Origin of the sequence: Falsiroseomonas sp. E2-1-a4, from assembly GCF_051433165.1 — a bacterium.
Taxonomy (GTDB): domain Bacteria; phylum Pseudomonadota; class Alphaproteobacteria; order Acetobacterales; family Acetobacteraceae; genus Falsiroseomonas.
Genome location: NZ_JBHMFS010000001.1, coordinates 108,535 through 164,183, shown reverse-complemented (window position 1 = coordinate 164,183; position 55,649 = coordinate 108,535). Strand labels below are relative to the sequence as shown.

At 71.3% G+C, this 55,649-nt stretch carries 51 protein-coding genes (2 of these 51 only partly in view); 23 read left to right on the top strand and 28 right to left on the bottom strand.

Features of this window, described 5'->3' with window-relative positions; genetic code table 11:
* Positions 1 to 192: the 5' end (the start) of a mismatch-specific DNA-glycosylase gene (locus ACFHNC_RS00815; RefSeq protein WP_437167299.1), read on the bottom strand. It extends 336 nt beyond the left edge of the window; 192 of the gene's 528 nt are visible here — the first part of the coding sequence; it begins with the start codon at positions 190 to 192; its stop codon lies beyond the left edge, outside the window.
* Positions 189 to 4,916 (bottom strand): NAD-glutamate dehydrogenase, encoded by a 4,728-nt coding sequence (locus tag ACFHNC_RS00810; protein ID WP_437167298.1) that lies wholly within the window; start codon positions 4,914 to 4,916, stop codon positions 189 to 191. Before ACFHNC_RS00810 ends, ACFHNC_RS00815 begins: the two co-directional genes overlap by 4 nt.
* A 127-nt stretch (positions 4,917 to 5,043) precedes the next feature.
* On the opposite strand from ACFHNC_RS00810, the gene ACFHNC_RS00805 reads away from it, so the two are divergent.
* The 4 genes from ACFHNC_RS00805 to ACFHNC_RS00790 all read left to right on the top strand — a co-directional run bounded on the left by ACFHNC_RS00805 (position 5,044) and on the right by ACFHNC_RS00790 (position 8,502).
* Positions 5,044 to 6,264 carry a cupin domain-containing protein gene (locus tag ACFHNC_RS00805; protein ID WP_437167297.1) on the top strand — a complete coding sequence of 407 codons (1,221 nt, stop codon included), beginning with the start codon at positions 5,044 to 5,046 and terminating at the stop codon, positions 6,262 to 6,264.
* Positions 6,261 to 6,683, top strand: coding sequence for an OmpA family protein (locus tag ACFHNC_RS00800; RefSeq protein WP_437167296.1), 423 nt, complete (start codon positions 6,261 to 6,263; stop codon positions 6,681 to 6,683). The genes ACFHNC_RS00805 and ACFHNC_RS00800 overlap by 4 nt, the downstream gene beginning before the upstream one ends.
* 158 nt (positions 6,684 to 6,841) lie before the next feature.
* A complete protein-coding gene (locus ACFHNC_RS00795) occupies positions 6,842 to 7,321 on the top strand; it encodes a hypothetical protein (RefSeq protein ID WP_437167295.1) in 480 nt (159 codons plus the stop codon).
* An 8-nt stretch (positions 7,322 to 7,329) separates the two neighbouring features.
* Positions 7,330 to 8,502 (top strand): cupin domain-containing protein, encoded by a 1,173-nt coding sequence (locus ACFHNC_RS00790; protein ID WP_437167294.1) that lies wholly within the window; start codon positions 7,330 to 7,332, stop codon positions 8,500 to 8,502.
* A gap of 166 nt (positions 8,503 to 8,668) precedes the next feature.
* Here ACFHNC_RS00790 and ACFHNC_RS00785 read toward each other — a convergent pair whose 3' ends face one another.
* Positions 8,669 to 9,904, bottom strand: a complete 1,236-nt coding sequence (locus ACFHNC_RS00785; protein WP_437167293.1) for an MFS transporter — start codon at positions 9,902 to 9,904, stop codon at positions 8,669 to 8,671.
* Positions 9,905 to 9,949: 45 nt separating this feature from the next.
* On the opposite strand from ACFHNC_RS00785, the gene ACFHNC_RS00780 reads away from it, so the two are divergent.
* Entirely contained in the window at positions 9,950 to 10,777 is an 828-nt protein-coding gene (locus ACFHNC_RS00780; protein WP_437167292.1) for a helix-turn-helix domain-containing protein, read from the top strand.
* On the opposite strand, the gene ACFHNC_RS00775 is transcribed toward ACFHNC_RS00780, so the two are convergent.
* Genes ACFHNC_RS00775 through ACFHNC_RS00760 form a run of 4 tightly spaced genes read right to left on the bottom strand, consistent with a single transcriptional unit; the run spans position 10,737 to position 13,694 of the window.
* Entirely contained in the window at positions 10,737 to 11,645 is a 909-nt protein-coding gene (locus ACFHNC_RS00775; protein WP_437167291.1) for a hypothetical protein, read from the bottom strand. The genes ACFHNC_RS00780 and ACFHNC_RS00775 overlap by 41 nt on opposite strands.
* On the bottom strand, positions 11,642 to 12,055 hold the full coding sequence (locus ACFHNC_RS00770) for a DUF6524 family protein (protein WP_437167290.1): 414 nt from the start codon (positions 12,053 to 12,055) through the stop codon (positions 11,642 to 11,644). The genes ACFHNC_RS00775 and ACFHNC_RS00770 overlap by 4 nt, the downstream gene beginning before the upstream one ends.
* Positions 12,052 to 12,627: a hypothetical protein gene (locus ACFHNC_RS00765; protein ID WP_437167289.1), complete on the bottom strand. Its 576-nt coding sequence runs from the start codon at positions 12,625 to 12,627 to the stop codon at positions 12,052 to 12,054. The genes ACFHNC_RS00770 and ACFHNC_RS00765 overlap by 4 nt, the downstream gene beginning before the upstream one ends.
* Positions 12,627 to 13,694 (bottom strand): hypothetical protein, encoded by a 1,068-nt coding sequence (locus ACFHNC_RS00760; protein ID WP_437167288.1) that lies wholly within the window; start codon positions 13,692 to 13,694, stop codon positions 12,627 to 12,629. Before ACFHNC_RS00760 ends, ACFHNC_RS00765 begins: the two co-directional genes overlap by 1 nt.
* On the opposite strand from ACFHNC_RS00760, the gene ACFHNC_RS00755 reads away from it, so the two are divergent.
* Positions 13,686 to 14,288, top strand: coding sequence for a hypothetical protein (locus ACFHNC_RS00755; RefSeq protein WP_437167287.1), 603 nt, complete (start codon positions 13,686 to 13,688; stop codon positions 14,286 to 14,288). The genes ACFHNC_RS00760 and ACFHNC_RS00755 overlap by 9 nt on opposite strands.
* A 7-nt stretch (positions 14,289 to 14,295) precedes the next feature.
* Here ACFHNC_RS00755 and ACFHNC_RS00750 read toward each other — a convergent pair whose 3' ends face one another.
* From ACFHNC_RS00750 to ACFHNC_RS00710, 9 genes are all read right to left on the bottom strand, one after another.
* Positions 14,296 to 15,096, bottom strand: a complete 801-nt coding sequence (locus ACFHNC_RS00750; RefSeq protein ID WP_437167286.1) for a DUF4239 domain-containing protein — start codon at positions 15,094 to 15,096, stop codon at positions 14,296 to 14,298.
* A gap of 39 nt (positions 15,097 to 15,135) precedes the next feature.
* Positions 15,136 to 15,453 carry a hypothetical protein gene (locus tag ACFHNC_RS00745; protein ID WP_437167285.1) on the bottom strand — a complete coding sequence of 106 codons (318 nt, stop codon included), beginning with the start codon at positions 15,451 to 15,453 and terminating at the stop codon, positions 15,136 to 15,138.
* Between the two features lie 28 nt (positions 15,454 to 15,481).
* Positions 15,482 to 15,916, bottom strand: a complete 435-nt coding sequence (locus ACFHNC_RS00740) for a hypothetical protein (protein WP_437167284.1) — start codon at positions 15,914 to 15,916, stop codon at positions 15,482 to 15,484.
* A 22-nt stretch (positions 15,917 to 15,938) separates the two neighbouring features.
* Positions 15,939 to 16,694 carry a hypothetical protein gene (locus ACFHNC_RS00735; RefSeq protein WP_437167283.1) on the bottom strand — a complete coding sequence of 252 codons (756 nt, stop codon included), beginning with the start codon at positions 16,692 to 16,694 and terminating at the stop codon, positions 15,939 to 15,941.
* Between the two features lie 23 nt (positions 16,695 to 16,717).
* On the bottom strand, positions 16,718 to 17,773 hold the full coding sequence (locus ACFHNC_RS00730; RefSeq protein ID WP_437167282.1) for a PstS family phosphate ABC transporter substrate-binding protein: 1,056 nt from the start codon (positions 17,771 to 17,773) through the stop codon (positions 16,718 to 16,720).
* Positions 17,774 to 17,815: 42 nt separating this feature from the next.
* The gene (locus ACFHNC_RS00725) at positions 17,816 to 18,682 is read right to left on the bottom strand and encodes a hypothetical protein (RefSeq protein WP_437167281.1); all 867 of its coding nucleotides are present in this window, start codon (positions 18,680 to 18,682) and stop codon (positions 17,816 to 17,818) included.
* A 123-nt stretch (positions 18,683 to 18,805) separates the two neighbouring features.
* Complete coding sequence (gene hydA / locus ACFHNC_RS00720) at positions 18,806 to 20,290, bottom strand: dihydropyrimidinase (RefSeq protein WP_437167280.1); 1,485 nt, start codon at positions 20,288 to 20,290, stop codon at positions 18,806 to 18,808.
* Between the two features lie 352 nt (positions 20,291 to 20,642).
* On the bottom strand, positions 20,643 to 21,548 hold the full coding sequence (locus ACFHNC_RS00715) for a LysR substrate-binding domain-containing protein (RefSeq protein ID WP_437167279.1): 906 nt from the start codon (positions 21,546 to 21,548) through the stop codon (positions 20,643 to 20,645).
* A gap of 152 nt (positions 21,549 to 21,700) precedes the next feature.
* Positions 21,701 to 22,240 carry a GNAT family N-acetyltransferase gene (locus ACFHNC_RS00710; RefSeq protein WP_437167278.1) on the bottom strand — a complete coding sequence of 180 codons (540 nt, stop codon included), beginning with the start codon at positions 22,238 to 22,240 and terminating at the stop codon, positions 21,701 to 21,703.
* 250 nt (positions 22,241 to 22,490) lie between these two features.
* On the opposite strand from ACFHNC_RS00710, the gene accD reads away from it, so the two are divergent.
* The 3 genes from accD to ACFHNC_RS00695 all read left to right on the top strand — a co-directional run bounded on the left by accD (position 22,491) and on the right by ACFHNC_RS00695 (position 26,489).
* Positions 22,491 to 23,423, top strand: coding sequence for an acetyl-CoA carboxylase, carboxyltransferase subunit beta (accD, locus tag ACFHNC_RS00705; RefSeq protein ID WP_437167277.1), 933 nt, complete (start codon positions 22,491 to 22,493; stop codon positions 23,421 to 23,423).
* 5 nt (positions 23,424 to 23,428) lie between these two features.
* Positions 23,429 to 24,709: a bifunctional folylpolyglutamate synthase/dihydrofolate synthase gene (locus tag ACFHNC_RS00700; RefSeq protein WP_437167681.1), complete on the top strand. Its 1,281-nt coding sequence runs from the start codon at positions 23,429 to 23,431 to the stop codon at positions 24,707 to 24,709.
* 85 nt (positions 24,710 to 24,794) lie between these two features.
* A complete protein-coding gene (locus tag ACFHNC_RS00695) occupies positions 24,795 to 26,489 on the top strand; it encodes a solute carrier family 23 protein (protein WP_437167276.1) in 1,695 nt (564 codons plus the stop codon).
* A 237-nt stretch (positions 26,490 to 26,726) separates the two neighbouring features.
* On the opposite strand, the gene ACFHNC_RS00690 is transcribed toward ACFHNC_RS00695, so the two are convergent.
* From ACFHNC_RS00690 to tsaE, 7 genes are all read right to left on the bottom strand, one after another.
* A complete protein-coding gene (locus ACFHNC_RS00690) occupies positions 26,727 to 27,857 on the bottom strand; it encodes a PQQ-dependent sugar dehydrogenase (RefSeq protein WP_437167275.1) in 1,131 nt (376 codons plus the stop codon).
* A gap of 72 nt (positions 27,858 to 27,929) precedes the next feature.
* Positions 27,930 to 28,259, bottom strand: coding sequence for a thioredoxin TrxA (gene trxA, locus ACFHNC_RS00685; protein WP_437167274.1), 330 nt, complete (start codon positions 28,257 to 28,259; stop codon positions 27,930 to 27,932).
* 105 nt (positions 28,260 to 28,364) lie between these two features.
* Positions 28,365 to 31,823, bottom strand: a complete 3,459-nt coding sequence (gene addA, locus ACFHNC_RS00680; protein WP_437167273.1) for a double-strand break repair helicase AddA — start codon at positions 31,821 to 31,823, stop codon at positions 28,365 to 28,367.
* Positions 31,823 to 34,867 carry a double-strand break repair protein AddB gene (gene addB, locus ACFHNC_RS00675; RefSeq protein ID WP_437167272.1) on the bottom strand — a complete coding sequence of 1,015 codons (3,045 nt, stop codon included), beginning with the start codon at positions 34,865 to 34,867 and terminating at the stop codon, positions 31,823 to 31,825. Before addB ends, addA begins: the two co-directional genes overlap by 1 nt.
* Positions 34,868 to 34,898: 31 nt before the next feature.
* Entirely contained in the window at positions 34,899 to 35,627 is a 729-nt protein-coding gene (locus ACFHNC_RS00670) for a nucleotidyltransferase family protein (protein ID WP_437167271.1), read from the bottom strand.
* A complete protein-coding gene (locus tag ACFHNC_RS00665; protein ID WP_437167270.1) occupies positions 35,624 to 36,619 on the bottom strand; it encodes an aminoglycoside phosphotransferase family protein in 996 nt (331 codons plus the stop codon). The genes ACFHNC_RS00670 and ACFHNC_RS00665 overlap by 4 nt, the downstream gene beginning before the upstream one ends.
* The gene (gene tsaE, locus ACFHNC_RS00660) at positions 36,616 to 37,080 is read right to left on the bottom strand and encodes a tRNA (adenosine(37)-N6)-threonylcarbamoyltransferase complex ATPase subunit type 1 TsaE (RefSeq protein ID WP_437167269.1); all 465 of its coding nucleotides are present in this window, start codon (positions 37,078 to 37,080) and stop codon (positions 36,616 to 36,618) included. Before tsaE ends, ACFHNC_RS00665 begins: the two co-directional genes overlap by 4 nt.
* 106 nt (positions 37,081 to 37,186) lie before the next feature.
* Here tsaE and ACFHNC_RS00655 point away from each other — a divergent pair, with 106 nt between their 5' ends.
* From ACFHNC_RS00655 to ACFHNC_RS00640, 4 genes are all read left to right on the top strand, one after another.
* Positions 37,187 to 38,206, top strand: coding sequence for an NAD(P)/FAD-dependent oxidoreductase (locus tag ACFHNC_RS00655; protein ID WP_437167268.1), 1,020 nt, complete (start codon positions 37,187 to 37,189; stop codon positions 38,204 to 38,206).
* 152 nt (positions 38,207 to 38,358) lie between these two features.
* The gene (locus ACFHNC_RS00650) at positions 38,359 to 39,384 is read left to right on the top strand and encodes a mechanosensitive ion channel family protein (protein ID WP_437167267.1); all 1,026 of its coding nucleotides are present in this window, start codon (positions 38,359 to 38,361) and stop codon (positions 39,382 to 39,384) included.
* A 325-nt stretch (positions 39,385 to 39,709) separates the two neighbouring features.
* A complete protein-coding gene (locus ACFHNC_RS00645) occupies positions 39,710 to 40,357 on the top strand; it encodes an AzlC family ABC transporter permease (protein WP_437167266.1) in 648 nt (215 codons plus the stop codon).
* Positions 40,358 to 40,547: 190 nt separating this feature from the next.
* A complete protein-coding gene (locus ACFHNC_RS00640) occupies positions 40,548 to 40,871 on the top strand; it encodes a hypothetical protein (RefSeq protein ID WP_437167265.1) in 324 nt (107 codons plus the stop codon).
* 30 nt (positions 40,872 to 40,901) lie between these two features.
* On the opposite strand, the gene ACFHNC_RS00635 is transcribed toward ACFHNC_RS00640, so the two are convergent.
* Positions 40,902 to 41,756 (bottom strand): amidohydrolase family protein, encoded by an 855-nt coding sequence (locus ACFHNC_RS00635; protein ID WP_437167264.1) that lies wholly within the window; start codon positions 41,754 to 41,756, stop codon positions 40,902 to 40,904.
* Positions 41,757 to 41,822: 66 nt separating this feature from the next.
* Here ACFHNC_RS00635 and ACFHNC_RS00630 point away from each other — a divergent pair, with 66 nt between their 5' ends.
* Entirely contained in the window at positions 41,823 to 42,833 is a 1,011-nt protein-coding gene (locus ACFHNC_RS00630; protein ID WP_437167263.1) for an NAD(P)-dependent oxidoreductase, read from the top strand.
* 10 nt (positions 42,834 to 42,843) lie between these two features.
* The gene (locus ACFHNC_RS00625; protein ID WP_437167262.1) at positions 42,844 to 43,605 is read left to right on the top strand and encodes a hypothetical protein; all 762 of its coding nucleotides are present in this window, start codon (positions 42,844 to 42,846) and stop codon (positions 43,603 to 43,605) included.
* Here the strand turns inward: ACFHNC_RS00625 and ACFHNC_RS00620 are convergent.
* From ACFHNC_RS00620 to ACFHNC_RS00610, 3 genes are all read right to left on the bottom strand, one after another.
* Positions 43,589 to 44,725, bottom strand: a complete 1,137-nt coding sequence (locus ACFHNC_RS00620) for an MFS transporter (RefSeq protein ID WP_437167261.1) — start codon at positions 44,723 to 44,725, stop codon at positions 43,589 to 43,591. The genes ACFHNC_RS00625 and ACFHNC_RS00620 overlap by 17 nt on opposite strands.
* Positions 44,726 to 44,804: 79 nt before the next feature.
* A complete protein-coding gene (rlmN, locus tag ACFHNC_RS00615; protein WP_437167260.1) occupies positions 44,805 to 46,004 on the bottom strand; it encodes a 23S rRNA (adenine(2503)-C(2))-methyltransferase RlmN in 1,200 nt (399 codons plus the stop codon).
* Between the two features lie 4 nt (positions 46,005 to 46,008).
* Positions 46,009 to 46,518: an invasion associated locus B family protein gene (locus ACFHNC_RS00610; RefSeq protein WP_437167259.1), complete on the bottom strand. Its 510-nt coding sequence runs from the start codon at positions 46,516 to 46,518 to the stop codon at positions 46,009 to 46,011.
* Between the two features lie 107 nt (positions 46,519 to 46,625).
* Between ACFHNC_RS00610 and ACFHNC_RS00605 the strand changes: the two genes are divergently transcribed.
* The 3 genes from ACFHNC_RS00605 to ACFHNC_RS00595 all read left to right on the top strand — a co-directional run bounded on the left by ACFHNC_RS00605 (position 46,626) and on the right by ACFHNC_RS00595 (position 49,788).
* A complete protein-coding gene (locus ACFHNC_RS00605; RefSeq protein WP_437167258.1) occupies positions 46,626 to 47,876 on the top strand; it encodes a class I SAM-dependent methyltransferase in 1,251 nt (416 codons plus the stop codon).
* An 11-nt stretch (positions 47,877 to 47,887) separates the two neighbouring features.
* Positions 47,888 to 48,400, top strand: a complete 513-nt coding sequence (locus tag ACFHNC_RS00600; RefSeq protein WP_437167257.1) for a YdcF family protein — start codon at positions 47,888 to 47,890, stop codon at positions 48,398 to 48,400.
* A gap of 92 nt (positions 48,401 to 48,492) precedes the next feature.
* Complete coding sequence (locus ACFHNC_RS00595; protein WP_437167256.1) at positions 48,493 to 49,788, top strand: GAF domain-containing sensor histidine kinase; 1,296 nt, start codon at positions 48,493 to 48,495, stop codon at positions 49,786 to 49,788.
* Between the two features lie 72 nt (positions 49,789 to 49,860).
* Here ACFHNC_RS00595 and ACFHNC_RS00590 read toward each other — a convergent pair whose 3' ends face one another.
* On the bottom strand, positions 49,861 to 50,283 hold the full coding sequence (locus ACFHNC_RS00590; protein ID WP_437167255.1) for a TIGR02300 family protein: 423 nt from the start codon (positions 50,281 to 50,283) through the stop codon (positions 49,861 to 49,863).
* A 15-nt stretch (positions 50,284 to 50,298) separates the two neighbouring features.
* On the opposite strand from ACFHNC_RS00590, the gene ACFHNC_RS00585 reads away from it, so the two are divergent.
* From ACFHNC_RS00585 to sppA, 5 genes are all read left to right on the top strand, one after another.
* Positions 50,299 to 51,594, top strand: coding sequence for a 3-phosphoshikimate 1-carboxyvinyltransferase (locus tag ACFHNC_RS00585; protein ID WP_437167254.1), 1,296 nt, complete (start codon positions 50,299 to 50,301; stop codon positions 51,592 to 51,594).
* Entirely contained in the window at positions 51,591 to 52,229 is a 639-nt protein-coding gene (cmk, locus tag ACFHNC_RS00580; RefSeq protein WP_437167253.1) for a (d)CMP kinase, read from the top strand. The genes ACFHNC_RS00585 and cmk overlap by 4 nt, the downstream gene beginning before the upstream one ends.
* A 339-nt stretch (positions 52,230 to 52,568) precedes the next feature.
* Entirely contained in the window at positions 52,569 to 54,278 is a 1,710-nt protein-coding gene (rpsA, locus tag ACFHNC_RS00575) for a 30S ribosomal protein S1 (protein WP_437167252.1), read from the top strand.
* Between the two features lie 7 nt (positions 54,279 to 54,285).
* On the top strand, positions 54,286 to 54,867 hold the full coding sequence (locus ACFHNC_RS00570; RefSeq protein WP_437167251.1) for a YdcF family protein: 582 nt from the start codon (positions 54,286 to 54,288) through the stop codon (positions 54,865 to 54,867).
* Positions 54,868 to 54,874: 7 nt separating this feature from the next.
* Positions 54,875 to 55,649, top strand: partial view of a signal peptide peptidase SppA gene (sppA, locus tag ACFHNC_RS00565; RefSeq protein ID WP_437167250.1) — the 5' portion only. The gene runs 152 nt beyond the window's last position; 775 of the gene's 927 nt are visible here — the first part of the coding sequence; it begins with the start codon at positions 54,875 to 54,877; its stop codon lies beyond the right edge, outside the window.

Here is a 55,649-nt window from a genome sequence, read left to right as displayed (position 1 = left end):
GGTCAACTGGAAAAAATCCTCCGGCCGCAGGCGGCGCGGGGTGAAGCCGGCCTCATGCAGCATGCGCCAGAAGCGGTTGCCCGGCGCGGCGTAATAGGCGCCACGCCGCGCGGATTCCGGCCCCGCCGCCATGCCGCAGAACACCAGCCGCAGCCCCTGCGGCAGCAGGTCCGGCAGCACGTCGCGGCTCATGCGAGGGCGGAAATCGCCCGCGTCGCCACGCCGATCGCCACCAGGTCGCCGGCCCGCGCCGCCTCCCGCGCCAGTTGCGTGGCTTCCGCCGCCCGTGCCGGGTCGCCATCGCCGGCCAGCCGCGCGCGGGCCAGCCGCGCCTGCACCGCGGCGAGGTCGGCCAGCGCCTCCGCCTGCGCCCGCGCCGCGAAGGCGCTGGTGACACGCGCGGCCTCCGCGGCCTCCCGCAGCGCGTCCAGGCAGAAGGCCTCGCCCACCGCGCGCCAGGCCTGTGCGGCCTTGGCGGGGTCCGCGCCGCTGTCCTGCGCCAGCCGCACGACGGAGGGCGCGGCGGCGAGCCTTGCGCCGCCACCGGCCAGCGCGGCGAGATCCGCCGGCAGCCCGGCCTCCACCAGCCGCGTGGCTTCCTCCCCCGGTGCCGCTTCTTCCGCCGCGACCAGGGCGGCGACGCCCGGCGCCAGCGCGTCCAGCGTCGCATCCAGCGGCGCCGCGCCGTGCTCCAGCATCACCTTGCGCGTCGCCACTTCCAGCAGCCGGCGCAGCGCCGCCTGCACCTCCAGCCGCAGGGCCGGTGGCACCTTCGCGGCATCGGCCGCCGCCGCCGCCGCCTCCAGCCCGAACAGCGCGCTGGCGAGCCAGGCGGCACGCGCCACCTCCGCCCCCGGCGTATTCGCGCCCGCCAGCCGGCCAAGGGCCGCGGTGCCCAGGTGGTTGGCCACGAGGTTGGCCAGCGCGGTGGCCACCAGTTCGCGCTTCAGCCGGTGGCGCGGGATCAGGTCCCCGAACCGGTCCTGCAGCGGCTGAGGGAAATAGCCACGCAGCAGGGGCGCGAGGGCGGGCTCGTCCGGCAGGTCGCTGCTATCGATCGCCTCCGTCAGCCACAATTTCGCAGGCGGCATCAGGGAGGCGAGTTCGGGCCGGGTCAGCCCCTGCCCCTCCGCCGTCCGGGCGCGCAGCACACTGGCGTCCGGCAGCCCGGCCACCGAGCGGTCCAGCACGCCCTCCGCCTCCAGCCGTGTCATCAGCGCGGCATGGGCGGCCAGATCCTCCGCCGCGCTGCGCGTCTCCAGGCTGATGGCGATGGATTGCGCGTGGTTGTCGGCCAGCACCAGGCGGCCGACCTCCTCCGTCATCTCGCCCAGCAGCACGTCGCGCTGGCGCCGCGTCAGCGCACCCTCGCGTTCCGCCGCTGTCAGCAGGATCTTGATGTTCACCTCATGGTCGGAGGTGCTGACACCCGCGGAATTGTCCAGCGCATCGGTGTTCAGCCGCACGCCATGTTGGGCCGCCTCGATGCGTCCCGCCTGGGTGATGCCGAGATTGGCGCCCTCGCCGAGCACCTTGCAGCGCAGCGCGGCGCCATCGACGCGGATCGCATCATTGGCACGGTCGCCCGCTTCCGCCTGGCTCTCGGTGCTGGATTTCACATAGGTGCCGATGCCGCCGAAATACAGCAGGTCCACATCCAGCTTCAGAATGGCGCGCATGATCTCCGCTGGCTCCGCACGATCCTCCGCGATGCCGAGCAGCGCCTGTGCCTCGGGCGAAAGCGGCAGCGTCTTGGCATTGCGCGGCAGGATGGCGCCACCGGCGGAAAGCAGACGCGCATCGTAATCCGCCCAGGAGGAACGCGGCAGCGCGAACAGCCGCGCGCGCTCGTCATAGGCGGCTTCCGCATCCGGTTGCGGGTCGAGGAAGATGTGCCGATGGTCGAAGGCCGCGACCAGCTTCGTCTTTCGCGAAATCAGCAGACCATTGCCGAACACGTCGCCCGACATGTCGCCGACGCCAGCGCAGGTGAAGGGCGCTTCCTGCACACCCTGGCCGCGCAGCTCGGCGAAATGCCGGTCGATCATCACCCAGGCGCCGCGCGCCGTGATGCCCATGCCCTTGTGGTCGTAGCCGGCAGAGCCGCCACTGGCGAAGGCATCGCCCAGCCAGAAGCCGTATTCGGCGGACAGCCCATTGGCGATGTCGCTGAAGGTCGCGGTGCCCTTGTCGGCCGCCGCGACGATATAGGCATCGTCGCCATCCCGCCGCACGATTCCTTCCGCCGTGACCACGCCGCCCGATTCGTCGAAATTGTCGGTCAGGTCGAGCATGGCGCGCACCAGCGTCTTGTAGGCGGCGACACCCTCGGCCTGGAAAGCCTCACGGTCCGAGGCGGGCGGCGGATGCTTCAGCACGAAGCCGCCCTTGGCGCCGGTCGGCACGATGACGACGTTCTTGAGGCGCTGCGCCTTCATCAGCCCCAACACTTCGGTCCGGAAATCCTCGCGCCGATCGGACCAGCGAATGCCGCCGCGCGCCACCGGGCCGGCGCGCAGGTGGCAGCCTTCCATCCGTGGCGAATGCACGAAGATCTCGCGCCACGGGCGCGGCAGCGGCATGTCGCCCGCCATCGCCGAATCCACCTTGATGGCGAGGTAGGGTTTCGATTGATAGAAGTTGGTGCGCAGGATCGCATCCAGCAGCAGCCGCAGGCGGGCCAGAATGCGGTCCTCATCCGGGCTGGCGATGCCATCCAGCAGCGTGGTCCAGCGCGCCAGCAGCGGCGCCTCGTCCCGATCGCCGCGCGCCGGGTCGAAGCGGGTCTCGAACAGGTCGATCAGCAGGCGCGCGGCCTTTGGGTTCGCCGTCAGCGCATCCTCCACGCTGGCCTGCGCGAAGGGGAAGCCCACCTGCTTCAGCCAGCGATACATCACCCGCAGCAGCCAGGATTGCTTCCAGGACAGGCCCGCCCGCAGGACCAGCCGGTTGAAGCCATCGGCTTCCGTCGCGCCATCCAGCAGGGCGGAGAGCGCGCCGAGGATCTCGGGAAAATTCTCCTCCGCCACATCGGCGCCGGCTTCGAGCTGGAACACATGCAGCACCACCTCCGGCGCCTCATGCGGCGTCAGGCGATAGGGCTGTTCCTCGATGGCGCGCAGGTCGAGGCTTTCGAACAGCGGCAGCGCATCGGCCAAGGCGAGCGGACGGCCCGGGCTGGCCAGGCGCAGCGTCAGCCGGCGCGGGCCGCAGCCGGGCATGCGCGTCAGCGTCGCGCGCGGGCGGCCCTGGTCCAGCGCCAGCTCCGCGAGGTCGAGATCCGCCACGGCCTGGGACGCGGTTTCCTGGTCCTGGTAGGCGCGCGGAAACGCATGCCGCCAGCGGCCGAGGCTTTTCGCCGCCGCCGCGCCGAACTCCTCGGCCAGCGCTTCCTCCAGCCGTTCGGAGAAGCCGCGCGCGACCTGCGCCACCGCGGCTTCCAGCGCCACATCATCCACATCCGGCACGGCGCCGGGGCGGGTGCCGATCACGTAGTGCACGCGCGCCAGCGGCGCATCGCCCATCAGCGTGTACCAGGCGGAAAGCCGGCCGTTGAACGCCTCCGCCAGCAGATTCCCGACGCGCTGGCGGAGCGTGGTGTCGAAGGTGTCGCGCGGCAGCCAGGCGATGGCGGCGACGAAACGCTCGAAGGGATCACGGCGCAGTGCCAGCGCGGCGCGCGGGCGGATGGCGAGGTCCAGCGCGCGCCTTGCGCCGGCCAGGATCGCATCCTCCGGCGCCTGGAACAGCTCATCCCGCGGCCAGGTATCGAGGATGTTGCGCAGCGCGCGGCCATCATGGCTTTCCGGGTCCAGCCCGGCCATGGCGAGAACCCGCAGCACCTTCTCCCGCAGCAGCGGAATGGCGCGCGGGTTGCGGTTGTAGGCATCGGCCGCGAACAGGCCGAGGAACAGGCGCAGCCCGGTGATGCGCCCGGCTTCGTCGCGGATGCGCGTCATCACCACATCGGCGTGCTGCGGGCGGTGGACGGTGGCGCGCATATTGGCCTTGGCGACCACCACGGCTTCCATCCGCCCGAAGGTGGCACGCACTGCTTCCGGCACCGCGGCCAGGTCGCGCAGCGCGTCGAACACCGGCATCGACTCGTCGCGCAGCATGCCGAGGTTTTCCTCGGCCGCCACCGCGAGCCGGCCGGCTTCATCCACCGTCAGCCGGCGATGGCCCAGCAGCACGAAATTATCCTCGCCCATCCAGCGCAGGAAATCGCCGGCGGCGCCGCCCTCGCTCGCTACCTCGCGCTCCGCCGCCGTGAGGCGGGCCAGCATGGCGGAGAAATCACCAACCGCGAGGCGCACATCGCCCATCGCCCGCCGCAGCGCGGCTTCCACCGCCGGCCAATCGGCCGGCCCGGTGCCGGCCAGCGTCAGCGTGGCGCCGGCGGCGAGCGAAATCCGCATCATGCTCTCGCGCATGGACGCGCCATCCACCCCCGCGCGCGAAGGCGCGCCATCGCCTATCGCCAGCAGCCGGCCTTCGGCGTCGCGCTTCACCGGAATCACAGGATGCAGCAACTGGCGCACCACGCGGCCGGAGACGGTCAGCGCGGCCAGCGCGCTGTCCACCAGGAAGGGCATGTCGTCCGTCACGATCTCCGCCACCGCCACGGCGCCGCGGCCGGGGCCGGGCGGCAGCACGCGCAGCCGGGTCTCCCGCGGCCGGCGCTCGGCGGCGAAGGCGAACAGGCTGGCGGCGGCCTCGGCCAGCGCCTCGGGCGGGGTGGCGGCCAACTCGGCGGTGGGCACGGCGGCATGCAGGCGGTGCAGCAGCTCCGCGGCGGCCGGGGGCAAGGCGGGGGCGAGGCGGGCGAGCGCGGCATTGGCGGCCGCCAGCACCTGCGGCCGGACGCCGTCCTCCGCCCCGGCATGTGGCTTCGGGGCGATTGGCAGATCGGTCATGGGCTGGCTCCTCCTGCCCCGAAACTGGCCCTTTGGCTGGCCCGCCGCAACCCGCGCAGGGCGGCAAAGCCCGCCGGCGCGACAAGCCCTGGTGCAACTTCGCCGGCATCCAGGCTATTCTGTCGCAATGATCGACAGCCTCGCCGCCCTGCTCGCCCCCGTCACGCCGGAGCGCTTCTTCGCGGAGCATCTGGACCGCCAGCCGCTGCATATCCGCGGCACGCCGGCGAAATTCGCGGAGGTGCTGTCCTGGCGGCAGATCAACCGGCTGCTGGACATGACGCATATCTGGACCAGCACCAGCCTGAAGCTGGTGATGGACAGCGCCGCGGTGCCGGCGGAACAGTTCTGCACCCGCGCCACCAGCCGCGACGGCACGCCGGTGCTGCAGCCGGATGCGAAGCTTGTGCAGGGCTGGATCGCCAAGGGCGCCAGCGTGGTGATGAACGACGTGGACAGCCTCAGCGCCGGCCTCGCCAGTGTCTCCGACGCGCTGGAAGGCGCCGGGCTCGGCAAGGCGCAGGCCAATGTCTACATCAGCTGGCAGAGCCACAAGGCGTTCCACACCCACTACGACACGCATGATGTCTGGGCAGTGCAGGTGGAAGGCGAGAAGATCTGGAACATCTGGGAAGGCCGGGCCGACTACCCGATTCCCCACCCCGCCTTCCGCGGCCAGGGCCAGGCGCATCACGACCAGGCGCGCGGCAAGCTGCGCGGCACGGTGCATATGCAGCCCGGGGACCTACTGTACCTGCCACGTGGCTGGTACCACGATGCGTTGGCGGAGGCGCCGGCCAGCGTGCATGTCGCCTATGGCGTGCATGCGCCACTCGGCATGGATTTGATGAACATCCTGTCCGAGCGCATTCTCTACGACCCCGAATTCCGCAAGCCGCTGCCACGGCAGGATGGCTCCAACCCCGCCAAATTCGCGCTGACGCAGCGCGCCGGGCTGCTTGGCCAGCGCTTGTCCGAACTGTGCCGTGACCCGAAGGTGATGGAGGTGCTGGCGCAATTCGTCGGCAATTACCGCTACAGCCGCGGTGGCTTTGACATGCTGGCGGCGCGCGGCATGGCGCCCGCTTCGGCGCCGTCCGGCGGGGACGCGCCCGCCTTCCGCATCCTGGCCGCCGGCGCCAAGCCGGTGCGGCGCGGGGCGGAATGGGTGGTGAAGGGGCCGCAGGGCGCTGTGGTGGTCAGCCCGCCGGAAGCCGAGGCCGCCGCCTGGCTGCTGGCAAGGCCGGATGTGACGCTGCCCGAACTCGCCGCCGCCGCGCCCGCCGTGGATGCCGCCGGCCTGCTCGCCCGGCTCGCCGCCGCCGGCCTGCTGGTGCCGGCGGCATGAGGGCCGCGCTGGCTGGCCTGGCCTGCCTGCTGCTCGCCGCCCCGGCGGCGGCGCAGGTGCGGCCCTTCAACTGTATCGGCGCGGAGCAGCTGGAGGATGAGGTCATCGCCGTGCCCTTCGCCCGCAACAGCTCCACCCTCGGCCCCGCCGGACGCAGCGCGGTGGCGACGGCGGCGGCGCTGGTGCGGGAGGAACCCGGGCGGCTGATCTGCGTGCTGGGCCATGCCGATCGCAGCGTTGGCGCCGAAACCAGCACGCAGATCGCGGCGCGCCGGGCACGGGCGGTGGCCCTGCGGTTGGCGGAGCTTGGGGTGGAGCGGGATCGGGTGCGGGCGGAAGCCCGTGTCGGCGCCTTCAGTGGGCGAGTGGATGAGCCAGGCGCGCGCGCGGTGACGATTGTGCTGCTGCCAATGCGCTGAAGCTAAGAATTAATCGCAACAAGCGCAGGATTTCCGACCTTAGGGCGAAATCTTTGGAAATTATTTGCCTATCGATCTGTAACATCCTCCCGATGTGCGGCATCATGGCCGTGTAGCGCCCGCCAAGGCGCAAGACCGAACGGGATGGGAGCACGCCGGTGACCGACGAGTCGGAAGGGAAGCCGCCGCAGCCAAACCGCCGGCTATTCGTTTTGCGCCTGGCCGCCATGGTGGGCGTGCTGCCCGCCGCGGCCTGCGTGCCGCAGCAGGGGCCGGTGTATTACGCACCCCCGCCGGCGCAGGTGCGTCGCGGCACCGGAATCAGCGACAGCGACCCGAATGACCCGGCGGGCCGGGGCCGCGGCGGGCATCGCGGCAGTGGCGTCACGGATAGCGATCCGAACGACTCGCCCGGCTACGGGCGCGGTGGCTATCGCCGCAGTGCCGGCACCTCCGACAGCGACCCGAATGATCCGCCCGGGCGCGGCCGCGGCGTCGTTTATCGCGGCACCGGCATCACCGATAGCGATCCCTCCGATGGTCCCGGCCGGGGCCGCGGCGGTGCGCGTGTCTATCGCCGCGGGCTGACGGATAGCGACCCGTCCGATGGGCCCGGCCGCGGCCGGCGCGGCTACTGAACCGCCGCATGAGCGGCCCGACCTTGGCCGAGGAGGCCTGGCGCCTCGCCTTCGGCAGCCTGCCGCTGGAAGACGGGCTGGCGCTGCGCGAAAGCCCCGATTGGCGGCACTTCCCGGGCCAGGATGCGGACCGCTACCGGCACCTGGTCTCGATCGCGGAGATCGATGCCTTCCTGGCGACGGACGCCGCCGCAAGGCCGCGCATCTCCATGGCCGATGGTAGCCGCAAGGGCAGCGCCGCGGTGCCGGAGGAAGACTATGCCTTCGAGGACGGCGCGCTGGACCTGCCCGCCCTGTTCGCCACCTTCGATGCCGGGGCGACGCTGGTCATTTCCCAGTTCAACCAGATGCACGCGCCCCTGGCGCGCTTCTGCCGCGGGCTGGAGCAGGTGTTCCTGCACGCGGTGCAGGCCAACATCTACCTGACCCCGCCCGGCGCCCAGGGCTTCCGGATGCACTACGACACGCATGACGTGCTGGTGCTGCAGGTGGAGGGTGAGAAGGCCTGGCGCATCTGGCCCGGCCAGCCCTTCCCCAACCCGACCCGCCGCACGCCCTGGCCCGGCGGGATCGAGCCGCTGGCGGAGGCGGAGACCATCACCCTTCGCCCCGGCGATGCGCTGTATGTGCCGCGCGGCGTGCTGCATGACGCGGCGACGCAGGATGGCGAACCATCCCTGCACGTCACCGTGGGCTTCATGGAGCCATCCTTCGCCGAGGTGCTGCGCCTGGCGGTGGATCTGCTGGAAGAATCCGACCCCGCGTTGCGCGCCGCCTTCCCCACCTGGCGCCTGGCCGAGGGCCCCGGCGCGCTGGCCGCGCTGGCGCAGCCCCTGGCCGCGAAGCTGGCGGAGGCCGCGGCGCTCGACCGCACAGCGCTGGCGCTGCTGGACCGGTTGGCGGCGGACCAACCCGCTTTGCTCGCCCGCGGCCTGTTTCCGAAACTGCCGGAGGCCGGGACGCGGCTGCACCTCGCCCCCGGCGCGCTGCATGCGCTGGTGCCGGAGCCTTCCGGGGAGGGGGCCTCCCTCCGCTGGGCCGGGGCGCCGCTGGCGCTGACCAGCCAGGAGACCGGCTGGGTGGAAAAGCTGGCAGAGGGTGCGACGCCGGCCGAACTCGGCGAGGACAGCCTGAGCTTCTGCCGCAAGCTTCGCCGACTGGGGCTGCTGGCGGAGGGTTGAATGACCGTTTGAAAACACCGACGGGTCGGTCCCGCGGCGCTTTTCCGCCCCTGCTGTGTTGCCGGATTTGCCGATGCAACCAGCATCGGCGGCATCCGGCGCCTTGCAGGGACGAAAAATCCCCCGCGGGTCCTCAGCCGCCGGCATTCTCAAACGGTCACTGAAGCTACTCCGCCGCCTGCACCGCGCCTCGTGGCGCCGGCGCCACCCATAGCTCCGGTGCCAGCTCCTCCTTCCGGTTCGGGAAGGCCAGCGCGCACAGGAAGGTCACCGCCGCGAAGCCGGCCAGCACCAGCAATACGCTGCCCAGCCCCCCCGCCGTGGCGTGCAGCCAGGCGATGAAGGGGCTGGCCGCGGCGGCGCCTAGAAACCCCACGAAGAAGCGGATGGAATACAGCTTCGCCCGCAGCGCCGGCGCCACGTAGCGCGCCGTCATCGTCTCATTCACCGTCACCTGGCCGAAGATTGCCGCCGCGATCAGCCCGGCCACCGGCAGCACCATCCAGCCCTGAAGCTGTGCCAGCAGCAGGAAGCCGGGCATCTGGATGCAGGCCAGCGGCAGGAAGACGCGGCGCAGGGTGTTGCGGTCGATCAGGCGGCCGACGGTGAACTGCGTCAGCCCGCCGCAGATCGTCACCAGGAAGGCCAGCAGCCCCACCACCGGCAGCAGGTCCGGGCTGTTCGCCAGACGCTCCGCCATCAGCTTCGGCAGCAGCAGGGTGAAGGCGTTGAAGATGAAGCCGGAGACGGTGGCGAGCGTCAGCAGCACCACCACGGCACGGCGCACCACGGCGCGGGGGATCTCGGGGAAGGGCTTGCCCGCCGCCTTGGTCTTGGCAACATCTTCCGGTCCCTCCCGCAGATACAGCAGGCCGATGGCGATGCTGAGCAGGCCCGGGATCGCAAAGGCCCAGCGCCAGCCAAGCCAGGCGGCGACGAAGGCCGTCGCCACCGGCGCCAGCGCCACGCCCAGATTGCCGAAGACGCCATTGATGCCCATGGCCGCACCGACCCGCGCGCCCGCCGCATCCACCAGCATCGCCGTCCCGATCGGGTGGTAGATGGCGCTGAACGCCCCCATCAGCGCCAGCGCCCCAGCCAGCCAATAGGGGCCGGGCGCGAAGGCGGCCAGGACAAGCGCCGCGCCACTGCCGAGGAAGAAGGCCGCCATCAGCGCCGGCCGCCCGAAACGCTCCGCCAGCCAGCCCATCGGCAGGGCGCCGAGGCCATACAGCACGAACATGCCGGTCCCCAGCGCCAGGATCGGCCCGTAATCCGTGCCGAACATCGCCGGTTCCTGCAGCATGATGGCCAGCACGGCAGTGGCCAGGATCAGCAGCCCGTAATGGGTGAAGATATGCGCCGCGTTGACGAACCAGATTTGCCGCTTTGCCGCGTCCATGACCGTTCCCCTGACCTGCTGTCATGCTAGCCTGGCGGATCACAGATGCCCCGACAGACCATGTCGCCAACCCGCCAGATTCCCGCGCCCAACCCCGCACCGGGCCGAGGTCTGCCCCAGGAAGCGGTGGACCGGCCCCTCGCCGCCTTCGCCCGCGATTATCCGGCCGGGGAGGAAGTGCCGCGCCACAGCCACGACCGCGCCCAGCTTCTATACGCGACGCAGGGCATCATGCGGATCACGACGGATGATGCGGGCTTCGTCGTGCCGCCGATGCATGCGCTGTGGATGCCCGCCGGCGCGCCGCACCAGGTGCTGACGGAGGGCGGCGTCGCCATGCGCGCGCTGTTCCTGCGCGCCGATGCCGCCGCCGCCGGGCCGGGCGCCACCACCGTCCTCGCCGTTTCCACCCTGCTGCGGGAACTGATCCTGGCCGCCTGCGCGGAGCCGTTGGAATGGGACCAGGCCGGCCGCGGCGGGCATCTGGCCGCGCTGATCCTGGACGAAATCGCCCGCGCCCCGTCGCTGCCCTTCCGCGTGCCGGAACCGCGCGACCCGCGGCTGAAGCGCCTGGCCGCCGCGCTGCGCGCCGCGCCTGCCAGCACCCGCACGCTGGAGGAATGGGCGACCATGGCCGGCGCCAGCCCGCGCACGCTGGAACGCCGATTCCAGGCGGAGACCGGCCTGTCCTTCGCCCGCTGGCGGCAGACCCTGCGGCTGGCGGAAGCCGCCTCTCGCCTGGCGCGGGGCGAGACCCCCGCGCGTGCCGCCGCCGCCGTCGGCTATGCCAGCGCACCGGCCTTCGGTGCCGCCTTCCGCGCCGCCTTCGGCATCACGCCGGGCGCGGCGCGGGGGGAGCGGCCATCTGATTGAACCAGCGCGTGGAGCGCAGCAGCCCGTCCGGCCGCGGCACCAGCCCTGCGCCTTCCATCAGCACCGCGGTACGGCGCTCGGCCTCGGCCGGGGCGAGGCCGGGCGAAAGCCGCCGGTACAGTGCGGCACCGCGCACGACTTCGGTGCGGGCGACGCGGTTGCCGGTATCGGCGCGGCTGCGGAGGTAGGTCAGCACCTCCCGCGCCGCCGCCGCGCCGGTGGGCTCGCCCCGCGCGGCGGCGGCGGCGGCCAGGGCGGCACGGGCGGCCTCGGCGGTCAGGCCGTAGCGGGTGACGCCCTCGGTCAGCAGGGCACGCTCTGCCTCTGGCGCCAGCGGACCGTCGCGCAGATGCAGGCGGATGAGGTCGGCGAAGCCCGGCGGGGGCACCGCCTCCGCCCGCAGGGGGCCGGCGGCGCAGGCGGCGCAGGGCAGCAGGGTGGAGCGGCCATCTAGCTCCATCAGCCGCAGTTCCACCTGCATATCCGGGTGGCGGGACAGGACGCCGGCGGCGGCCCGGTCCATCACTGCCTGGTGCTGGCGCAGCTCATCCGCCGGGTCGAGTGACAGGCGGCGGCCGGCGAACAGGTCCATGGCGCCGCAATCCCGGTGGTTCACGAATACCACCTTCCGCACGCCATGCAGTTGGCGGGATGCCGCCAGGTTTTCCCACAGCGCCTGGCCCCAGGCCGGGCGTGCCGGATCCACGGCGGCAAGGGCCGCGCCCGCGATGCGGAATTCGGAATAGCGGTTGGTGCGGCCGACCGATTCCATCAGGTAGGTCACGTCATCGACCAGCCGAGGGTCGATGCAGCTCACCACGAAGGCGTCCGCCTTGCTGGGCGGGGCCGGGGTTTGCGTCATGCTCATTTCGCCACTTCCTCCGTATGGCTGATGCCGCCCAGGCGGTGATCGACATGGGAATAGGACAGGCCCGCGGTGAACAGCGCGGCCAGCGTCAGCAGCGCGCCGATCAGCAGCGAGCCGGGGTTGAGGATCGAGGTGCCGGTGATGCCCGCCAGCGTCATCGCCACCCCGATGCAGAACAGCGTGACCAAGACCATGCCGCGCGGCTTCAGCACGCCGCGCGTGGTGCGCCACAGCATCAGCAGCACAATGGTGAGCAGAGCCCCGGTGGCGAGCTTGGCCCAGAACCACTCGAAGCCCCCCAGCACCCAATGCAGGTAGGAATAGCCGGAGGGGTTGTAGACCGCGAAGACCACGAACAGGCTGAACAGCCCGCGCGCCACCACGCCCTGCCAGTTGAACCGCTGCGTCATGGCCGCACCCGGGTCGAGACGGCGGCGGCGAGCGCGGCGGCCGCATCCTCCATCAGCAGCCGCCGGGCCAGCCCCTGCCGCCAGGGCTGCAACGCCGCGGCCGCCGGGCCGTACAGTGTGGCCAGCGCCTGGTCCGCAGCCCGCAGCGCGCCCTGGTCCAGCAGCGCCTCCGCCGCCGCGGTGGCGGCCAGCGCCGGGCTGTCACCGCCGCCGAAGCGCGCACCGAGGCGCATGGCACCCGCCATCCAGCGCCAGACCCGCCCGGCCTCCGCCGCATGACCCAGCTCCGCCAGCACGGCGGCGTTGGCCGCGGCGGGGAAGCTGGCGGCCAATTGGCGCGGCAGCGGCGCGCCATGGTCCGCCACCGCATCCAGCGGCGCCAGCAGCGCCTGCCAACCAGGCTCATCGCCAGTCAGCGCCTGCGTCACCGCCAAGGCGCGCGGGAAGGGCGCGGGGCGGGCCAGATGCGGCAGCAGCAGTTCCGCCCCCGCCAGCGCCAGCAGGGGCGGCTGGGCAGGCTGCGCCTGCGCCGGCACGGCCAACAGAAGCAGTAGGGCCAACAGGTATCGCATCAGCCGCATCCCGGATTGGCGGCGCGCAATTCGCCGCGTCGCGTCGCCAGCGCCGCCGCCACCGCGATACGCCCCTGCGCCGGAAGGCGTTGTTCCGCGCGGTCGATCGCCTCTAGCGCCTGCGCCTCGAAGGCCCCGCGGTGCAGGGCGGAATCGACGCGGTTCAGCACGTAATCGAGGCCCCAGGACAGGCCGACGCCGCCCACCATCCCCAGCGCCACCCCGGGCGAGCCGCCCAGCGCGTAGCCGAAGGCGCCGCTGGTGGCGACGATGGACCCCGCCTCGCTCACCCGCAGCGCGACGGCGCCCAGCCTGGCCGCCATGGGCCGCATGGAGCGCAGGAACACCGTGCCGGTCTCGGCCCCTTCCTCAACCACCAGCGCCATCGGGTCGGCATCCGCCGCTTGCCAATCCGCCAGCGGCCTTGCGGCGGCCCACAGATCCACTCGCGGCACCGCGACGGCGCCAGGCGCGATCAGTGAAACGCGCGGCAGCGCCTGCGCCTGCTGCGCCACGCCCGCCACCGCCAGCCGCCACTCCGCGCCGATTACGTCCCGCACATGCGCGCGGTCCTGCGCCAGCGCGGCGGGCGGGATGGCGGGTGCCAGCACGCGATTGCGAAACGCCTCCCGCACCGGGGTGGCCATGCCCTGGGCGATGCGGTCGGGCAGGCTGGCGGCATCGGCCTCCACCACGCCCTCGGCCAGGCCGCGCGCCGCCAGGCCGAGCACGCGATAGGCCGTCATGTAGCTTTGCACCCAGCCATAGGCCCAGTCGCCAAAGGCGGGCACGGCCTCCCGCGCCGGGGTCAGGCGCATGGCGGCGGCATCGGCCAGCAGGCGTTGCGCCATCCCCTCCAGCCGCGCCGCTTCCGCCGCCAGATGCTGGTCCCAGGCCAGCAGCGCCGCCTCCGGCACGTCGCGCAATCCGCAGCTTCCATCCGGGTTCCGCACCGCCATCGGCGCCGCCCATGCCGGCAGGGTGAAAAGCAGCAGCCCCAGCACAACCGCCGCGCGAATCCCCTTACGCGCGCTGGCCGGCCGATTTAGCTTCCGCGCATGGAACATGGCGGCATCGGGCTGATCCTTTGGGGCGGGGCGGAGGCCGCGCTCGCCATCCTGCTGGCGCTGGGCCTGCTGCGCGCCGCCGGGCTGGTCTATCACGCGCTGGCGCCGGCCGATGCCGATGCGGTGCCGCTGCTGCATGTGCTGGCGCTGAGTGCAGGCCTGGCCTGCGGCGTGGCGCTGCTGCTGGCCGTGCCACATGGCGATAGCTTTCGCCTCTCCAGCATCTTCGTCGTGCAGGGGCCGTGGAGCCTGGATCTGCCGGGCTTCCTGCTGCGGCACGGCCTGCCCGGCCGGGCCACGCTCGAAAATGCGCGCGACACGCTGGTGCAGGGCGGCCTGGGCGCGCTGCCCGGCGGCGTCGCGCTGCTGCTGCTGGCCACCGGCCCGCTGGCTGCGCTGCGCTGGTGGCGCGGCTGGGCGCGGCTGCGCGCGCTCGGCGCCTTCCTGCTGCTCGCCGCCAGCACGGCGCTGGTGCTGCACTACGCCGTGCATCTGCTGGCCTGGATGCTGGCGCTGCTGAATTTCTGGCTGTTCGCGCTGCTGCTGTTCGCTTTCCAGCGCTGGCGCCACGCGCCGCGCGGAGGGGGACACTGAGGCCACCTCATTTCACCTCCATCAGCGCGAGGTAGGGCCGTGGCGTCAGCAGCGCCTGGTCGCCGACGAAGGGAAAGGCCAGCTTTAGGGCCACCAGCAGCACCGCGCCGACGATCACCGCGATCACCGCGCCCATCGTGTAGTGCAGCGCCACATGGCCGCCGCCGAAGAACCATTGGAAGGTGATGGTGGCGACGGAGACGGTCAGCACCAGCATCCAGATCAGTCCGGACAGGGTGCGGGACATCAGGGAAAGCCGCTCGATCCGCGCCTGCGCGACATTTGCCACCCAGGCGGCCGCATTCTCCTTCACGGAGTGGGAGCCGTCAGTCCGACCCTCGACATCGAGGAAGGCCCGCGCCACGCGCTGGAACGCGGCTTCGGAGCCGGTGCTGGACTGGCTGGCCTGCATCGCCGGCCAGTCATGCGTCACCACCGCGCCGGCATAGAGGCGGATGGAGGTTCGCATCTCCTCCCGCGTCGCGGCGAGGTCCGGGCCGGTGAAGCTGTCCACCGCCAGCGCCAGCATGTAGAGATTCGACGTCTCCTGCTGCACCGTTGCGCGCGAGGATTGGTAGATGTCCCAGGCCCCAACCAAGGCGAGCGCCGCGATCACCGAATAGACCTCCACCACAAGACCATACTTCACCGCACCGATCTGCGCGTTCGCGGCAAATTCCTGCGGGGTGAAGATCTGGTGCATGGCATGGCCGATGCCGAGCGCGAGCAGCATCGGGACGCCCGCCGCCAGCAGCATGGCGAGCCAGGTCGGCAAGGCTGCGATCGCGTGTGGCAGCGAGAATTCCATTGCCCCTCCTGGGCTGCCCATCCTGGGCCGCGTGCCGCGTCAGTCGAATTCGGCTTCCGTCCAGGCCCAATGCCCCACCGCCAGCCCGGCCACGCCGCCGATGGTTGCCGCCAGCGCGCCGCCCTGGATCATCACGGACCCGACCACCGCGCCGGCGAACAGCCCGACGCCGAGCGCCATGGCATGGCCCGCCGTGATGCGCTGCGCCGGCAGCGCCGGGATGGTCACCGAAGGCAGCGTGACGGCGGGGATCGCGGGCGTGGTGATCACCGATTGCGACGTGCCCAACTGTGCCATCGCCCGCTGCGGCACCAGCGCCAGTCCGGCCAGCAGCAGAATCGCCAGGATCGTCTTCATGCGTGGTCCTTTCATAAGGGAATGAAACTCAGCCATCGATGGCCCGCCACCAGCGCCGGGTGCGGATGAGCCGCCCATGCGGCTTCGGCGCCAGCTCCATCTCCTCCATCCGCCGCTTCACGCGGCGCGCGGCTTCCGCTTCCGAAAGCCCGGCGCCCGCGCGGGCGCGATAGAACGCCACCGCCTTGTTGAAATCCTGCCGCGCGACGCGGCCGCGCCGGTCCGCCATGGTCCGCAGCAGCAGGCCGGAGGATCGGCCCACCTCGCCTTCCAGCGCGATCTGGTCCTGTTCCGCCGCCGCGCGCAGCACGCCGCTGGCATCTTCCAGCCGCAGCCCGTAGCGCGTCAGCCCCTCCTCCAGCAGCCGGCGTTCCTCGGCGCTGTCGAGAAAGCGGCGCCCCTGCATCTGCAGCTTCACCAACTCGCCGAAGCGGTTGCGGCCATCCTGGTCGCCAGCGTTCATCGAAAATCCCCCGCCTCGTCGATCAATGTGCCAGCGTCACGGGACGCAATGCGGGGGCCTGTGGCTCCCGCGGCAGGTCCATGCCCTGCGGCCCCGTCGCCATGCCCTGCACGCGCGCATTCAGCCGGTCGATCGCGCGCAGGATGCGGCTGGCCTCGATGCCGAGCGGCGCATCCGTCGGCGTCAGCACGAATTTCACACGCGGCAGCGGGAACAGATCGACATCCACCTTGTCCACGGTGAAGCCGCCGATTTCCGTCGCATCCAGGATGCCGCGCACGATGGTGCGCTGGATCACCGCCACCGGCCCTGGGTTACGCTGCGCGTGCCGGTCCAGCATCCGCTCGACATAGTCGCGATCCGCTTCCGTCAGCTCCCGCGCCTGGCCGAAGGTCAGGCCGAAGCTGGGGATCAGGCCGATGGAGCTTTCGATCTCCTTGAGCTTGTAGCCAGCGATGTCCATCAGCCAGGTGAAGTCGTCATCATGCGTGCGGCTGCCGCGCAAGGCGCCGTGGCGGCGCATGAAGTGGCTGGCGCCGCTGCTGAAGCCGAACAGGTCGAGCACGCTGCCCCACAGCTCGCCCGCCCGATCGGCCAGCCCATCCTCCGCCAGATCCTGCAACGGCACCGTCACCATGGTACGCGGTGAGTTCTGCGGTTGCGGCGAGGCGGGCTGGGCCTGCGCGACATCCCCGGCCAGCAGCGGCAGCGCGAGGCTGCCGGCCAGCAGCCAGGTGAACATGCGGGCGGCGTGGCGAGGGGGCTGCATGCGGGGCATGGCGTGGGTCTCCGGCGCGGGGGTCATCGGGACATCAGGGTCAGGCGTTCGGCGGTGCGGCGCTGCGCCGCGCGATCCGCGGGCGGCAGCGGAACCAGGCCGGTGACGGAGAGATAGCCACCAGGCCCCGCGGCGGCCTCGCTGGTCGCCTCGTCCAGGAATTCGCGGATGCCGCGCACCACGCCGATGCCTTCGCGCAGCCGCGTATGCTGCCGCTTGGCGTAGAGATAGACGGTGCGCGTTGCGACGAATTCCTGTGCGTAGATGGAGGCCTGGGTCGGCAGCACCCCATCCAGCGACAGCGCCACCAGGTTGCCGCCGCTGGCCTGCAACTGGTCGTAGGAGATCACGCCGATGGTGCCGGGCGGGCTGGCCAGCAGCGCCGCCGGCACATCGAGCTCCGCCACCCGCTGCACCCTGCCATCGTCGCGCAGCGTCACGCATTTGCCGCGGCGGTAGCTGGCCTCGAACAGCAGCCGGACCTGCTTCACGTCACGGCAGCCACCCTCCAGGATCATATCCTCGAACAGCCCGTTGGTGCCGGTGCCGAGATGGGGCGCCAGCACGCGGATCTCCATGCGCGGCAGGGCGGGCGCGACCTCGGACCACAAGGCGCGGCGGTTGGGGACGAATTCCTCATCGGCGATGCGTTCCGCCGCCAAACCCTCCCACACCTGCCGGGAGGTGAGGTTGGGGGCGCCTTCGCCCCGGCGCACCGCCAGCAGCACGGCACTCAGCCCGATCCGCATCTCGACGATGTCGCGCACGCCGTTGCCATCGCAGGTCTCCACCATGCTGCGCGCCATGCGCCGCACCACCACGGCGATGTCCGGCGTCTGCGGCCCGATGCCGGCGCAGAACAGGTCGAGCGCGCCGGAGGTCGGCAGCGCACGACGCGTCGGTTCGCGCACCCCCTCGAACCGCTCCGTGAAGCTCGCGCCCAGCATGCGGGCGACGGTGTCTGCGGAGTTGGAGGAAATGATCACCAGCCGGTCCCGCATGACCCCCTGTGCCAGCGCCGGGACAACGGTGGTGGTGGCCAGTGCCAGGCCGATCAGTAGCGTGCGGAGACGGCCCATTTTCGGAATTCCCGTGCGAGGCAGGCGTGAAGCGGCGCGATCTCAGTTCCGAAGCGTGGTGGCGGCGGCCAGCGCCGGCTGCGGTGGTGGCGCCAGGGCGCGCAGCAGCGTTTCCTGCACCGCCTGTTCCACCGCCATGCGCGCCCGCGCCTGTGCCAGCCAGCCGGCAAACAGCGGCTGCAGCCCGGCATCCAGCGCGCCGGCATCCGCCACCGCGCCGGCCAGATTGCCGCGGCGCAGATGCTCGGTGATACCTGCCAAAGCGATGGCCTGAAGCCCGGCTTCCGGCGGCGCCGCCAGCCCGATGCCGGACAGCACGCCGCGCGCGGCGTGCCCCGCACGGCGCATCAGCGAATGGTCCTGCGGCGCACGGTCCAGCAATTGCGGCGCCAACGCGGTGAAGCGGTCGCGCAGCTCCGCCTCGCCCGGCAGGCCGCGCGCGGCATGGCTGGCAAGCACCTCCGCCAGCGGGCGCGGCACGGCACCGGGCGGGGCCAGCGCCATCATCACCTGGTATTCGCGCAGCCAGGGGCGTGGCGTGGCGACACTGGATTGCAGCAGCAGCGCCGCGGCGAGAAACCGGTCCGCGGTCGGGCCGCGCGCCTCAAGCTCCGCCAGGCGCTGCGCGCTGGCCGCCGCCTGCCGCGCCGCGTCTTCCGCCCGCGCGGCATGGCCGGCAAGCTGGGCATTGGCCTGGCGCAGCAGCGCATCCAGCGCCGCTGCCCGATCCTCCACCGCCAGCACCACGGCGGGGGAGGCGGCGCCGGCGGAACTCAGCGCGGAGGGCCACAGCACCAGCAGCGCCGAGGCGGCGACCGACGCCCCCAGCACAATCCCCGCCGCCACGCCAACGCGGCGGAAGGGCGGGATCGGCGCAGGCTCCGCCCGCGCATCCATCTCGATTGCCACGGTTTTGTTGCCCCTGAAGCGCGGCCAAATCGGCAGCCGCCTGCGGGAGCGTAACCGGGGAGAAGTTGTGAAACGGTGAAAGCCGCGCCGCATGATGTTGCGGCGCGGGAAAACCTCCGGTCGTTATTCGACCGAGGCCGCGTCGAAGCCATCCGGCACGCGCCCGCTCGGCCGCGCCATGGCATAGGCCCCGCGCGCGAGGAAACGCCCGTCACCAGGTTGCGCCAGCACCTTGCCGTCTCGCACCGCCACCTTGCCCGCGGCGATGGTGACGCTGGGGAAACCCTTCACGGCGAAGCCTTCCCACGGCGTGTAGTCGATGGCGTGGTGCAGATCCGCATTGCGGATGGTGCGCTCCGCATCCGGGTCCCACAGCACCAGATCCGCATCGGCGCCCGGCATCAGGCTGCCCTTGCGACCCTCCAGCCCGAACAGCTTCGCCGCATTGGCAGAACTCAGCCGAACGAAATGCGGCAGGTCGATGCGGCCCTTGGAGACACCCTCACTGAACAGCACCGGCAGCCGCGTCTCGATGCCCGGCACGCCATTCGGAATGGCGTTGAAGGCGGGCGTGCCATCTTCGCGCAGATTGGCGCTGCCCATGCCATAGCCGCCACTGCCCGGCGCACGCTTGGACGTTGCGAAGGAAAAGCCGCAATGGTCGGAAGACACGATATCCAGCGTGCCATCCAGGATGCGCCGCCAGACTTTTTCGTTTTCTCCCTTCGCACGCAAGGCCGGGGAGCATACCGCCTTGGCGCCCGCGAAATCCGCGCCCTGCAAATCCTCATGCGACAGGGTCAGGTATTGCGGGCAGGTCTCGCCCCATACCTTCACGCCACGCGCCCGCGCCCGGGCAATCTCCTCCGCCGCCTCCTCACAGCTCACATGGAAAATCTGCACCGGCTGGTCCACCAGCTCTGCCAGCGCAATGGCGCGATGCGTCGCCTCGCGCTCCACCACCGGCGGGCGGGACCAAGCATGCTGCAACGGGTCCGTCAGACCCGCCTTCAGCAGCGCGTCGATGCGCCAGCCGATCGCCTCGTAATTCTCCGCATGCACCGTGACGAAAGCCCGATGCCGCCGCGCGATCGCCAGCACCTGGATCAACTGCGCATCATCCAACCGCAGCGGATCATAGGTGAGAAACACCTTCAGGCTGCGTACCCCCCGCGCGATCAGCGCCGGAATCTCGCGCTCCAGCACCTCCGGCGTCGGGTCGGTGATGATCTGGTGGAAGGAATAATCACACCGCGACTGCGCTGCCCGCGCCTCATACCCCGGCGCACTCGCCGCCAGGGAATGTCCCTTCCACTGCGGCAGGAAACAGATGAACGAGGTGGTGCCGCCCGCCAGCGCCGCCGCCGAGCCACTCGCAAAACTCTCCTCATGCACCGAGCCGTCCTGCGCCAGCTCCTCCAGATGGCAATGCGGATCCAACCCGCCCGGCATCACCACCAGGCCCTTGGCCGACACCTCCTCCCGCCCCGCCGCCAGATTGCGTCCAACGGCCGCAACCTGCCCGCCGACAATGCCAATATCCGCCTCGAACACCTCGGCCGCCGTGGCCACCGTGCCACCCCGGACCACCAGATCAAACGCCGCCATCCCACACCCCCTGCATCCCACGCTGCCAGACTGGCGCAGCCCCGCGGCGGCTGTCCATCGCCCGGAGGCCTGGCGGGCTGAGGCTGCGCTGCGTGATTGCAGGGGGAACGCTGTTCCCCCTGCACCCCCATGCCAGGGGCCCGGCCCCTGGACCGCGGGAACTTAAGCGGAGAAGCGGAGGGGGCTGGAGGGGCCTGCGAACAAGCGGTCGTGCTGGCCCCCTCCGCTTCTCCGCTTATGAGCCATGGGTTCAAAGGGCCAAAGCCCTTTGCAGGTGGGGTGCGGGGAGGACAGCGTCCTCCCCGCCTCACGGGCGCCACCTCAATCAGCCCAGGCCTCCCGGGCCGATCGGTCAGACCTCGCCGTGAGCGGCGCTGTCGGCGAAGGGGGCGAGGCGGGTGCGGATGAGGGTGGCGATGGCGTCGATGGCTGCGCGGCGGGGGAAGGTGGTGCGGGAGATGAGTTGGATGTCGCGGCCGGTTTTGTGGGTCAGGGGGCGGAGTGCGATGCCGGCGTCGCGCGCCACCCCGGCGGCGAGGCCGGGGATGAGGGTCGTGCCGTAGCCGGCGGCGACCATGTTCAGCAGGGTGGAGAGGGATGAGGCGCGCAGGGCTCCGGCGCGCAGTCCGGGGTTGCCGCAGGCGGCGAGGGCCTGGTCGCGCAGGCAGTGGCCGTCGGCCAGCACCAGCACGTCGGGCGCCAGGTCTTCTTCCCGGACGCGATCCTGGTGGGCGAGGGGGTGTTCGGGGGGCAGGGCGGCCAGGAAGGGTTCGGTGAACAGGGCTTGGGTGTCGAGGTCCGGCCCTTCGACGCTGGTTGCCAGCAGCGCGGCGTCGAGTTCGTGGGCGCGGAGACGCTCGAGCAGGGCGGTGGTGACGTCTTCCCAGGGTTCGATCACCAGGTCGGGCAGGGCGTCGCGCAGCGGGCCGAAGATCAGCGGCAGCAGGTAGGGGGCCAGCGTCGGGATGATGCCGAGGCGCAGACGGCCGCGCAGCGGGTCGCGGGACGCCTGGGCGAGGGCGAGCATGGCGTCCGCGGAGTCCACGGCGGCGCGGGCATGGGCCAGCAGGGCTTCGCCGGCCATGGAGGGCACGACGGATTTGTTGGTGCGTTCGAACAGCACCACGCCGAGCTCATCTTCCAGCTTGCGGAGCTGGGTGGAGAGGGTGGGTTGACTGATGTTGCACAGCTCGGCGGCGCGGCCGAAGTGCCGGTGTTCCGCCACCGCCAGGGCGTAGCGCAGATCGCGCAGGTTCATGGTGGCGGCGTTCCCCGACTTATCATTGGCGATAGCATATATCAGGGGTGGAAGTGGTTGTCCGATATATGTCGTCTATCGTCACGGTTGATCGCGGCGCTTGTTCGATGACCGGAGATGAACCGGCTTGACGCCAGGGCGATGGACGGGTCTCAGCGCAGGGGCAGCTCGAAGAACACGAGGAAATTCCGCATGTCCTCTTCCAGCGCGTAATAGGGCGCAATCCTTCCGAAGCCGACACGCTCGTACAGGCGCATGGCTTCGGCTTGGCGAAAGCTCGTATCCAGCCGTATCGAGCGGTAGCCCGCGCCCCGGGCATCCTCGATGATCCGCACCGCCAAATCGCGGCCGACACCGATCCCGCGGTGCGCCTGCGGCACGAACATCCGCTTCATCTCACCGATGCCGTCACCGAGGTCGCGCAGCGCGACGCAGCCGGCAGGTTCCTGGTCGCGGTATGCAATCAGGAGGCTCCCTTGCGGGGTTGCGTACTTCCCGGGCAGTCCTTCGAGTTCCTGCTCAAACTCCGCCTCGTCGAAGTACCGGTTGATCAGGTCGATGTGCGCAACATGCCGCTCGCGGTGCCAGGCCACGAAGCTGCGCATGAGAAAGCGGACATCGTCGAGCTCGGCTGCGGATCTGGCCTGGCGGACAACCGTCGTGCCCGTTCCTGCCGGAGGCTTCTTGCTCACGCTGCGTCTCCTCTTGGCGAGTTGAACAGGAGGCCGACAATGCTGGTTTCTGCATCGGCAACCTGTCAAAGCTTTTCGACGCGAGGGGCCGACACCTCGGCAGCGCGAGGCAACGTCCGCCCACTTGCGCCGGAGCCCCCATTGCCCCTACCTCCGCTTCAATGATGGCGGCGCGCGCGCGATGCGCGCGACGAGGCCCCTTTGGGGCACGACGGCGAAGCCGGCGCCCGGCGCTTGAGGGCAGATAGAGATGAACTGGATTTCCGACTGGGCGCTGCCGAAGGTGAAGGCCCTGTTCGGGCAGCCGCGGGAGGTGCCGGACAATCTCTGGCACAAATGCCCCGCCTGCGAGCAGATGATCTTCCACCGCGACCTGGAGCGGAACCTGCATGTCTGCACCCATTGCGGGCATCACATGCGGATGACCGCCGCCGCCCGGGTGAAGGCGACGCTGGATGAGGGCTGGTCGCGCATCGAATTGCCGAAGGCGCCGGCGGACCCGCTGCGGTTCCGCGACCAGCGCAAATACGCCGACCGGCTGAAGGAAGCGCAGCAGAAATCCGGCATGGATGACGCGGTGCTGGTGGCGCAGGGCCAGATCCTGGGCCGCAAGGCGGTGCTCGGCGTGTTCGAATTCGGCTTCATGGCCGGGTCCATGGGCGCCGGGGTGGGGGAGGCGCTGGTGACGGCGGCCAAGCTCGCCGTGCTGCAGGACAGCCCGCTGATCGTCTTCACCGCCTCCGGCGGTGCGCGGATGCAGGAGGGCGCCATCAGCCTGATGCAGATGCCGCGCACGGTCATCGCGACGCGCATGGTGAAGGAGGCCGGGCTGCCCTTCATCGTCGTGCTGTGCGACCCGACCACGGGCGGCGTCACCGCCAGCTTCGCCATGCTGGGCGATATCCAGATCGCCGAGCCCAACGCGCTGATCGGCTTTGCCGGCGCCCGTGTCATCGAGCAGACGGTGCGCGAAAAGCTGCCCGAGGGCTTCCAGCGCGCCGAATACCTGCTGGAGCACGGCATCCTGGACATGGTGGTGAAGCGCCATGACATGCGCGCGACGCTGGCGCAGGTGATTTCGCTGCTGCGGGAGCCGACCCTGGCGGCCGAGCCGGTACCGGAGGAATTTCCGGCACTGCCCGCGCCGGAGACGGTCGAAGTTGAGGCCGTGGAGCCGGCGTGAGTACGCTGCCCGCCTCGCGCAGCGAGGACATCATCAACCGGCTGCACGGCCTGCATCCGAAGCTGATCGACCTCAGCCTCGGCCGGCTGGAACGCTGCCTGGCGGCGCTGGGCCACCCGGAACGGCGGCTGCCGCCAGTGGTGCATGTGGCCGGCACCAACGGCAAGGGCAGCACCTGCGCCTTCCTGCGCGCGATCGCAGAGGCCGCCGGCCTGCGCGTGCACGTCTTCACCAGCCCGCATCTGGTGCGCTTCCATGAGCGCATCCGCCTGGCCGGGGAGTTGGTGACGGAAGCAGCGCTGGCCGAAGCGCTGGAGCATGTCGAGCAGGTCAATGCGGGCCAGCCGATCACGGTGTTCGAGGTGACCACCGCGGTCGCCCTGCATCTGTTCGCCAGCGTGCCGGCGGACCTGCTGGTGCTGGAAGTGGGTCTCGGCGGACGGTTCGACGCGACCAATGTGGTGGATCGCCCGGCCACCACCGCCATCACCAGCATCTCCCGCGATCACATGGATTTCTTCGGCGAGGATATTTCCCGGATCGCCTGGGAGAAGGCGGGCATCATCAAGCCCGGCGTGCCCTGCGCCACCGGCTTCCAGCCGGAAGCCGCGCGGCCGGTGATCGAGGCCGAGGCCGCCGAGCGCGGCGCCCCGCTGCATCTGCGCGGCCGCGACTGGGATGTGGTGGCCAAGCCGGACGGCACGCTGGAATGGTCGGACGCCTTCGGCCGCATCGCCTTGCCGCGCCCCGGCCTGCCCGGCCCGCACCAGGTGGAGAATGCGGGCATCGCCATCGCCGCGCTGCGCGCCTGGAACCCAGCTTGGCTGACCGAGGCGGCCATCCAGCAGGGCGTCGCGCAGGCAACATGGCCGGCCCGGATGCAGCGCCTGACCGGCAGGTTGGCGGCGCTGCTGCCGGAAGGCTGGGAGCTGTGGCTGGATGGTGGGCACAATGCCGGCGCCGGCGTGGTCCTCAGCCAGCATATCCGCCAGGCCTTCGCCGACCGGCCGGTTCATGTGCTGGTGGGGATGAAGGCGGGCAAGCAGGTGCCGGAATTCCTCGCCCCGATCATCCCGGCGGCCAGCAGCCTCTGGGCCGTGGCGGAGCCGGGGCAGCATCTGGCGATGACCGTCGCCGGCGTGGTGGCGGCCAGTGGCGGCGCCGCGCATCCCGGCGGCACGGTGGCGCAGGCACTGGCCGCGCTGCCGCGCGATTCCGGGCCGGCCCGCGTGCTGATCTGCGGCAGCCTGTACCTGGCGGGCGAGGTGTTGAAGCTCGACGGCTGACGACGTCCCGTCTGGCGCCCGGCCCACGCTCCGTGCATGACGTATGCAGGCCTCGGAAGGTGACGGGGCGCGGCCGGGGGGGCGCATGGAAGACAGGACCACGAGCTGGCCGCTGCACAGCGCGCCGCCGCCCGCCGTGCTGTGGCCGGCGGCGCTGCAGCATATCGGCCTCGGCTCCGTCACCCTGGTCTTCCCGCTGCTGGTGGCGGATACCGCCGGGGCGGATGCGGAGACTCTGTCCTCCTACCTCTCGCTCGCCATGCTGGCGCTGGGGCTGGCCACGCTGCTGCAGGCCTGGGGGCGGCATGGCATCGGCTCCGGCTTCCTGCTGCCCGCCGTCTTCACCGCCATCTACCTGCCGCCGACGCTTGTGGCCGCGCAGCTCGGCGGGCTGGGCGCGGTGGCGGCGATGACGCTGGTGGCGGGCGTCACCCAGGTGGCGCTGTCCTTCGCCGTGAAACGCCTGCGCCCCTGGCTGCCGACGGAGCTGGTGGGGCTGGTGGTGCTGATGATCGGCGTCACCCTCGGGTTGCTGGCGCTGCGGCTGATGCTGGGCTTCGGCCCCGGGCTGGATCGCGGCACGGATGATCTGCTGGCCACAGCGGTGGCGCTGGCGGTCATCATCGGCATGACCGTCTGGGGCGGGCCACGGTTCCGGCCGGTGGCGGTGCTGGCCGGGCTGGTGCTGGGCTTCGCCACCCATGTGGTGGGGGCGCTGGTGGCCGGGGCGCCGCTGCTGCCGGTGCCCGTGGTCTGGCAGGTGCCTCGCTGGCCGCTGGCCACCCCATCCCTCGAATGGACCCTGCTGCCCGGCTTCGCCATGGGCGCGCTGGCCTGCCTGGTGCGGGTCTGCGGCGATGTGGTGGCCTGCCAGCGCGCCACGGACCCGGAATGGCGGCGGCCGGATTTCGGGCCGATGAAGGCCGGCGCGCTGGCCGATGGCCTGGGCACCTGCGTCGCTGGCGTGCTCGGCGTGCCGGGCATCAACAGCTACACCGCCAGTGTCGGGCTTTCGATCGCCACGGGCGTCACCGCGCGGCGGGTCGGGCTGGCGGTGGGTGGGTTGTGGGTCGTGCTCGCGCTGGTGCCAGGCTCGGCGGAGGTGGTGCTGGCGGTGCCGCGCGGCGTGCTGGGCGCGGCGTTATTCTTCGCTGCCGCCTTCATCACCGTCACCGGCATGGGCATCGTCACGCAGCGGCTGATGGATGCGCGGCGCACGCTGGTGGTCGGCGCCGCGCTGGTGATCGGCCTGTCCTATGACGCAGCGCCGCAGATTTTCTCGGGCCTGCCGGCGGCGGCGCGGCTGCTGGTTTCCTCCTCCCTCGTGCTGGCCATGGTGGCGGCGCTGTTGCTGGTCGCGGCCTTCCGGATCGGCGCCGCGCAGCAACGCCGGGCCGATTGGCGGCCGGAGGATGGCGAGGCGCCGCTGCGCGATTTCGCCCGCCAATCCGGCGCCGCCTGGGGCGCCCGGGCGGATGTGGTGGCGCGGGTGGAGGACGCGCTGGAGGAAGTGGCCCACGCCCTGCCCGCGCTGATGGCGCCAGGCAGCGCGGCGGAGCTTTCCGCGCGCTTCGACGAGTTCAACCTGGACGCCACGCTGCGCTGGGCGGGCGCGCCCCTGCTGGCGGCCGACGGTACGCCGCCCAGCCTGGAGGCGGAGGACGATGCCGCCCTGGCCGCCCAGCTCGCCACGCTGATGCTGCGCCGCGCGGCGGACCGGGTGACGGAGGCGGTGCTACCGGATGGCCGCCACGAGCTGCGCCTGCATTACGATCACTGAAGGCCCTGCCGCGGATTGTGGCCGAGCCATCCCCAGCAGGACGGCGCCTTATACCAGCGGCGGAATCGGATGACCTGCGGCCGCAATCAGCGGCCGAGGCCGCGAATGCGGCCCGCCGCCTGTGCGTCACGCCGCCGGCGTGCCTTACGGCACGACGAGCCAAGCGGCCGGAGGCCGCGCCTGGCGCCTGAAGGCAAGACAAGAATACCAACGAGTCGCCGGAGGTGGCCGTTGGTATCACTCCGCCGGCGCCAGACGCAGGATGCGGCCCTGCACCTCATCCGTCAGCACCAGCACCGCGCCATCCTGCGCCACCAGCACGTCACGCATGCGGATGCGGCGGTTGAACAGCAGGCGTTCCTCGCCGGTCACCCGGTCGCCGTCCGTGGTCAGCCGCACCAGGCCGGGGCTGTTCAGCGCGGCGATGAACAGGCTGCGCTGCCAGCCGGGGAAGGCCGCGTTGTCATAGAAGGCGATGCCGGCGGGGCTGATCACCGGGGTCCAGACCCGGATCGGGTCTTCCATGCCGGGCGCCGATTTCTGCTCGCTGATCGTCGTGCCGCTGTAGTTCACGCCGTGGGTCACAACCGGCCAGCCGTAATTGGCGCCGGGGCGGATGATGTTCAGCTCATCACCGCCGCGCGGCCCGTGCTCGGTCTGCCACAGGCTGCCGGTCCAGGGGTTGAAGGCCAGGCCCTGCGGGCTGCGGTGGCCATAGCTGAACACCTCGCCGCGCGCGCCCTGGCGATCGGCGAAGGGATTGTCCCGCTGCGGCCGGCCTTCGCGGTCCACCCGCAGCATCTTGCCGGCCAGATCATCCAGCCGCTGCGATCGCATCCGGTCCACATTGCGGTCGCCGGTGGACAGGAACAGGCGACCATCCGGCCCGAAGGTGATGCGGCAGCCATAATGCTGGCGGCCGGAGGACTGCGCCGGCGTCGCATCCAGGATCGGCGTCACCGCCTCCAGCGCCGAAGCGTTGTCGGACAGCCGCGCACGGGTCAGCCGCGTCAGCGCGCCGCCCTGCACCAGGGTGGCGGAGCACAGGAAGATTTCGCGGCTGGTCTCGAAATCCGGGCCGAGTGCCACATCCAGCAGCCCGCCCTGGCTCGCCACCTCCACCTGCGGCACGCCGTCCAGCGGGCGGGAGACGGCGCCATTGCGGCCGACCACCCGCAGCCTGCCGGGGCGTTCCGTCACCAGCAGGCGCCCATCGGGCAGCAACGCCGCGCCCCAGGGCCGTTCCAGCCCGGTGGCGAATGTGGTGAGGCGGAAGGTCGCACGCTCGGAACGTACGATCTCTCCATCCTGCGCCAGCGCGGGCAGGGGGAGGGCGAGAACGGCCAGGGCCAGGATGCGTCTGATCATGGCCGGCATGTAAGGCGGCGTCCGGTCACTGCCAGCGCCGCCTGCGTTCACGCCCGCATCAGGCCAGCTTGATCAGGCCAGCTTGCCGGCAACCCATTCCTTCAGCGCGCTCTTCGGCAGGGCGCCGACCTTGGTGTCCACCGGCTTGCCATCCTTGAACAGGATCATGGTGGGGATACCGCGCACCGAATACTCGTTCGGCGTCATCGGGTTGTCGTCGATGTTGACCTTCGCGATGGTCAGCTTGCCGCCGTATTCCTGAGCGATCTCGTCCAGGATCGGCGACACCATGCGGCAGGGGCCGCACCATTCGGCCCAGAAATCGACCAGCACGGGACCGGGCGCCTCAAGCACATCCTGCTTGAAGCTGTCGTCGGTCACGGCCTTGGTGAATTCACTCATGGGGGATTCTCCGGGCGCCTGGCGGGGGGCTGGCGCTTTGAAGGCAAGATCGTGGCGGTCCCGGCCCCGGTCAAGCAAGGGACATCTTGCGGCAGAAGCGGGGTGTCATGCGCCAGGCGCATGCAGGTCCAGCAACCCTTCCGGCAGCGGCATGAGGCGAGCCCCGAAGGTCCAGACCAGGGCGCAATCCACCCGCTTGCCGGGAAAGGCCAGGCGCAGAACGGCGCGGTAGGCGGCCATCTGGCGGAGGTACAAGGCCGCCACGCCGGAGACCTCCGTGGGCGGCGGCCGGTTGGTCTTGTAGTCCAGCACCAGCACGCGATCCGCCGTCACCAGCAGCCGGTCCACCTGCCCACTGACCAGCCTGTCCCCCACCTGGCCGGCGATGGGGGCCTCCGCCAGGCTGTCCGGGCCGAAGGCGGCGGCGAAATCGGGCGCGGTCAGCAGCGCCATCACCTCCGCCAGCGTCGCCGCCTGTTCGGGTTCGGGCAGCCCCTGGCCACGCCGGGCGAGGAAGTTGCGCGCGGCCTCCTCCCGCTCCGCCGGGGGGCGGTCGGGCAGATGTTGCAGCAGGGCGTGCACCAGGCGGCCGCGCCGGAAGCGCTGGCCGGAGGGGTCGGCGGAGCCATGCGGGGCGGCGGCGGGGGCCTCGTTCTCACCGGGGATGGCGGAGGGGGCGAGGGCATCCACCGTCACCTCCGGCGGCGCCGGGCGGCGCGCCCAGTCCGGCAGGTCGGCGGGGTCGGCCGGCGGCTTGTCCCGTCCATCCGGCACGGGCGGGGCTTCCTGCGGAGAGTCCAGCCGTTTCAGCGTGGTGCCGGCGAAGCCGGAGCCGGGCGGAGCCTCCATCGGCACTTCGGTCGCGCCAACTCGGGAAAACCCTTGGGCGATGAGGTCGTACCAGCAGGATTCGGGATAATCGCGCGCCTTGGGCCGCTTGCGCTGCCAGCCGCAGACCAGCAGCCGGTCCTCCGCCCGTGTCAGCGCGACGTAGAGCAGCCGGTGCTCCTCCGCCGCCCGCGCCGCCTTCTCCCGCGCCAGCAGGTCCGTGAAGGCCGGGGCGTGGTGGTCCTTGTTGGGGGCCCAGAGCGGCAGAGGCGGCGCGTCCTGCTCCATCACCCAGCGCACCTCCGTGCTGTCCCGCCCGCCGGCCACCGTATCCGGCAGGATCACCACCGGCGCCTGCAAGCCCTTGGCGCCGTGGACGGTCATGATGCGCACGGCGTCGCCGGCCGCTTCCTGGTCCCGCTTCACCTCCGCCCCGCCACGGCGCAGCCAATCGACGAAGCCTTGCAGGCTGGGCGGGTGGCGGCTGCCATGGTCGAGCGCGGCGTTCAGGAACTCATCCACCGGATCCGCCGCATCCGGCCCCAGCCGCGCCAGCAGTTTTGCGCGGCCGCGATGTTCTCCCAATATTTCGGCAAACAGCGCATGCGGCGTGACGACATCGGCGCGGGACATCAGCCCGGCGAGGAAATCCGCCGCTGCGCCTTCCGGCGTGGCCTGCCCCCGCGCCAGCGCCAATTGCCGCCACAGGCTGCCGTCCCGCCCTGCGGCAAGTTGCAGAAGCTGGTCGTCATCCAGCCCGATCAGCGGCGACTTCAGCGCCGCCGCCAGTTGCAGGTCATCCTCCGGCAGCAGCAGCGCATCGGCCAGCGCCAGCAGATCCTGCACCGCAATCTGCTCCACCAGGCGGATGCGGTCCGTGCCGCCGACCGTCACGCCCCGCTCCTTCAGCGCGCGCACCAGCCGCGGCAGCAGCCCGCCGGAGCGTTTGCGGACCAGCACCAGGATATCGCCTGCGCGGATCGGGCGCCCGCGGGCCGGCAACATCTCTCCGCTCTCGATCCAGCCGGCGATGCGCGCGGCCAGCGCCTCCGCCAGCAGCGCATCGGGTCCGGTGGCGGCGGCGGGCGTTTCCGGCACTTCCCAGGGCGGCGGCGGGTCGCCCTCCGCGCCATCCAGCATGGGCCACAGCTCGACGCAGCCAGAATGGCCGATGCGATCCGGGCGATGCCGCAGCACGTCGCCCGGCGCCACCACCCCATCCCGCGCAACGCCTTCGGCAAACACCGCATCCGCCAGCGCCAGAACCGGCGCGGTGGAGCGGAAGGAGACCTGAAGCTGCACATCCCGCAACTCCGCCCCCAGCGCCTGCAACCGCCCGGCAAAATGCTGCTGCCAGCGGCGGAAACCGGCGAAATCGGCGCCCTGGAAGGCGTAGATGGACTGTTTCACATCGCCGACGGCGAAGATGGTCCGTGGCGTGCCGTCCCGCCTCTCGGCGCCGGCACCCGCAAAAAATTCCTCGGTCAGCGCGGCGGCGATGCCCCACTGCGCCGGGTTGCTGTCCTGCGCCTCGTCCAGCAGCAGATGGTCCAGCCCGCCATCCAGCTTGAACAGCACCCAGGCGCTGCCCGGATCACGCAGCACCTGCCGCGCGGCGAGGATCAGATCGTCATAATCCAGCAGCCCACGCGCCTTCTTCCGCGCCCGATACCCTTCCAGAACCGGTGCGCCGAGGCTGAGCAGGGCGCGTGTCGCCGCCAGCAAGCGGCTGGCGCGCCGGCTGCCCTCCACGGCTGCCACGCGCTCGCCCTCGCGGCGCAGGATTTCGGCGCATTCGGCCTGGCGCGGGCCGACATCCTTGGTGGCGATGCGGACACGCGGCGTGCCGTCCTTCGTCAGCAGGATTTCCACCCAATCCGGCCAGCGCGCGGCGCGCTGGGCCGGGTGCAGTTCCAGCCAGGCCAGCAAATTGTTGCCGCGCGTCTTGTCATTGTCGTTGCGGCTGCCCTGCAACAGGCGCGCCGCGATCAACGCCTGGTCGTCCACCGCCTGCGCCCCGGCGGCGACCAGCGCATCCTCCCCGGCCGAATCCGGCAGGTCGAGATACGCCCCGATGGCGCTGCACAGCGCCGCCAGCGACCCCGTTTCCCGCAATGCCGTGCCGAGCCGTTCGCGGTCCCGGTCCAGCGCGCGCACCAGGTTGGAGAAGGAATCCGGCGGCACGAGGCTGGCGAGGGCCTCCAGCGCCGGGGCCTGGGCGGGGCTGACCAGCACCGCCTCCCGCGCCTCGGCCAGTAGGGCGGCGGCATCCGCCTCCTCCACCACGCCGAATTGGGGCGCGAGGCCGGCTTCCAGCGGGAAGGCGCGCAACAGGGACTGGCAGAAGGCGTGGATGGTGCTGATCCGCATGCCGCCGGGCAGGTCCAGCACGCGGGCGAACAACCCCCGCGCCGCATCCAGATCCCGCCGATCCGGCGCCCGGCCCAGCAGCCCCGCCAATCGCGCGGCGAGCTTAGCCTCAGGCTCTACCGCCCAGCGGCCGAGGTCGCGCGCCAAGCGATGCGCCATTTCCGCCGCGGCGGCCTTGGTGAAGGTGAGGCACAATATGGCGCCCGGCCGCGTGCCCGGCGCCAGCAGCAGCCGCAGCACCCGGTCCGTCAGCACCTTGGTCTTGCCCGACCCGGCCGAGGCGCCGACCCACGCGGAAGCGGCGGGGTCTGAGGCGCGGGCCTGTTCGAATTCGGCTTCCTGGCGCGGGGTGAGGGTCAGGCTCATTATTCGTCGCCCTCCGCATCCGCCCATTCCGCGACGCGCGAGAGATGGTCGTAGTCGCCACCCCGCGTCTTGCGTCCCGGATGCGGCCGGGCGGTGAAGGCGGCGTCGCCCAGCAGGAAGCGGTCCACCAGCGCGCCGAGGCGTTCGATCGCCGCGCTGGCCAGCTCCGCGACGTCCTCAGGTTCCGAAAGCATCTGCTTCTCTTCGCCCGCCGTCTCCCCGCCCGAGAGCTTCCAGTAAGTCAGCAGCCGCACCGCCGCACCGGGCACGCCTGCGAAGGCGCCCTCCGCGGCCATGGCGGCTTCCAGCGGCAATTGGGGCGCGCGGCCATCCTGCAATTCGTCGGTGCGCGGCAGGGTGCCGGTCTTGTAGTCGAGGATGGCGAGGCTGCCATCGCCCAGCCGGTCGATCCGGTCCGCCCGCGCCTTCAGCCGCACGGTGCCGCGCGGGCGGTGCAGGTCGAGCAGCCCGGCGGTCTCGGTCCAGCTTCCGGCGATGCCGCCACCCTGGCGCCTTTCCGCCTCCAGCCCCACCACGAAGGCGCCGATGCGGGCGAGCCTCGGGCGCCAGAACGCCGCCAGCGAGGGGCGCGGCCCCTGTGCCGCCAGCGCCGCGGCAGCCGCCTGGCCCCACGCCTCCAGCGCCGAATCCTCGCCCGGCCAGCCATTGGGCGCGCGGCTGATGGCATTCACGAAGCCGGACAGCGCGGCATGGACGATGATGCCGTAGTCCAGCGCGCCGACATCGGCATCCAACGGGTCCAGCTTGCGCAGCCGCAGGATGCGCTTGGCGTGGAAGGCGTAGGGGTCGGCCAGCAAATCGGCCACCTCCGTCACCGAAATTTCGCGCGGCCTTTGCGCCAGCGATGGCCGGGGCGCGGGGCGAGAGACGGGGGTGACGCGATCCGGCACGTCGAGCGCCGCGGCCATCCGCGCCGCCTCGCTGCCCGGCAGCACCAGGCCTTGCCCGGACAGGAAGGTTTCGAGCCGCGTCAGCCAGCGCGCCGGCACGGTGGGCGACCCGGCACGGCGGGCGGCGCGCGAAAACACCGCCTCCGGCGCGGCGCAGGCAAACAGAAAAAAGTCCATGCAGACGCGGCCGATGCGCGCCTCCGGTTCCGGCAGGCCGAATTGCGCGCGCATCGGGCGGCTCATCCAGGGGCCGGGGTCGGTCGCCAGCGGCCAGACCCCCTCATCCAGCGCGCCGAGCACCACCCGGTCGAAGGCCAGCAGCCGCGCTTCCAGCAGGCCGAGGATTTCCACGCGCGGATGCGCCGCGCCGTGCTGGCGGACGATGTAGGTGGCCACCCCTTCCAGGCTCGCCTCGAACAGTGCCGGCCACAGCGCCGGGTCCATCGGTGGCAGATGCTTCAGGGCGGGGCCGAGATCGGCCATGTGGCCGGCGAGCACCTCGCCCTCCTGCGCCGCATACAGGCGCAGCCCGCCCGGTTCCTGGCTGGTGGCGGCCAACGCCTCGGCGGCGGAGAGATGCGCCTCCAGCAGATCGGCCGGCGGCCGCGCCGCACCGTGAGCGGTGCTGAAATCACCGAGCGCCCCGGCCAGCGCCGCATGCAGCGTCAGCAAGGGCGGCTTGCGGTCATCCTCCGGCAGCGCCGCGATCGCCTGGCCCAGCCCCTCCAGCCCGCCCAGCGGCCGCGGCCCGCGCAGCACGCGGCGTTCCAGCAGCCGCACGGCATCGAGGAACGCCGCCCGGTCCATCCCCGCCGCCGCCAGCGGATGTTTTGCCAATGCCAGCAGGGGGACGGGGGCGAAATCCTCGGCGACGGTGCGGGCCAGCAGGCGGAGGAACACGCCCGTCGGCGTTTGCCCGAGTGGCTGGCCGGCGCTGTCATCGGCGCGGATGCCGTGGCGTACCAGCTCCGCCGAGACACGGCGGGCGAGGTCGCGGTCCGGTGTTATCAAGGCGGCGCGGGCGCCCCGGGTTTCCAGGGCCTCGCGCAGCAGCAGGGCGATGGCGGCGGCCTCCGTCTGCGCCTCCGGCGCGGCGACCAGGCGCAGGCCAGTGAGGCCGGGCGCCCAGGTCTCGGGCGAAGGCACGGTCCAGGGCTGCATCCCCTCCGGCGGGCGCAGCGCCATTTCCAGCAGGGCGACGCGGGCGGCGGGGACAGCGGGCGCGGCCTCGGCGCAACCATGCCAGCGCCGCACCTGGCGCGGCTCCGCGCCCATGGCGTGCAGCAGGCGGCCCTGGCTGCAGAAGGGGTGGGTGGGGGAGCTGCAGATCGAATCCCAGATCGCGGCGAGTTCCGCCCGGTCCAGCCCATGCAGCACCACCGCGCCCTGTGGCAGCCCGGCGAGCACGCGCAGCAGCTCCACCGCCGCCGGAATGGTGCCGCCGATGCCGATGCCGGCGGCGATCACGGGATGCTCCGGCGGGTTTTCCTGCCAGGCGCGCGTCTGTTCGCGCAGCGCCAGCACCCGGCGCAGGCCGATATCGAGCAGGCCCTGTTCTTCCAGCCAGCCCGCCCAGGCGGTGGCAACGCCGCGCAGGAAGTGGGTGGTGATCTGCCAATGGGTCGCCTGGGATTCCGGCACCAGGCCTTCCAGCCGGCCGAGCCAGGTTTCGGTGAACTCGCCGGGCGTACCAGTGGCGAGCAGCGCCGTATCCGGCTCCTCCAGCGCGATCTCGTCGAAGATTCGAGAAAGTTCGGCGGCCAGAAGCCAAGCCTGCTCTGGCGTGCCGGGGCCGCCATGGCGGGGCGGCAGGCGGATCACCAGGCTGGTCAGCACCGCCTGCCGGGTCAGTGCCGGAACCGCCGGCGGCAGGTCCAGCAGCGTCGGCAGCGCCAGCTCATCCGCATCTTCGGTGGACAGGCCTGCCAGGGCCCGCATCCGCGGCAGCAGCAGCGCACGGCCCTCCGCCCGGGCCAGGAAGGCATCCCGCAACCCGCGCGCGGAGCGCCGCGTCGGCAGCAAGATGGTGGCGCGGGACAGGGCTTCGGGCGGCCTGTCGCGGAAATCCGCGAGCACCCCGGCGGCGAGGCAGTCGAGGAAGGGCAGCTCGGCCGGGATGTCGAAGAGATTCATGTTCCGTTCCAGGCTAGCAGCCCGGCGCGCCTCAGAACAGCGCCGTCAGCATCCCCGCCCGCAGCATCGTCTCCGCCCGGTCCAGGTCGCGCGGTGTGGACAGGTGAAACCAGGCGCCGTCATGCACCAGGCCGAACAGGCGGCCGGATTCGATGGCGCGGTCATAGACCAGGTTCAGGCTGAACGGCCCCTCCGGCACATCCTGGAACAGCGCCGGGGAGAGAACCTGCACGCCGCCGAACAGATAGGGCGAGATCTCCCGCTCCTCCGGGCGCCGCAGCGCGCCCATCGGATCGACGAAAAAATCGCCGCGCCCGGCGTCCCCATCCACCTGCGCGGTGCGGACCAGCAGCAGCAGCGCGTCCATGCGCTCCGGGTCGAATTGCGCCGCCAGCCGCGCCAAGGCGGGGGTCGGGCCATCGAGCCAGAAGGCATCGCCATTCACCACGGCGAAGGGCGCCTGCCCCAGATGCGGCAGGGCGTGGGCGACGCCGCCGCCGGTCTCCAGCAGCACCTCCTCCCGCAGCACCGTCCGGTCCGGCGCGTCATGCGCGGCGACGGACTCCGCCACCTGGTCGGCGAACCAATGGGCATTGACCACATGATGCTGCACGCCGGCATCGCGCAGCCGGTCCAGCGCGTGGTGCAGCAGGGACCGGCCTTCCAGCATCAGCAGCGGCTTCGGCCGGTCGTCGGTCAGCGGCCGCATCCGCGTGCCGAGCCCGGCGGCGAGCACCATGGCGTGGGTCAGGGCGATCATGCCGCTTCAGTCTCCAGCCCCGCCGGATTGGCGCGCAGTCCGGGGGGTACATGCATGTCGAGAAATTCGGCCAGTGGCGCGGCCGCCTCGTGCTCCAGCGCCCGCGCCAGCAGCGCCCAGCAGCGCGGCCCGTGGCGCAGGTAGTGCGACTTGCCATCCCGCCGCGCCAGCCGCACCCAGAGGCAGGCGACGCGCAAATGCCGCTGCGCCGCATGGGCGGCCATGGCGCCGCGGAATTTTTCCGGGTTCAGCTCCGGCCTCAGTTCCAGATACCGGGCAATACAGGCCTCGCGCAGTGCCGGGTCCACATCCCGCCGCGCATCCTCGACCAGGGAGACCAGATCATAGGCCGGGTGGCCGAGTGCGGCGTCCTGGAAATCCAGCAGCCCGACATCGGCGGGCGGCGCACGGTCCGGCAGCGGCATCAGATTGGCGGGAAAGAAATCCCGGTGCACGAAGCCGGCGGCGGCATAGGGCGCCAGCATGGCGTGGATCGCGCGCCCGAAATCGGCGCCGATCGCCTCCGCGGGTGGCTCACCGAACGCAGCAGGCCACCACCATTCGAGAAAAGTGGCCGCGGCGGTATCGGCCATGCGGACGGAACCCCATTCCGGCAGGCCCTCGGGCGGCGGCACCGCATGCAGCCGGGCGAGTGCTGCGGTCGCGGACAGGTAGTGCGGCGCCGGCTCCGCTCCGGCATCCAGAAGCTGCGCCATGGTGCTGGCGCCGAAATCCTCGATGAGGGCAAAGCCCTGGCGCGCATCCGCCGCCAGAACCTCCGGCGCCGAAAGCCCGGCCGCCCTCAGATGCGCGGCGATCGCGATGAAGGGGCCGAGATCCTCCTGCGGCGGCGGTGCCTCCATCAGCAGCGCCGGGCGAGGCCCGCCGACCAGGCGCGTGTAGCGGCGGAAGGAGGCATCGGCCGGTAAGGGCTGACGCGCCGCGCCCACGAAATCGTTCTCGGCCAGGAAGGCGACCGCCTCCGCCTTCATGCGCCCAATCCTTGCAGTCGTCCGGCCCAGCCGGTCAGGGTTGCCACGCGCGATGTCTCCGTCGGGCCGGGTGCCAAAGTGAGGGTCAGCGCCTCCGCCGGTCGCAGCGCGCCGAGCCGGTCCGGCCATTCGATCAGGGAAATTCCGTCCCGCGCTTCCTCCCAGCCCAGTTCGTCCAGGCCCTCGGGACCATCCAGGCGCCAGAGGTCGAAATGGAAGGCCGGGCCGGTGGGCAGGTCGTAGGACTGCACCAGGGTGAAGGTGGGCGATGGCACTTCCAGCGCCGGATCACCGGATGACGCGCGCAGGAAGGCGCGGGCGAAGGCGGATTTGCCGGCGCCCAGCGGGCCTTCCAGCAGCAGCGCATCGCCCGGCCGGGCGCGCGCAGCGAGCTGCGCGGCCAGTGCCGCGGTGGCGGCCTCATCGGCCAGGGGGAGAACCAGGGGGAGAATCAGGGGCATGCGCGGCGGCAATCTGCCCCGGCCCCGCCGCACCGCACAAGCCGCGCCCTTGATCCAGGCTGCCGCTTGGTCCAAGCAACGGCCAGACACCTGAAACGAGGGCAGAATGTCGGCGGTTGTCGAGACGGATGTGGCGATCATCGGCGCGGGTCCGGTCGGGCTTTTCGCCGTGTTCGAATGCGGCATGCTGCGGATGAAGACGGTGGTGGTGGACGCGCTGGGCGAGATCGGCGGCCAGTGCAGCGCGCTGTATCCCGAAAAACCGATCTTCGACATCCCGGCCCACCCCGAGATTGCCGGCGCCGACCTGATCGCCGCGCTGCACAAGCAATGCGCCCCCTTCAACCCGATGCTGATGCTCGGCCGCCGCGTGGATGGGCTGCGGCAGGAGGGGGAGAAGCTGGTGCTGACCACCAGCGAGGGCGATGTCATCACCTGCAAGGCGGTGATCCTGGCCGCCGGCGCCGGCGCCTTCGGCCCCAACCGCCCGCCTCTGGACCGCCTGCCGGAATTCGAGGCGGCCGGCGCCGTGCGCTACCTGGTCAGCAAGCGCGAGGAATTCCGCGGCAAGCGCGTGGTCATCGCCGGTGGCGGCGACAGCGCGGTGGATTGGGCGCTGAGCCTGAAGCAGGTGGCCGCCCACGTCACCGTGGTGCATCGCCGCGACAAGTTCCGCTGCGCGCCCGAAAGCGCCGCCCAGCTCAAGCAGGCTGCGGAGCGTGGCGAGATCGAGCTGGCCATTCCCTACCAGCTGCACGGCCTGGAAGGCGAAGGCGGCGTGCTGACCGGCGTGTCGCTCGCCACGCTGAAGGGGGAGGTGAAGACCGTGCCGGCGGATCATCTGCTGGCCTTCTTCGGCCTGTCCATGGAACTCGGCCCGATCGCGGAATGGGGCCTGGGGCTGGATCTCAGCCACATCACGGTGGAGCCCGCCACCTGCGCCACCAACATTTCGGGCGTGTACGCCATCGGCGATATCGCGACCTATCCCGGCAAGCTGAAGCTGATCCTGCAGGGCTTCTCGGAGGCCGCCATGGCCGCGCATGCCATCCACCCACGCGTCTTCCCGGGGGAGGCGCTGCATTTCGAGTATTCGACCAGCAAGGGGCTTCCGGTCCCGGGCTGAACCTGGACGCCGGCGCAACCGCCGGCCGCGGCTCCGCGTTGAAGGGGTGGCGGCTGGATAGGGCCGCGCCGGGGTGCCAGCTCTCCGGGCGACAGCAACCGGATCGAGACAAATGCATGCAGGCTGCGGCGCAGACCATGAACCCCGCTGGAATGCCGATCCAGGCAACCGGCGAAACCGCGGCCGAGACCGCAACCCGCACCATTGAGGTCGGCTCCGCCATCATCCAGGACAAGGTTCTGTCCTGGTCGGCCGGGTTCCAGTACCTGCTGCCCAACATCGTCGTTGCCCTGCTGGTCATCGGCATCTCCGTCGGCTTCGCCTGGATGGTCGCGAAGGCTTTCCGCCGCTGGGCGCGGCGGCGGGACCGGGACAATTTGGGCGAAGTGCTTGGCGCCTTCCTGAAATGGGTGGTGATATTCCTGGGCGTGCTGATCGGAATGACCATCGTTATGCCGTCCCTTCGGCCCGGCGACCTGGTCGCGGGCCTCGGCGTTGGCTCTGTCGCCATCGGCTTCGCGTTCAAGGACATCCTGCAGAACTGGCTGGCCGGCGTGCTGCTGCTGCTGCGCCAGCCCTTCCGGCCCGGCGACCAGATCATCGTCCGGGGATATGAGGGGACGGTGCAACGGATCGAGACCCGCGCCACGATCATCCGCACCTATGATGGCCGCGATGCCATCATTCCGAATGCAGACGTCTATTCAAATCCGGTCACGGTCAATACGGCGCATGATCGGCGGCGCGACGAATATGATCTCGGCATCGGCTACAGCGACGACATCGAAGCCGCGCGCCGTGCCATTCACGCCGCCCTCCGCGACCTGCCCCAGATCGAGCAGGAGCCGGCGCCGGAGGTGCTGGTCTGGGACCTGGCCGGGTCCAGCGTGAACCTCCGCATCCGCTGGTGGACGCATCCGCGCCGCATGGATGTGGTCCTGGCGCGCTCCGCCGTGCTGCAGGCGGTGAAGCAGGCGATGGACCGGGACGGTATCGACATGCCTTTCCCCACGCAGGTGATGCTGTTCCACGACCAGACCGAGGAGATCGATGGGGTGCGGGGCGAACAGCGCGAGGGCTGGCCCAAGCGCAAGACGGAACGCCAGCCCCGCCCGGCCAGACATATCGCGGCGGGCGACCCGCCCGTGCGCGAGGCTGTCGGCGGTGCGGAGGACTGATACCTAACCCATCGATCGTGACCTGCGCCCGCCGCAGGCGGGCGAGCGCCCGAATGGGCGCGGCGGTTTATGCCGCGTAGCCAAGCCCGCGGATGCGGGCGCCGGCCGAGGCCGCGAATGCGGCGAGCCAAGCAACGCGCCGGCGCTTGAGGCGGTTGGAGCTATAGCTCCAGCCGGTCACGATCCGCGGGATTTGGTATGACGCCAACGGACGCACTGCATTTCGCATCCTCTACCAGCAAAGGCTCGCCAGTGGTGGGCTGACGCGCGTCGCCCGGCGCGCCACTCTGCCGGAATGGCAGCCAACGCTTCACGACAGGGTTTGATGCAGGCGCTCGGCGCCCCGGCGCTGGCCATGGGCGCCACCTTCCTCGCCTTCGGCGCGGCGGTGGCCGAGGCGGGGTTGTCGCTCGGTTGGGCGCTGATCTGCACCGGCGCGGTCTATGGCATGGCGGGGCAACTCGTGCTGCTGCAGGTGGCGGCGGGTGGTGGTGCGGCACTGCCGGCCACCATCGCGGCGACCGCCGCCAATGCCCGCTTTCTGCCCATGGCGGTGGCGATCGCGCCGTTGCTCGGGCGCGCGGGGCGGCGCTGGTGGGCGCTGCCCTTCATCGCCATCACACCCTGGGCCGCCGGGATGCGGGTGCTGCCGAACCTGCCGGAGGTATCGCGGCTGCCCTGGTTCCTCGGCTTCGCCTTGGCGAGCTGGTGTGTTGGCCTGGCGGCGACCGCCACCGGGCACCTGGCCGCGCCGCATCTGCCGGCCGATCTGCGCGCCGCGCTGCTATTCGCCAACCCGCTGTATTTCTGCCTGCTGCTGGCCGCCGATGCGCGCCGCCCCGGCGTTGGCCCGGCGCTGCTGGCCGGGGTGCTGGCGGCGCCGCTGGCCTATGGGCTCGGCGGCGCCTGGGGGCTGCCGCTGGCCGGGCTGGTGGGCGGGACGCTGGCCTTCCTATGGGGGCGCTGGCGGTGATACCAGATCTCATGGATCGGAACCTGCGGCCGGCGTCACCGCGCAGGCGTGCTCGACGCACGACGCCGGCCGAGGCCGCGAATGCGGCCCGCCGCTTATGCGGCACGCCGAAGGCATGCCTGCGGCATGATGAGCCAAGCAAAGCGCCGGCGCTTGAGGCCCGGATCGGTCACGATCCGCGGGATTTGGTATGAGTCAGGCGGATTGGGCGCTGGTGCTGACGATCGGCATCGGGCTGGCGCTGCGCGGGCTGGGCCTGCTGCTGGGTGGCGCGCTGCGGCCGGATCATCCGGCCATCGCCTGGGCCTCCGCCGTTTCCGTCGCCACGCTGGCGGCCTTCGTCACCCTGGCCATCGCCGTGCCTTCGGGGCTTTTGGCCACCGTGCCGCTGTCGGCGCGGCTTGCCGGGTTGGCCGCCGGAGGCCTCGCCTTCTGGCTGCTGCGCGGCCGCCTGCTGCCGGCGATGGCGGCGGGGCTGGCCACGCTGCTCCTGGTGCGCTTGGTCGCCGGCTGAGACAGCCTGCGTGAGGCACGGCGCCCATATTCAGGTGCCGAAGCCGTAAAGCCGCGCCGGGTTATCCACCAGGATCGCCCGCCGCTGCGCCGCATCCGGCGCCCAATCCGCCAGCAGGTCCAGCAGCGCCGAATCATCCGGGATGGTGGTGGCGTTGGGATGCGGCCAGTTGGTGTCCCAGACCATCCGCTCCGGCGCCGCCGCCACCAGCGCCTGGGCCAAGGGCGTGACCGCGGCAGGCTGGGCCTGATCCAGGCTGTAGGGGGAGGACAGCTTCACCCAACCGCGCCCCGCCTGCACCAGATCCATCACCACCGCCCAGGCCGGATGCGCCGCCCAATCCGCCAGCGGCAATTGGGCAAAATGGTCGAACACCACCGGGCAGGGCGCCGCGCGCAGCACCGGGGCCAGTTCCGCGATCAACGCCGCGCCGGCAAAAATCTGCATGTGCCAGCCGAGATCCGCCATGCGGCGTGCCAGCGGCGCCACATCCGCCGGCGCCAGCGGAATGCCCTGCACCAGATTGGCCCGCCCGCCGACCACGCCGGCTGCCGCCATTTCTCGCGCCTGGCCGGCATCAAAATCCGGCCGCACCACCGCCACCATGCGGGCCCGCCCCGGCCCGGCCGCGCGCAGCGCCGCCAGGTGCAGGGTGTTGTCCAGGCCATAGGTGGAAGGCTGCACCAGCACCTGCCGCTGCACGCCGAGCCTTGCCATCAGCCTTGCATGGTCCGCCAGCGTCGCGCTGGCATGTTCGCGCGCGCCGGGCGCCACGGCTGTGGCCGCGTCATAGACATGGTGGTGGCAATCCACCGCCCCGGGCGGCACCACCAGGCGCGGCGGGGCCAGGCTGGCGGTAAAGGGAATTCTCGCGGCGTCATCCATGCCGCATAAGCTACAGCCAGAAGACAGGCCGCCGGAAGCCGCGGCAGGACGGAGGAAGCGAACATCGTGCTGCGGGTATTCTTGACTCACACGCCGGAAATGCGCGGCGGCTACTATGCCGACGCCCCCATCGCGGCGCTCCGCCAGGTGGCGGAGGTCACGCTGCATACCGGCGATGCGCCGCTGTCCGGCGCCGCCCTGGCCCAGGCCGCCGCCGGCTGCCACTGCATCGTCGCGGACCGTGCCACCGCCGGCACCGCCGAGACTTTTGCGCACGCGCCGGATCTGCTGGCCTTCCTGCGGGTGGCGGTGGACATCTCCACCATCGATGTGCCCGCGGCGTCTGCCGCCGGAGTGCTGGTGACGCAGGCGACGCCGGGTTTCGTGGACAGCGTGGCAGAGCTGGCCATCGGCATGATGATCGACCTGGCGCGCGGCGTTTCGCCGCTGGCCGGCGCCTATCACCGCCACGCCCCGCCCGGGTCCCGCATGGGCACGCAGCTTTCGGACAAGACGCTCGGCATCCTCGGCTGGGGCCGCATCGCGCGGCGGGTGGCGGAACTGGCGCTGGCCTTCCGGATGCGGGTGCTGGTGCACGACCCCTACAACCCGCCCGAGGCGATTCCGGGCGTCACCGCCGTGTCGCTGGACCAGCTCTGGGCGGAGGCGGATTTCCTGGTGCCGCTCGCCGTCTCCACGCCGGAGACGCGGCACATCGTGGGCGCCCGCGCCTTCGCCGCCATGAAGGACGGCGCGCTGCTGGTGAACCTGTCGCGCGGCGAATTGGTGGATGAGGCCGCACTCGCCGCCGCGCTGGATGGCGGCCGGCTGCGCGGCGCCGCCATGGATGTCGGCAGCGCGCCGGACCAGCGGCCGGACCCGGCGCTGGCGGCGCGGCCCAATGTGGTGGCGACGCCGCATATCGGCGGGCTGACGCCGGAAGCGGCCGAACACCAGGCGATGGACACGGTCCGCCAGGTGGCCGCCCTAGCCGCCGGGCGGATGCCGGATGGCGCGGTGAACGTCGATGCGGCGCAGCGGCTGCGCGCCTGGTGGCAGAACCAGGCAGCCCGGTGAGGACATTGCCGTGACGCTGCGGCGCCTGCCCCTGCCGCCCGGGCGGCAGATGATCGCGGATCTGTCCTGGGCCTCGCTGCGCGTGCCGCGCTGCACGCTGACGGCGCGGCTGGCGCTGCCCCGCGCGCTGGCCGCGCGCGCCGCGCTGCCGGCGCCACGGCCGCCCTGGACCATCCTGTTCACCAAGGCTTTTGCCTTGGTGGCGGAGGACCAGCCCGCCTTGCGCCGCCTGCACGCCACCCTGCCCCGCCCGTCGCTGCTGGAGGCGCCGCACGCCATCGGCTGCATCGTGCTGGAACGCGCGCATGAGGGGCAGCCGACCCTCGCCTTGGCCCGCTTCCTGGAGGCGCATGACGTGCCGCTGGCCCGGCTGGCGGCGCAACTCCACCACGCCAAGACCGCGCCGCCCACCGAATCGCGCCACTTCCACCGCCTGCTGCGCTTCGCCCGCCTGCCCTGGCCGCTGCGCCGGCTGATGCTGCGCTGGGCGCTGGCCAGCGCCACGCCGCTGCTGCGCTATGGCGGCACTTTCGCCGTGTCGTCCCTCGGCAGCCGCCCGGCCGCGATCGTGGACAGCGTCAGCGTGCTGCCCTGCTTCCTGTCCTACGGCCCGATCGGCGCCGATGGCGGGGTGGGGGTGTTCCTGTCCTTCGACCATCGCGTGATGGACGGCGCCGATGGGGCCGCGGCGCTGGAGGGGCTGGAACAGGTGATGGAAACGCTGGTGGCGGCGGAACTCGCCGCCATGGCCCAGCCTATGCCGGTGGAATAAGCGCCGCCCGAATCCAGAACGCCATCGCCACCACCCCGGCGGCGGCCAGCAGGAAGGCCACGGTGAAGCCGGCCGCGACGATGATGCCGCCGAACACCACCGACCCCAGGCTCTGGCCCAGGAACAGCGCCATGGCGAAGGCCGCCACCGCGGTGCCACGGGCTTCCGGCAGGGCTTCCGTGGCGCGCGCCTGCAACACGCCATGCAGCATGAAGAACAGCAGCCCCACCGCGCATTGCGCCACCGCGATCATCCACCAGGCATTGGCCAGGGCGAAGACGGTCAGCGCGAGCGCGATGCCGATGCCGCCCCACAGCACCAGCCCCCGCTCCCCCAGCCAGCGCAGCAGCCGCGCGGCGGTCTGTGTGTAGAACAGCGAACCCAGCCCGAAGCTCGCCGCCACCGCCCCGGCGCCGGCCGCGGACAGGCCGAACCGTTCGATCAGCAGGGACGCCAGGAACGGAAAGGCGCCGCCGAACAGCAGGAAGCCGTTGGTCCCCGCCGCCAGCAGCAGCCGCCGCCCCGGCTTGCGTTCCAGGATGCGCAGGAAGCCGGACAGGCCGAGCGTGCGCCCCGCCCCCTCCGGCATCCGCCACAGGGCCGGGCCGAGGCGCAGCGCGAAGAACACCGCCATCCCCGCCGTCATCACGCCCAGCGCCAGGAACACGCTGCGCCAGCCGGCATACTCCGCCAGCGCGCCGGACAGCGGTGCTGCCAGAAGCTGCGAAATCACCATGCCGGTCAGCAGCTTGCCGATCATCGCCTGGCGATGCTCGTAGGCCACCTGGTCGCCGATATGCGCCATCAGCAGGGGGATGACCGCGGCGCAGGCGAGGCCCGCCAGCACCCGCACCATCAGCAGCGTGCCGAGATCACCCGCGAAGGCCGAGCCGATCTGCGTGCCGGCATACAGCGCCAGGGACAGCGCCACGATCGGCATCTTGCCGAAGCGGTCGCCGAGCGGCCCCATGACCAACTGCCCGATGCCATAGGCCAGCGCGAAACCGCCGATCAGCGGCGCCACCCCGCCGAGGCCGACGCCGAATTCCCGCGCCAGCATGGGCAGCAGCGGGTCCAGCATCCGCATGCCGCAGCCGATGGTGAAGGCGGCCAGCGCCATCAACCAGATGGGGGGATTTATGACTGTCGCCGCGGTAGGCCGCGGCGGGGTGCTCACGCCGCGTCCCGCGGCAGGGTGCTCACGCCGCGTCCGCCTTCACCCGGCGCACCCGTTCGCTATCGGTCTTCAACTGCCCGCAGGCGGCCGAGATGTCCCGCCCGCGCGGGCGGCGCACCGGGCTGGAATAGCCGCCGGCCTCCAGAATCTCGGCGAAGGCGCGCACGGCCTCCCCGGTGCTGGTCTTGTAGGCGCTGCCCGGCCAGGGGTTGAACGGGATCAGGTTCACCTTGGCCGGCAGACCCTTCAGCAGCCGGACCAATTCGCGCGCCTCCGCCGGGCTGTCATTCACGCCGCGGAGCATGACGTATTCGAAGGTGATGCGCCTGGCGTTGGAGGCGCCGGGATAGCGCCGGCAGGCGGCCATCAGCTCCTCGATCGGGTATTTCCGGTTCAGCGGCACGATCTGGTCGCGCAATTCGTTGGTCACGGCGTGCAGGCTGACGGCGAGGTTCACATTCAGCTCCGCCCCGCACTTGTCCATCATCGGCACGACGCCGGAGGTGGACAGCGTGATGCGGCGGCGCGACAGGGCAATGCCCTCATTGTCCATGACGATCCGCATCGCCTTGGCGGTGTTCTCGTAATTGTAGAGCGGCTCGCCCATGCCCATGACGACGATGTTGGACAAATGCCGCGCGGTGCCGTCCTTCGGGCTCGGCCATTCGGCGTAGCTGTCCCGCGCCGCCATGAACTGGCCGACGATCTCCGCCGCGCCCAGGTTGCGCACCAGCTTCTGCGTACCGGTATGGCAGAAGGTGCAGGACAGGGTGCAGCCCACCTGGGTGGAGATGCAGACGGCGCCGCGATCCTCATCGATCGAGGGGATGTACACCGTCTCTACCTGCTGCCCGTCGCGGTAGCGGAACAGGAATTTGCGGGTGCCGTCGGTGCTGGTCTGCACCGCCGTCGCCTCCGGCCGCCCCACCACGAAACGCTCCGCCAGCTTCGCCTGCATCGGCTTGGCGATGGAGGGCATCTGCGAGAAATCGGTGACGCCCTGGTGGTAGATCCAGTGCCAGAGCTGCTTGGCGCGGAACGGCTGCTCGCCGATCGCCACCATCTCCGTGGCCAGTTCGTCCCGCGTCAGACCCACCAGGTCACGGCGGCCATCAGGCAGCGTGGCGGGCGGCGGGGCGAAGATCGCGGCCTTGGCCAGGATGCGTGCGCGTTCAGCCTCCGAGAGATCAGGCCCCGCAGGATCGGGGGCGGTCTGGCTCACGGCGTCAGCCGCGCCCGGCCGGGCATTCGCGGGAGATCGCCTCATAGGCCGCGGTGAAGCCGGACAGGGAGAAGGTGTCGGTCACCGTCGCGCGGCCCGGACCCGGGCTGCGGACCACGGCTTCCCGCCCGCCGCGAAAGGCGCCGATCAGGTTCCCGCTGCTCTGGAAGAAGGCGCTGGATTGCACGGCGCCATAGCTGCTGAACTCATTGCTGCCGACCGTCATCTCCACCGCGGCCTGGCGCGGTAGCGGCGCGCCGAGGGAGACGGCGATCTGGTCGCGCCCGGCTGGGCGATGCGTCACGGTCAGGGTCACGTTCTGGCGTGCCTGTGCCGCGGCACCCTCGCCACGCTGGGCGCGGGTGAAGGCGTAGCAGACCTTCTGGCCGCCTTCCTGATGGGTGGCGGCGGTCCAGGCCTGATGCGTGCCCATGCGTTGCGGCTGCGCGCGCTGCGCCTCCGCGGTGACGGGGAGGACCAGAGCGGCGAGGAGGGGAAGGGCGATACGGACCATGTTTCGTTAAATACGGCGTGCCACCCCCTGCGGCAACCCGGCTTGCCATCCCGCGCTTTCGCAGGCTTGCGTTCCGCCTGGCCGGCGCATGTTCTATTGAGAGGGCAATGACCGCACCCGACGCCGCCGACATCCAGCTCGCCGCCCAGTACGAGGCCTATCCCTACCCCGCGCGCGATGCGCGGGATGAGGCGAAGCGCCTGGTCGTGGGCAGCCCCTCACACCTGCGGGAGATCGACCACTGGATCTTCGGCGGCCGCCGCCCCGCGGGGCAGGGGCTGCGCGTGCTGATGGCCGGCGGTGGGTCCGGCGACGGCACCATCATGCTGGCGCAGCAGATGCAGAGCCTGGGCCGGCCGGGTCAGGTCACCTGGCTCGACCGGTCCGCCCAGGCGAAGCGGGTGGCAAAGGCGCGCGCGGCGGCGCGGGGGCTGGACAACGTACGGTTCGAGGATGGGTCGCTGCTCGACCTGGCGCGCTCCGGCCTCGGGCCCTTCGACTACATCGATTGCTGCGGCGTGCTGCACCACCTGCCGGACCCGGCGGCGGGGCTGGCGGCGCTGGAATCCGTGCTGGCGCCGGGCGGTGGCCTCGGCATCATGGTCTATGCCCCGCATGGCCGCACCGGCGTCTACATGCTGCAGGACGCGCTGCGCCTGCTGGCACCCGCCGAGGATGCGCCGCCGGACCGGGTGGAGATCGCCAAGCGGCTGTGGAAACAGGTGCCGGAGACCGCCTGGCTGCGGAAAAACCCCTGGATCGACGACCACATCAAGGGCGGCGATGCCGGGTTGTACGACCTGCTGCTGAACCCGCGCGACCGCGCCTTTTCCGTGCCGCAACTGGCCGAGCTGGTGGCCGGCGCCGGCCTGCGCATCGAATGCCTGCTGGAGCCGCTGCGCTACGACCCGGACAGCTACCTGGCCGACCCCAGGCTGCGCGCCCGCGCCCGGGGGCTGGACCCGGTCGCCCGCGCCGCGCTGGCCGAGGCGATCTGCGGCAATATGGGCATCCACATCGCCTATCTGACCCGCACGTCGGACCCGGTGCAGGCCCGCCCCTGGCAGGAGGATGAAACGGTGCCCGTGCTGCGGGAGCTGGACGGCCCGACCCTGGCCCGCGCCCTGCGCCCGGATGGGGTGCTGCCGGTGACCTTCGACGGGCTGCGCGTGGCGGTGCCGCTGCCGCGCCTGGCGGCCGCGCTGCTGGCGCGTATCGACGGCCGCAGCAATTGGGGCGCGATCCTGGATGGCGTCGTCGCCGCCGGCGCCAGCCGGGACCAGGCGCTGCGCGACCGTGATGCGCTGGTCCAGGCGATGGAACGGATGAACCGGCTGCTGATCGCCGCCCCCGCCTGACCCGGCAGCCCATGATGCCCGCCGCCATCATCATCCTGGGCGCCGCGGTGCGGCAGGACGGCTCGGCCAGCCCCGCCTTGCGCGCCCGGGTGCAGGCGGCCCGCGCCTGGGGTGAGCGGCAGATGCCGCCGGCCCTCTATATCCCGACCGGCGCCATCGGCAGCCATCCGCCGGCCGAATCCGTCGCCATGGCCGCCATCCTGATGCAGGCTGGCGTGCCGGAAGCGCGGATCCACCAGGAACCGACCGGCACCGATACCTTCTCCTCCGTCCTCGCCTGCGTCGCGCTGCTGCGACGCATGGGCCACCAGGGGGAGGTGCGGGTGGCGACGCATCGCTACCACCTGCCGCGCAGCCTGCTGCTGTTTCGTCTGGCCGGCGTGCCGGCGCGTGCGGTGCCGCCACCCGCCGGCCCGTCCGAGACCGGCGCGCAGCGGCGCTGGTTGTGGCGGATGCGCGAGGTGCCGGCGCTACCCTATGATGCGGCGCTGATGATCTGGGAGAGGCTGCGCGGGCGGCTGTAGGTCCGGACATCGCACGGATCATGTTTCGTTGCGTCCGTGGAATTTTTGGCTTTCGGCAGTACCGCAGCGGGGCGGCCGGCTAGTCTCGGCGCATGTCCGAAGCCAAACGCCTGATCAACCATCGCCCCGAGCTGGTCGATGTCGAGCTGATCGCCCGAATCCGCGCAGTCCCGCATATCCTCGACGTCATCTGCAGCACCACCGGCCTAGGCTTCGCCGTGGTGGCGCGGGTGACGGAATCCCGCTGGGTGGCCTGCGAGGTGAAGGACCATCTGCAATTCGGGCTCACCCCCGGCGGCGAGCTGGATGTGCGGGCCACCCTCTGCCAGGCGGTACGCCAGCATCGCGAGGTGGTGGTGATGGACGATGCCGACTCCGACCCCGTCTACCAGGGCCATCCCGTCCCCGCGCAATACGGCTTCCGCAGCTACATCTCCGTGCCCATCCTGCTGCCGGATGGGCGGTTCTTCGGCACGCTCTGCGGCCTGGACCCAGCGCCGCGGAAGCTGAGCACCCACGGCACCATCGGCATGTTCCGGCTGTTCGCCGAGATGATCGGGTTCCAGATCGAGGTGCAGGAACGCCTAGCGGCGCGCGAGGCCGAGCTGCGTGAGGAACGCGAGCTGGCGGAGCTGCGGGAGCAGTTCGTGGCGGTGCTCGGGCATGATTTGCGCAATCCCCTAGCCTCGATTGATTCCTGCCTGAGGATGCTGGATCGCGGCGGGCTGGAGGCGCGGCCGGCCGAACTGGTGCGGCTGGGGCAAAGCAGCGTGCGCCGCATGGCGAACCTGATCCGCGACCTGATGGACCTCGCCCGCGGCCAGCTGCAGGAGGGGTTCCCCCTGGCCCTGAACGAAGGCGCCGGGTTGGAAGCGAGCCTGCGCCAGGTGGTGGCGGAGGTGGCGGCCGGCAGCGCGAATTGCGTGATCGAGACGGAGATCACGCTGCAGGAGCCGGTGCCCTGCGATCCGGGCCGCATCGCCCAGCTCTGCAGCAACCTGCTGGCCAATGCCGCGACGCATGGCAGGGCCGGGGCGCCGGTCCGGCTGCGCGCGCTGGCCCTCGGCGGTGAATTCCGCCTGAGCGTCAGCAATGAGGGGGAGCCGATCCCACCGGACACGCTGGCCAAGCTGTTCCAGCCCTATTTCCGCGGCGGGCTGAAGCCGAACCAGCAGGGGCTGGGGCTGGGGCTGTTCATCTCGGCGGAGATCGCCCGCGCTCATGGCGGCGTGCTGGAGGTCACCTCGGATCCGGCGGAAACCCGCTTCACCTTCATCATGCCCTGCGGCGAGGGCGGCCTGCCGCGGAGCGGCGGAGAAAAGGCCCCGCGGAGCGGCGGAGAAAAGGCCCCGCGGAGCGGCGGAGAAAAGGCCCCACGGGGCGGCTGAAACAGGACCCCGGGGCGCGACTGAAACGAGGCCCGCGATCGGTCTGACCCGACGGATCGCAGGAAGCGCTTGCTAAACCTCTTCTTCGCGGTCGCTCTCGACGACCAGATCGTCGCCCAGCTCCTCATCCGCGTCTTCCAGCTCCTCGGCGTCCTCGATCGCCTCGTCGCCGTCATCGGCCTCAACCTCGACGCCGTCCTCGACCTCGCTCTCAGACACGGCGGCGCGCTTCTTCACACGCTCATCCGGCAGCGGCGCGGCGCGCTTCAGGCGCGGCTGTTCCGCCGGCTGTTCGGTGCCGCATTTCGGGCAACTCGCGGGCTGGCGCGTCAGGTCGTAGAACTTCGCGCCGCAGGACACGCAGACGCGCTTCAGTCCAAGTTCGGGCTTCGCCATGGGGAAGAAGAGCCTCGTGCCGGGCCGCGGCGACGCGCAGAAATCCGCGAGCAGCCGGGGCGTAAAGGGTGCGCGCGATTGCCACTTACCGCCCTGCATGTCAAACGCCGCCCGATGCAGGCCCCCCCCGATACCGCGCCGAAACCGCATTCCGTGGCGGGTCTGACGAGCCGCTTCACGGTGCCGGGAGACAGGTCCATCAGCCATCTGGCGCTGATGCTGGGCGCCTTGGCCGCGGGCACCACCACCATCACCGGCCTGCTCGAAGCACCGGATGTACTGCGGACCGCGGCTGCGATGCGGGCCCTTGGGGCCACGGTGGAAAAGGGTGCCGACGGGTCCTGGCGGGTCGCCGGGCGCGGCATTGGCGGGCTGGTGGAGCCTTCGGATGTGCTGGATCTGGGCCCGGCCACCGGCGCGGCGCCGCTGCTTCTCGGCCTGCTGGCGGGGCATCCCATGCTGGCGGTGGTGACCGGCGATGCGGCGCTGCGGCAGCAGCCGATGCGCTATGTTACCGATGCGCTGGCCGGCACCGGCGCCCGCTTCGCCAGCCGCGCGGGCGGCCGCCTGCCGCTGGTGGTGGAGGGTGTGGCGGAACCTCTGCCGCTGGACGCCGTGCTGCCCGTGGCCTCCGCCGAATTGAAGGCCGCCTGCCTGCTGGCCGGCCTCTGTGCCCGCGGCACCACAAGGGTGCGGGAGCCAGCCGGGTCGTCCGACCATGCCGAGCATCTGCTGCGGCATTTCGGCGCCACGGTGCGGGTCTCGCCCGATGGGACGGGCGGCCTGGTTGAGCTGGATGGCCAGCCGGAGCTGGTGGCGGCCGCGGTCGCGGTGCCCGGTGATTCCTTCGCCGCCGCGGTGCTGGTGGTGGCGGCGCTGCTGGTGCCGGGCTCCGACATCACCCTTCGCGATGTCGGCCTGAACCCACAGCATGCCGGCCTGTTCCAGGCGCTGCGCGAGATGGGGGCGGAGATCACCGAACAGGCACCGCGGCAGCAGGGCGGGTCGCAACTGGCCCATCTGCAGGTTCGCGCCTCGGCGCTGCACGGAATCGACGTGCCGGAGGGGCGTGCCGCCGATGCCGCCCCGCTGCTGGCCACGGCCGCCGCCTGCGCCCGCGGCACCACGCGCCTGCGCGGGCTGGGCGGGGCTTCGGCGATCGCCGCGATGCTCGCCGCTGCCGGTATCCGGCATGAGGTGGAGGGAAACGACCTGCTGGTGCATGGTAGCGGCGTGCCGCCGCAAGGCGGCGGCCTGGTGGAGACACAGATGGACCATCGCCTTGCCCTGTCCGCCCTGGTGCTGGGCCTGGCTGCGCGCCGCCCGGTGCGGGTCGATGACAGCGCCTGCATCGAGGCCGCCTTCCCCGGCTTCGCCGGATTGATCGAAACTGCGGCAGACCGGGCATGAACGATCTTCTGGTCATTGCCGTGGATGGCCCGGCCGCGGCCGGCAAGGGCACGCTGGCCCGGCGGCTCGCCGCCGAATTGGGGCTGCCCTATCTGGATACCGGGCTGCTGTACCGGGCCGTGGGTCGCCGGCTGCTGGATGCGGGTGCCGACCCGGCCGATCCGGCCGCCGCGACCGAACAGGCCCACGCCCTGACCGCCGCCGACCTCGCCCGCGGCGATCTGCGTGGCTCGGCGGCTGATATGGCGGCCAGCGTGGTGGCCGCCATTCCCGCCGTGCGTGCGGCGCTGCTGGACTGGCAGCGCGATTTCGGCCGCCGCCATGGCGCGGTGCTGGATGGCCGGGACATCGGCACGGTGGTGTTTCCCGAGGCACCGGTAAAACTGTTCGTCAGCGCCAGCCCGGAGGAACGCGCCCGCCGCCGCTGGCTGGAAATGCGCGACCGTGGCCAGGCGGCGGAGCTGGGGCAGGTGGAGGCGGATCTGCGCGCGCGGGACGCGCAGGACAGCGCGCGCAGCGTGGCGCCGCTGAAGCCGGCGGCCGATGCCTGCTGGCTGGACACCACGGCACTCGATGCCGAAGCGGCCTTCCAGGCCGCGCTGACCCTGGTCCGCGAACGCCTTCCACAAGGGTAGGGCCTGGAATCCGCTTGACTCCACTGGGCGGACGGGCCTACCCGCTGCCCCGTGATCCGCACGCCCGCAACGGCGGTGGTGCCCTTGCCCGGGGGAATGGTGGCGGAATTCGGGGCTTCGGCCCTTCACCGCAGGCCACCGCCAAGCCGGGGCCGGAATGGACGCTCCGTCATGTCGTTCGCAAGCCGAGGGTCGGCTGTGCATCCGGAACCGATCCCGAGGGACGGCCGGTTCTGCATTCCGGCCACGTCGTGTCCGCGGCAGGGATGAAACCCGGGCCGTGGGGGCGCACACCCCATGCCCCACGATCGGGGCATCTGATCGGGAAACAACCGTTACATGGCAAGCGCCACCGCCTTCGCTGATCCGGGCGAAGATTTCGCCGCCCTCCTCGACGCCACGCTGGGTGAGAACACCTCCTTCCACGGCTCGGTCATCTCCGGGAAGGTCATCCGCATCGATGACGATTTCGCCGTCGTCGATGTCGGCCTGAAGTCCGAGGGCCGCGTCCCCCTCAAGGAATTCGCCCCGCAGGGCCAGAAGCCGGAGATCAAGGTCGGCGACGTCATCGAGCTGTTCGTCGAACGCTACGAGGACCGCGACGGCGCGATCATCCTGTCGCGTGAGAAGGCCCGCCGCGAGGAAGCCTGGACCAACCTCGAGAAGTCGTTCACCGCGCAGCAGCGCGTCAACGGCGTGATCTTCGGCCGCGTCAAGGGCGGCTTTACCGTCGACCTCGGCGGCGCCGTGGCCTTCCTGCCGGGCAGCCAGGTGGATATCCGCCCGGTGCGCGACGTGACGCCGCTGATGGGCAGCCCGCAGCCCTTCCAGATCCTCAAGATGGACCGCGCCCGCGGCAATATTGTCGTTTCTCGCCGCGCCGTTCTTGAAGAGACGCGCGCCGAGCAGCGCTCCGAGCTGATCCAGGGCCTCAAGGAAGGCATGGTGCTCGACGGCGTCGTCAAGAACATCACCGACTACGGCGCCTTCGTGGACCTCGGCGGCGTGGACGGCCTGCTGCATGTCACCGACATCGCCTGGCGCCGCATCAACCACCCCTCCGAGGCGCTGACCATCGGCCAGGCCGTGAAGGTGCAGGTCATCCGGTTCAACCCGGAGACGCAGCGCATCAGCCTCGGCATGAAGCAGCTGATGTCCGACCCCTGGGAAGGTGTCGCCATCAAGTACCCGGTGAACGGCAAGTTCAGCGGCCGCGTGACGAACATCACCGACTACGGCGCCTTCGTGGAGCTGGAGCCGGGCGTCGAGGGCCTGGTGCACGTCTCCGAGATGTCCTGGACCAAGAAGAACGTCCACCCGGGCAAGATCGTCGCCACTTCGCAGGAAGTCGACGTGCTGATCCTGGACGTGGACGGTCCGAAGCGCCGGATTTCGCTGGGCCTCAAGCAGGCGCAGGGCAATCCGTGGGAGCTGTTCGCGGAAGCCAACCCGCCGGGGACCGTCATCGAGGGCGAGATCCGCAACATCACCGAGTTCGGCCTGTTCGTCGGCCTCGGCCCGGATCTCGACGGCATGGTCCACATGTCCGACCTCTCCTGGGATCTCCCGGGCGAGCAGGCGATGGCCAACTTCGAGAAGGGCACCAACGTCAAGGCCAAGGTGCTTGATGTGGACGTGGAGAAGGAGCGCATCTCCCTCGGCGTCAAGCAGCTCGAGGCCGACCCGGCCGCCGAAGTGCTGGACCGGATCAAGAAGGGCGATGTCGTCACCTGCACCGTGACGAAGATCGAGCCGAACGGCATCGAGGTAAAGGTCGACGAGGTCCTCATTGGCTTCATCCGCCGCGCCGAGCTGGCCCGTGACCGTGGCGACCAGCGCCCCGACCGCTTCGCCGTGGGCGAGAAGGTCGATGCGAAGATCACCGCCGTCGACCGCGCCGGCCGCCGCCTGGCCCTGACCATCAAGGGCAAGGAAGTGGAGGAGGAGCGCGAGGCGGTCCGTGAATACGGCACCACCGACAGCGGCGCCTCGCTCGGCGACATCCTGGGTGCGGCGATCCGCCGCCGGGCCCAGACCGGCGAGGAGTAACCAAGCCTTGGCTGCGCTCGATCCCACCGGGATCGAGCGCGACCATTGCCTGCATCATCCGCGTGAAGCGGCCGACCTTGCCTTCATCTTCGGCAACCGCATCGCGGTGCCGGAGTTGGCGGCGGCGGCCGCTTCGCTGTTTCTGGAGGGGTTGGTGCCCCGCATCCTGGTATCCGGCGGCGCCACGCCGGGCGGGCCGGGAACGGAGGCGGAGGCTATCGGCACCGCCCTCCTCACCCGCGGTGTTCCACGTGAAGCATTGTTGCTGGAACGCAGGGCGACCCACACGGGCGAGAACGTCACCCTCTCCCTGCCCATCCTGGCCGGGGCCGGGCTGCTGGACTCGAAAAAGATTGTCTGCGTCGGGCTGTTCTGCACCGGGCGCCGCTATGCCATGACACTGCATCGCCACTGGCCTGCTCCCGCGAAACTGTGCCTGCCGGTGGAATACGGTCCCGTCCGGCGCGGCGCCTGGCATCTGCACCCCGAAGCCCGCGCGCGCGTGCTGGGGGAGGTGGCGAAGGTGCCGGCCTATCTTGCCGCCGGCTTCATTGCGCCCTGGCCAAGCGCCACCGCGCCCACCAAGTGATCGCACCATGTCCCTCGATGCCGACCTCCTGCTCGACCGCCGCCGGCTGAAGCGCCGGATTTCCCTGTGGCGCGCTGCCGCCGTGCTGGCCGTGGCCGGCGTGGTGCTGGCCCTCACCCTTGGCGACCAGCGCGCCGGCGGGCTGCTGCCGGGGGTGACCGGCGGGCATGTCGCGCGCCTCAACCTCTCCGGCTTCATCAGCGACGACCACAAGCTGATCGAGGAGCTGGACCGGCTGCGTCTCAGCGATGCCGTGCGCGCCGTGCTGGTGGCCATCGACAGCCCCGGCGGCAGCGTCGCGGGCGGCGAGGGGCTGCACGCAGCGCTGACCCGAATGGCCGAAGCCAAGCCCGTGGTCGCCGTGATGGGCGGCACCGCGGCATCGGCCGGCTACATGGTGGCCCTGCCGGCGCAGCGGGTTTTCGCCCGCAACGCCACCGTCACCGGCTCCATCGGCGTGATCCTGCAAAGCTTCGACGTGACCGGCCTGCTGGCCTGGATCGGCGTGAATGCGGAAACCATCGCTTCCGGCCGCTTCAAGGACCAGCCCAGCCCGTTCCGCCCGCTGACCGAGGAAGGCCGCGCCGAACTGGCCCGCGTGGTGCATGACCTGCACGCGCAATTCGTGGCGCTGGTGGCGGAGGGTCGCCGGATGGACCCCGCCCGGGTGCGCGAAATCGCCGATGGCCGGGTGTTTACCGGGCGGGAGGCGCTGGCGCTCGGCCTGGTGGATGCTCTGGGCGGGGAGGCCGAGGCGCGCGCCTGGCTGGCCGAGACCCGGT

Excerpts from the sequence above, each read along its gene's own strand:
- ACFHNC_RS00650 (WP_437167267.1), top strand. The coding sequence starts at position 38,359 with ATGCCGATCCAGGCAACCGGCGAAACCGCGGCCGAGACCGCAACCCGC.
- ACFHNC_RS00765 (WP_437167289.1), bottom strand. The coding sequence starts at position 12,627 with ATGCGATACCTGTTGGCCCTACTGCTTCTGTTGGCCGTGCCGGCGCAG.
- cmk (WP_437167253.1), top strand. The coding sequence starts at position 51,591 with ATGAACGATCTTCTGGTCATTGCCGTGGATGGCCCGGCCGCGGCCGGC.
- tsaE (WP_437167269.1), bottom strand. The coding sequence starts at position 37,080 with ATGCCCCTGATTCTCCCCCTGGTTCTCCCCCTGGCCGATGAGGCCGCC.
- ACFHNC_RS00745 (WP_437167285.1), bottom strand. The coding sequence starts at position 15,453 with ATGAAGACGATCCTGGCGATTCTGCTGCTGGCCGGACTGGCGCTGGTG.
- ACFHNC_RS00755 (WP_437167287.1), top strand. The coding sequence starts at position 13,686 with ATGGAACATGGCGGCATCGGGCTGATCCTTTGGGGCGGGGCGGAGGCC.
- addB (WP_437167272.1), bottom strand. The coding sequence starts at position 34,867 with ATGAATCTCTTCGACATCCCGGCCGAGCTGCCCTTCCTCGACTGCCTC.
- ACFHNC_RS00780 (WP_437167292.1), top strand. The coding sequence starts at position 9,950 with ATGCCCCGACAGACCATGTCGCCAACCCGCCAGATTCCCGCGCCCAAC.
- ACFHNC_RS00620 (WP_437167261.1), bottom strand. The coding sequence starts at position 44,725 with ATGGCGCTGGCCGCCTTCACCATCGGCTGCGGCATGCGGATGCTGGAC.
- ACFHNC_RS00605 (WP_437167258.1), top strand. The coding sequence starts at position 46,626 with ATGACCGCACCCGACGCCGCCGACATCCAGCTCGCCGCCCAGTACGAG.
- ACFHNC_RS00740 (WP_437167284.1), bottom strand. The coding sequence starts at position 15,916 with ATGAACGCTGGCGACCAGGATGGCCGCAACCGCTTCGGCGAGTTGGTG.
- ACFHNC_RS00635 (WP_437167264.1), bottom strand. The coding sequence starts at position 41,756 with ATGGATGACGCCGCGAGAATTCCCTTTACCGCCAGCCTGGCCCCGCCG.
- ACFHNC_RS00695 (WP_437167276.1), top strand. The coding sequence starts at position 24,795 with ATGGAAGACAGGACCACGAGCTGGCCGCTGCACAGCGCGCCGCCGCCC.
- rpsA (WP_437167252.1), top strand. The coding sequence starts at position 52,569 with ATGGCAAGCGCCACCGCCTTCGCTGATCCGGGCGAAGATTTCGCCGCC.
- ACFHNC_RS00600 (WP_437167257.1), top strand. The coding sequence starts at position 47,888 with ATGATGCCCGCCGCCATCATCATCCTGGGCGCCGCGGTGCGGCAGGAC.
- ACFHNC_RS00805 (WP_437167297.1), top strand. The coding sequence starts at position 5,044 with ATGATCGACAGCCTCGCCGCCCTGCTCGCCCCCGTCACGCCGGAGCGC.
- trxA (WP_437167274.1), bottom strand. The coding sequence starts at position 28,259 with ATGAGTGAATTCACCAAGGCCGTGACCGACGACAGCTTCAAGCAGGAT.
- ACFHNC_RS00690 (WP_437167275.1), bottom strand. The coding sequence starts at position 27,857 with ATGATCAGACGCATCCTGGCCCTGGCCGTTCTCGCCCTCCCCCTGCCC.
- ACFHNC_RS00590 (WP_437167255.1), bottom strand. The coding sequence starts at position 50,283 with ATGCAGGGCGGTAAGTGGCAATCGCGCGCACCCTTTACGCCCCGGCTG.
- ACFHNC_RS00770 (WP_437167290.1), bottom strand. The coding sequence starts at position 12,055 with ATGACGCAGCGGTTCAACTGGCAGGGCGTGGTGGCGCGCGGGCTGTTC.
- ACFHNC_RS00595 (WP_437167256.1), top strand. The coding sequence starts at position 48,493 with ATGTCCGAAGCCAAACGCCTGATCAACCATCGCCCCGAGCTGGTCGAT.
- ACFHNC_RS00715 (WP_437167279.1), bottom strand. The coding sequence starts at position 21,548 with ATGAACCTGCGCGATCTGCGCTACGCCCTGGCGGTGGCGGAACACCGG.
- addA (WP_437167273.1), bottom strand. The coding sequence starts at position 31,823 with ATGAGCCTGACCCTCACCCCGCGCCAGGAAGCCGAATTCGAACAGGCC.
- ACFHNC_RS00775 (WP_437167291.1), bottom strand. The coding sequence starts at position 11,645 with ATGAGCATGACGCAAACCCCGGCCCCGCCCAGCAAGGCGGACGCCTTC.
- ACFHNC_RS00670 (WP_437167271.1), bottom strand. The coding sequence starts at position 35,627 with ATGATCGCCCTGACCCACGCCATGGTGCTCGCCGCCGGGCTCGGCACG.
- ACFHNC_RS00655 (WP_437167268.1), top strand. The coding sequence starts at position 37,187 with ATGTCGGCGGTTGTCGAGACGGATGTGGCGATCATCGGCGCGGGTCCG.
- ACFHNC_RS00730 (WP_437167282.1), bottom strand. The coding sequence starts at position 17,773 with ATGGGCCGTCTCCGCACGCTACTGATCGGCCTGGCACTGGCCACCACC.
- ACFHNC_RS00585 (WP_437167254.1), top strand. The coding sequence starts at position 50,299 with ATGCAGGCCCCCCCCGATACCGCGCCGAAACCGCATTCCGTGGCGGGT.
- ACFHNC_RS00750 (WP_437167286.1), bottom strand. The coding sequence starts at position 15,096 with ATGGAATTCTCGCTGCCACACGCGATCGCAGCCTTGCCGACCTGGCTC.
- accD (WP_437167277.1), top strand. The coding sequence starts at position 22,491 with ATGAACTGGATTTCCGACTGGGCGCTGCCGAAGGTGAAGGCCCTGTTC.
- ACFHNC_RS00790 (WP_437167294.1), top strand. The coding sequence starts at position 7,330 with ATGAGCGGCCCGACCTTGGCCGAGGAGGCCTGGCGCCTCGCCTTCGGC.
- ACFHNC_RS00810 (WP_437167298.1), bottom strand. The coding sequence starts at position 4,916 with ATGACCGATCTGCCAATCGCCCCGAAGCCACATGCCGGGGCGGAGGAC.
- ACFHNC_RS00760 (WP_437167288.1), bottom strand. The coding sequence starts at position 13,694 with ATGTTCCATGCGCGGAAGCTAAATCGGCCGGCCAGCGCGCGTAAGGGG.
- ACFHNC_RS00645 (WP_437167266.1), top strand. The coding sequence starts at position 39,710 with ATGCAGGCGCTCGGCGCCCCGGCGCTGGCCATGGGCGCCACCTTCCTC.
- hydA (WP_437167280.1), bottom strand. The coding sequence starts at position 20,290 with ATGGCGGCGTTTGATCTGGTGGTCCGGGGTGGCACGGTGGCCACGGCG.
- ACFHNC_RS00610 (WP_437167259.1), bottom strand. The coding sequence starts at position 46,518 with ATGGTCCGTATCGCCCTTCCCCTCCTCGCCGCTCTGGTCCTCCCCGTC.
- ACFHNC_RS00735 (WP_437167283.1), bottom strand. The coding sequence starts at position 16,694 with ATGCCCCGCATGCAGCCCCCTCGCCACGCCGCCCGCATGTTCACCTGG.
- ACFHNC_RS00640 (WP_437167265.1), top strand. The coding sequence starts at position 40,548 with ATGAGTCAGGCGGATTGGGCGCTGGTGCTGACGATCGGCATCGGGCTG.
- ACFHNC_RS00785 (WP_437167293.1), bottom strand. The coding sequence starts at position 9,904 with ATGGACGCGGCAAAGCGGCAAATCTGGTTCGTCAACGCGGCGCATATC.
- ACFHNC_RS00800 (WP_437167296.1), top strand. The coding sequence starts at position 6,261 with ATGAGGGCCGCGCTGGCTGGCCTGGCCTGCCTGCTGCTCGCCGCCCCG.
- ACFHNC_RS00665 (WP_437167270.1), bottom strand. The coding sequence starts at position 36,619 with ATGAAGGCGGAGGCGGTCGCCTTCCTGGCCGAGAACGATTTCGTGGGC.